52 protein-coding genes and 2 pseudogenes (2 of these 54 cut by a window edge) are annotated in these 56,081 nt (G+C 68.8%); 35 read left to right on the top strand and 19 right to left on the bottom strand.

What is annotated here, in order from left to right; all coding sequences use genetic code 11:
• Positions 1–363 carry the 5' portion of a ribulose bisphosphate carboxylase small subunit gene (locus tag ABZ552_RS29655; RefSeq protein ID WP_281879820.1) on the bottom strand. 60 nt of this gene lie to the left of the window's left edge, so 363 of the gene's 423 nt are visible here — the first part of the coding sequence; its start codon is at positions 361–363; its stop codon lies off the left edge, out of view.
• Between the two features lie 21 nt (positions 364–384).
• On the bottom strand, positions 385–1,827 hold the full coding sequence (locus ABZ552_RS29650) for a form I ribulose bisphosphate carboxylase large subunit (protein WP_281879819.1): 1,443 nt from the start codon (positions 1,825–1,827) through the stop codon (positions 385–387).
• A 150-nt stretch (positions 1,828–1,977) separates the two neighbouring features.
• Here ABZ552_RS29650 and ABZ552_RS29645 point away from each other — a divergent pair, with 150 nt between their 5' ends.
• Entirely contained in the window at positions 1,978–2,847 is an 870-nt protein-coding gene (locus ABZ552_RS29645) for a LysR substrate-binding domain-containing protein (RefSeq protein ID WP_281879818.1), read from the top strand.
• 65 nt (positions 2,848–2,912) lie between these two features.
• Complete coding sequence (locus ABZ552_RS29640; protein ID WP_281879817.1) at positions 2,913–3,767, top strand: SAM-dependent methyltransferase; 855 nt, start codon at positions 2,913–2,915, stop codon at positions 3,765–3,767.
• 191 nt (positions 3,768–3,958) lie between these two features.
• Here the strand turns inward: ABZ552_RS29640 and ABZ552_RS29635 are convergent, their stop codons facing one another.
• The 3 genes from ABZ552_RS29635 to ABZ552_RS29625 are packed head-to-tail and all read right to left on the bottom strand — an operon-like array spanning position 3,959 to position 7,509.
• A complete protein-coding gene (locus ABZ552_RS29635) occupies positions 3,959–5,524 on the bottom strand; it encodes an FHA domain-containing protein (protein WP_281918229.1) in 1,566 nt (521 codons plus the stop codon).
• Positions 5,521–5,964, bottom strand: a complete 444-nt coding sequence (locus ABZ552_RS29630) for a hypothetical protein (RefSeq protein ID WP_281879813.1) — start codon at positions 5,962–5,964, stop codon at positions 5,521–5,523. The genes ABZ552_RS29635 and ABZ552_RS29630 overlap by 4 nt, the downstream gene beginning before the upstream one ends.
• 3 nt (positions 5,965–5,967) lie before the next feature.
• Positions 5,968–7,509 carry a hypothetical protein gene (locus ABZ552_RS29625; RefSeq protein ID WP_281918228.1) on the bottom strand — a complete coding sequence of 514 codons (1,542 nt, stop codon included), beginning with the start codon at positions 7,507–7,509 and terminating at the stop codon, positions 5,968–5,970.
• A 225-nt stretch (positions 7,510–7,734) separates the two neighbouring features.
• On the opposite strand from ABZ552_RS29625, the gene ABZ552_RS29620 reads away from it, so the two are divergent.
• The 15 genes and pseudogenes from ABZ552_RS29620 to nuoN all read left to right on the top strand — a co-directional run bounded on the left by ABZ552_RS29620 (position 7,735) and on the right by nuoN (position 24,402).
• Positions 7,735–8,070, top strand: a complete 336-nt coding sequence (locus ABZ552_RS29620) for a hypothetical protein (protein WP_281880944.1) — start codon at positions 7,735–7,737, stop codon at positions 8,068–8,070.
• A 487-nt stretch (positions 8,071–8,557) separates the two neighbouring features.
• On the top strand, positions 8,558–8,938 hold the full coding sequence (locus tag ABZ552_RS29615; protein ID WP_063020669.1) for an NADH-quinone oxidoreductase subunit A: 381 nt from the start codon (positions 8,558–8,560) through the stop codon (positions 8,936–8,938).
• Positions 8,939–8,989: 51 nt separating this feature from the next.
• A complete protein-coding gene (locus ABZ552_RS29610) occupies positions 8,990–9,544 on the top strand; it encodes an NADH-quinone oxidoreductase subunit B (protein WP_043691073.1) in 555 nt (184 codons plus the stop codon).
• Positions 9,541–10,317: an NADH-quinone oxidoreductase subunit C gene (locus ABZ552_RS29605; protein ID WP_281918227.1), complete on the top strand. Its 777-nt coding sequence runs from the start codon at positions 9,541–9,543 to the stop codon at positions 10,315–10,317. The genes ABZ552_RS29610 and ABZ552_RS29605 overlap by 4 nt, the downstream gene beginning before the upstream one ends.
• Positions 10,317–11,636 carry an NADH dehydrogenase (quinone) subunit D gene (gene nuoD, locus ABZ552_RS29600; protein ID WP_281879809.1) on the top strand — a complete coding sequence of 440 codons (1,320 nt, stop codon included), beginning with the start codon at positions 10,317–10,319 and terminating at the stop codon, positions 11,634–11,636. Before ABZ552_RS29605 ends, nuoD begins: the two co-directional genes overlap by 1 nt.
• Positions 11,633–12,403, top strand: coding sequence for an NADH-quinone oxidoreductase subunit NuoE (nuoE, locus tag ABZ552_RS29595; RefSeq protein ID WP_281918226.1), 771 nt, complete (start codon positions 11,633–11,635; stop codon positions 12,401–12,403). The genes nuoD and nuoE overlap by 4 nt, the downstream gene beginning before the upstream one ends.
• On the top strand, positions 12,400–13,722 hold the full coding sequence (nuoF, locus tag ABZ552_RS29590; RefSeq protein ID WP_281879805.1) for an NADH-quinone oxidoreductase subunit NuoF: 1,323 nt from the start codon (positions 12,400–12,402) through the stop codon (positions 13,720–13,722). Before nuoE ends, nuoF begins: the two co-directional genes overlap by 4 nt.
• 101 nt (positions 13,723–13,823) lie before the next feature.
• Positions 13,824–16,256 carry an NADH-quinone oxidoreductase subunit G gene (locus ABZ552_RS29585; protein WP_357441348.1) on the top strand — a complete coding sequence of 811 codons (2,433 nt, stop codon included), beginning with the start codon at positions 13,824–13,826 and terminating at the stop codon, positions 16,254–16,256.
• A pseudogene (nuoH, locus tag ABZ552_RS29580) lies at positions 16,249–17,553 on the top strand (NADH-quinone oxidoreductase subunit NuoH); the annotation flags it as partial. The gene ABZ552_RS29585 and the pseudogene nuoH, both read left to right, overlap by 8 nt.
• Before the next feature lie 9 nt (positions 17,554–17,562).
• Positions 17,563–18,147 (top strand): annotated as a pseudogene (nuoI, locus tag ABZ552_RS29575) (NADH-quinone oxidoreductase subunit NuoI); the annotation flags it as partial.
• On the top strand, positions 18,144–18,974 hold the full coding sequence (locus ABZ552_RS29570) for an NADH-quinone oxidoreductase subunit J (protein ID WP_195085403.1): 831 nt from the start codon (positions 18,144–18,146) through the stop codon (positions 18,972–18,974). The pseudogene nuoI and the gene ABZ552_RS29570, both read left to right, overlap by 4 nt.
• Positions 18,971–19,270, top strand: coding sequence for an NADH-quinone oxidoreductase subunit NuoK (gene nuoK, locus ABZ552_RS29565; protein ID WP_159840702.1), 300 nt, complete (start codon positions 18,971–18,973; stop codon positions 19,268–19,270). The genes ABZ552_RS29570 and nuoK overlap by 4 nt, the downstream gene beginning before the upstream one ends.
• 1 nt (position 19,271) lies before the next feature.
• Entirely contained in the window at positions 19,272–21,158 is a 1,887-nt protein-coding gene (nuoL, locus tag ABZ552_RS29560; protein WP_281879804.1) for an NADH-quinone oxidoreductase subunit L, read from the top strand.
• Positions 21,155–22,780 carry an NADH-quinone oxidoreductase subunit M gene (locus ABZ552_RS29555; protein ID WP_281918224.1) on the top strand — a complete coding sequence of 542 codons (1,626 nt, stop codon included), beginning with the start codon at positions 21,155–21,157 and terminating at the stop codon, positions 22,778–22,780. Before nuoL ends, ABZ552_RS29555 begins: the two co-directional genes overlap by 4 nt.
• Positions 22,777–24,402: an NADH-quinone oxidoreductase subunit NuoN gene (gene nuoN, locus ABZ552_RS29550; RefSeq protein ID WP_357441248.1), complete on the top strand. Its 1,626-nt coding sequence runs from the start codon at positions 22,777–22,779 to the stop codon at positions 24,400–24,402. The genes ABZ552_RS29555 and nuoN overlap by 4 nt, the downstream gene beginning before the upstream one ends.
• A 65-nt stretch (positions 24,403–24,467) precedes the next feature.
• On the opposite strand, the gene ABZ552_RS29545 is transcribed toward nuoN, so the two are convergent.
• From ABZ552_RS29545 to ABZ552_RS29535, 3 genes are read right to left on the bottom strand one after another with little or no spacing between them, the layout of a single operon-like run.
• Positions 24,468–25,295, bottom strand: a complete 828-nt coding sequence (locus ABZ552_RS29545; RefSeq protein WP_245663650.1) for a helix-turn-helix transcriptional regulator — start codon at positions 25,293–25,295, stop codon at positions 24,468–24,470.
• A gap of 5 nt (positions 25,296–25,300) precedes the next feature.
• Complete coding sequence (locus tag ABZ552_RS29540) at positions 25,301–25,849, bottom strand: DUF6879 family protein (RefSeq protein WP_281879801.1); 549 nt, start codon at positions 25,847–25,849, stop codon at positions 25,301–25,303.
• Complete coding sequence (locus tag ABZ552_RS29535; protein WP_159840714.1) at positions 25,849–26,133, bottom strand: hypothetical protein; 285 nt, start codon at positions 26,131–26,133, stop codon at positions 25,849–25,851. Before ABZ552_RS29535 ends, ABZ552_RS29540 begins: the two co-directional genes overlap by 1 nt.
• A 200-nt stretch (positions 26,134–26,333) precedes the next feature.
• Between ABZ552_RS29535 and ABZ552_RS29530 the strand changes: the two genes are divergently transcribed.
• The 3 genes from ABZ552_RS29530 to ABZ552_RS29520 all read left to right on the top strand — a co-directional run bounded on the left by ABZ552_RS29530 (position 26,334) and on the right by ABZ552_RS29520 (position 28,342).
• Entirely contained in the window at positions 26,334–26,576 is a 243-nt protein-coding gene (locus tag ABZ552_RS29530) for a GntR family transcriptional regulator (RefSeq protein ID WP_281918223.1), read from the top strand.
• Between the two features lie 345 nt (positions 26,577–26,921).
• A complete protein-coding gene (locus tag ABZ552_RS29525; protein ID WP_350356385.1) occupies positions 26,922–27,509 on the top strand; it encodes a TetR/AcrR family transcriptional regulator in 588 nt (195 codons plus the stop codon).
• Positions 27,506–28,342: an alpha/beta hydrolase gene (locus tag ABZ552_RS29520; protein ID WP_281879799.1), complete on the top strand. Its 837-nt coding sequence runs from the start codon at positions 27,506–27,508 to the stop codon at positions 28,340–28,342. The genes ABZ552_RS29525 and ABZ552_RS29520 overlap by 4 nt, the downstream gene beginning before the upstream one ends.
• Positions 28,343–28,607: 265 nt before the next feature.
• Here the strand turns inward: ABZ552_RS29520 and ABZ552_RS29515 are convergent, their stop codons facing one another.
• From ABZ552_RS29515 to ABZ552_RS29500, 4 genes are all read right to left on the bottom strand, one after another.
• On the bottom strand, positions 28,608–30,038 hold the full coding sequence (locus ABZ552_RS29515) for a S8 family serine peptidase (protein ID WP_281879797.1): 1,431 nt from the start codon (positions 30,036–30,038) through the stop codon (positions 28,608–28,610).
• A 54-nt stretch (positions 30,039–30,092) separates the two neighbouring features.
• A complete protein-coding gene (locus tag ABZ552_RS29510) occupies positions 30,093–30,689 on the bottom strand; it encodes a DUF308 domain-containing protein (protein WP_281879795.1) in 597 nt (198 codons plus the stop codon).
• A gap of 103 nt (positions 30,690–30,792) precedes the next feature.
• Positions 30,793–31,416, bottom strand: coding sequence for a 1,4-alpha-glucan branching protein (locus tag ABZ552_RS29505; protein WP_281918222.1), 624 nt, complete (start codon positions 31,414–31,416; stop codon positions 30,793–30,795).
• A gap of 67 nt (positions 31,417–31,483) precedes the next feature.
• On the bottom strand, positions 31,484–32,419 hold the full coding sequence (locus ABZ552_RS29500) for a hypothetical protein (RefSeq protein WP_281918221.1): 936 nt from the start codon (positions 32,417–32,419) through the stop codon (positions 31,484–31,486).
• A 607-nt stretch (positions 32,420–33,026) separates the two neighbouring features.
• On the opposite strand from ABZ552_RS29500, the gene ABZ552_RS29495 reads away from it, so the two are divergent.
• Positions 33,027–34,217 (top strand): FAD-dependent oxidoreductase, encoded by a 1,191-nt coding sequence (locus ABZ552_RS29495; protein ID WP_357441240.1) that lies wholly within the window; start codon positions 33,027–33,029, stop codon positions 34,215–34,217.
• A 10-nt stretch (positions 34,218–34,227) separates the two neighbouring features.
• On the top strand, positions 34,228–35,169 hold the full coding sequence (locus ABZ552_RS29490) for a sigma-70 family RNA polymerase sigma factor (RefSeq protein ID WP_281879791.1): 942 nt from the start codon (positions 34,228–34,230) through the stop codon (positions 35,167–35,169).
• A 21-nt stretch (positions 35,170–35,190) separates the two neighbouring features.
• Here ABZ552_RS29490 and ABZ552_RS29485 read toward each other — a convergent pair whose 3' ends face one another.
• Together ABZ552_RS29485 and ABZ552_RS29480 are read right to left on the bottom strand one after the other, a co-directional pair.
• Positions 35,191–36,594, bottom strand: coding sequence for a hypothetical protein (locus ABZ552_RS29485; RefSeq protein ID WP_357441237.1), 1,404 nt, complete (start codon positions 36,592–36,594; stop codon positions 35,191–35,193).
• The gene (locus ABZ552_RS29480) at positions 36,591–38,174 is read right to left on the bottom strand and encodes a carboxylesterase family protein (protein WP_357441346.1); all 1,584 of its coding nucleotides are present in this window, start codon (positions 38,172–38,174) and stop codon (positions 36,591–36,593) included. The genes ABZ552_RS29485 and ABZ552_RS29480 overlap by 4 nt, the downstream gene beginning before the upstream one ends.
• Positions 38,175–38,699: 525 nt before the next feature.
• Here ABZ552_RS29480 and ABZ552_RS29475 point away from each other — a divergent pair.
• The 6 genes from ABZ552_RS29475 to ABZ552_RS29450 all read left to right on the top strand — a co-directional run bounded on the left by ABZ552_RS29475 (position 38,700) and on the right by ABZ552_RS29450 (position 43,605).
• A complete protein-coding gene (locus ABZ552_RS29475; protein ID WP_281879790.1) occupies positions 38,700–39,905 on the top strand; it encodes a site-specific integrase in 1,206 nt (401 codons plus the stop codon).
• A gap of 78 nt (positions 39,906–39,983) precedes the next feature.
• Positions 39,984–40,925 (top strand): non-homologous end-joining DNA ligase, encoded by a 942-nt coding sequence (gene ligD / locus ABZ552_RS29470; protein ID WP_281880938.1) that lies wholly within the window; start codon positions 39,984–39,986, stop codon positions 40,923–40,925.
• A 381-nt stretch (positions 40,926–41,306) separates the two neighbouring features.
• On the top strand, positions 41,307–42,068 hold the full coding sequence (locus ABZ552_RS29465) for an SDR family NAD(P)-dependent oxidoreductase (RefSeq protein ID WP_281879789.1): 762 nt from the start codon (positions 41,307–41,309) through the stop codon (positions 42,066–42,068).
• A 34-nt stretch (positions 42,069–42,102) separates the two neighbouring features.
• A complete protein-coding gene (locus ABZ552_RS29460) occupies positions 42,103–42,465 on the top strand; it encodes a hypothetical protein (RefSeq protein ID WP_281879788.1) in 363 nt (120 codons plus the stop codon).
• Between the two features lie 59 nt (positions 42,466–42,524).
• A complete protein-coding gene (locus tag ABZ552_RS29455) occupies positions 42,525–43,424 on the top strand; it encodes an AraC family transcriptional regulator (RefSeq protein ID WP_281879786.1) in 900 nt (299 codons plus the stop codon).
• A gap of 25 nt (positions 43,425–43,449) precedes the next feature.
• Positions 43,450–43,605: a hypothetical protein gene (locus tag ABZ552_RS29450; protein WP_281879784.1), complete on the top strand. Its 156-nt coding sequence runs from the start codon at positions 43,450–43,452 to the stop codon at positions 43,603–43,605.
• 13 nt (positions 43,606–43,618) lie between these two features.
• Here ABZ552_RS29450 and ABZ552_RS29445 read toward each other — a convergent pair whose 3' ends face one another.
• Positions 43,619–44,311 carry a TetR family transcriptional regulator gene (locus tag ABZ552_RS29445; protein ID WP_281879783.1) on the bottom strand — a complete coding sequence of 231 codons (693 nt, stop codon included), beginning with the start codon at positions 44,309–44,311 and terminating at the stop codon, positions 43,619–43,621.
• Between the two features lie 94 nt (positions 44,312–44,405).
• Here ABZ552_RS29445 and ABZ552_RS29440 point away from each other — a divergent pair, with 94 nt between their 5' ends.
• The 4 genes from ABZ552_RS29440 to ABZ552_RS29425 are packed head-to-tail and all read left to right on the top strand — an operon-like array spanning position 44,406 to position 47,343.
• Complete coding sequence (locus ABZ552_RS29440; RefSeq protein ID WP_281879782.1) at positions 44,406–45,515, top strand: hypothetical protein; 1,110 nt, start codon at positions 44,406–44,408, stop codon at positions 45,513–45,515.
• A gap of 14 nt (positions 45,516–45,529) precedes the next feature.
• Entirely contained in the window at positions 45,530–46,093 is a 564-nt protein-coding gene (locus ABZ552_RS29435) for an ester cyclase (protein ID WP_281879779.1), read from the top strand.
• 36 nt (positions 46,094–46,129) lie between these two features.
• Positions 46,130–46,537, top strand: a complete 408-nt coding sequence (locus ABZ552_RS29430) for a hypothetical protein (protein ID WP_281879778.1) — start codon at positions 46,130–46,132, stop codon at positions 46,535–46,537.
• Positions 46,534–47,343 (top strand): MBL fold metallo-hydrolase, encoded by an 810-nt coding sequence (locus ABZ552_RS29425; protein WP_281879777.1) that lies wholly within the window; start codon positions 46,534–46,536, stop codon positions 47,341–47,343. Before ABZ552_RS29430 ends, ABZ552_RS29425 begins: the two co-directional genes overlap by 4 nt.
• A gap of 32 nt (positions 47,344–47,375) precedes the next feature.
• On the opposite strand, the gene ABZ552_RS29420 is transcribed toward ABZ552_RS29425, so the two are convergent.
• Genes ABZ552_RS29420 through ABZ552_RS29405 form a run of 4 tightly spaced genes read right to left on the bottom strand, consistent with a single transcriptional unit; the run spans position 47,376 to position 52,817 of the window.
• A complete protein-coding gene (locus tag ABZ552_RS29420) occupies positions 47,376–47,957 on the bottom strand; it encodes a histidine phosphatase family protein (protein WP_281879776.1) in 582 nt (193 codons plus the stop codon).
• A 21-nt stretch (positions 47,958–47,978) separates the two neighbouring features.
• Positions 47,979–49,676, bottom strand: a complete 1,698-nt coding sequence (locus tag ABZ552_RS29415; RefSeq protein ID WP_281879775.1) for a tetratricopeptide repeat protein — start codon at positions 49,674–49,676, stop codon at positions 47,979–47,981.
• Between the two features lie 37 nt (positions 49,677–49,713).
• Positions 49,714–51,528 (bottom strand): hypothetical protein, encoded by a 1,815-nt coding sequence (locus ABZ552_RS29410; RefSeq protein WP_281879774.1) that lies wholly within the window; start codon positions 51,526–51,528, stop codon positions 49,714–49,716.
• On the bottom strand, positions 51,525–52,817 hold the full coding sequence (locus tag ABZ552_RS29405) for an extracellular solute-binding protein (protein ID WP_281879772.1): 1,293 nt from the start codon (positions 52,815–52,817) through the stop codon (positions 51,525–51,527). The genes ABZ552_RS29410 and ABZ552_RS29405 overlap by 4 nt, the downstream gene beginning before the upstream one ends.
• Positions 52,818–53,089: 272 nt before the next feature.
• Between ABZ552_RS29405 and thrS the strand changes: the two genes are divergently transcribed.
• From thrS to ABZ552_RS29390, 3 genes are all read left to right on the top strand, one after another.
• A complete protein-coding gene (gene thrS / locus ABZ552_RS29400; protein WP_281879771.1) occupies positions 53,090–54,310 on the top strand; it encodes a threonine--tRNA ligase in 1,221 nt (406 codons plus the stop codon).
• 120 nt (positions 54,311–54,430) lie between these two features.
• The gene (locus ABZ552_RS29395; protein WP_281879770.1) at positions 54,431–55,774 is read left to right on the top strand and encodes a cytochrome P450; all 1,344 of its coding nucleotides are present in this window, start codon (positions 54,431–54,433) and stop codon (positions 55,772–55,774) included.
• Positions 55,775–55,822: 48 nt separating this feature from the next.
• A protein-coding gene (locus ABZ552_RS29390) for an SDR family NAD(P)-dependent oxidoreductase (protein WP_281879769.1) crosses the window boundary here: on the top strand, positions 55,823–56,081 show its start. Its footprint extends 599 nt past the window's final position; only the first 259 of its 858 coding nucleotides appear in the window; the start codon lies at positions 55,823–55,825; its stop codon lies off the right edge, out of view.

Genomic DNA, 56,081 nt, shown 5'->3' with positions numbered 1-56,081 from the left:
CTGCCTGCGGTCCGGCCCTTCGGTGCGAGTCAGCACGAAGCCGGGCTCGTCGGGCGGCCGCTGCACCAGGAAACTCAGCGCCGTCGTCTGCCTGGTGTAGCGGGCGTCATAGGCCAGCACCCGCACGTAATGGCGCGGAAAGGTGGCCCGGCAGGCGTTGATCTCGGCCAGCACGCCGTCGGGCTCGTCGAGATCGAACAACGGCAATCCCCACATCTCCCAGTAGGCGTTGCGCGGATGCGGATCGTCGGTGTACTCGATGGACACCGGCCAGTTGTTCAGCAGCGCGTAGCGCACCTGGGCGGCGATCTGCTCGTCGGTCAGCGGCGGCAGGTAGCAGAACGTTCCGTGCCTGAGATACATCGGTGAGTCCTTCCGGGATGGTCAGCGGCTGGCCGTCGGCACGGCGTCCGGCGCGTCGGTGGAGGTGTAGTCGAAGGTGACGTCGCCCCAGGTCGCCAGGGCTACATCGAGCGGACGGCAGATCTCGGCCGCCTTGCGCAACACCTCGGGCCCCTCCTTCAGCAGGTCGCGCCCTTCGTTGCGGGCCTGCACGACCGCCTCCAGGGCGACCCGGTTCGCCTCCGCCCCCGCGGCGATGCCGAGCGGGTGCCCGATGGTGCCGCCGCCGAACTGCAGCACCACGTCGTCACCGAAGAGGTCGAGCAGCTGATGCATCTGCCCGGCATGGATGCCGCCGGAGGCCACCGGCATCACGCCGGGCAGGCTCGCCCAATACTGGTCGAAGAAGATCCCGTTGGCCGGCTCGGTCCGGATGTGATTCTCCCGCAAGGTGTCGTAGAACCCTTTGGTCGTCGCAGGATCGCCCTCCAGTTTTCCCACCACGGTGCCCGCGTGCAGATGGTCGACGCCGATCAGCCTGCACCACTTGGCCAGCACCCGGAAGCTGACGCCGTGCGTCTTCTGCCGCGTGTAGGTGGAATGCCCCGCGCGGTGCAGGTGCAGCAGCACGCCGTTGCGGCGCGCCCAGTGCGACATCGACTGCATCGCGGTGAACCCGACGGTGAGATCCATCATGATCACGACGCTGCCGAGTTCTTTGGCGAATTCCGCCCGCTCGTACATCTCCTCCATCGACGCGGCGGTCACATTCAGGTAGTGACCTTTGATCTCGCCGGTTTCGGCCATCGCGCGGTTGACGCCCTCCATCGCGAACAGGTAGCGGTCGCGCCAGCGCATGAACGGCTGCGAGTTGATGTTCTCGTCGTCCTTGGTGAAATCCAGGCCGCCTTTGCACGCCTCGTAGATCACCCGCCCGTAATTGCGGGCCGATAGCCCGAGTTTCGGTTTCACCGTCGCGCCCAGCAGCGGCCTGCCGTATTTGTTGAGATATTCGCGTTCCATCACCGTGCCGTGCGGCGGCCCCTGGAACGTCTTCACGTAGGCCACCGGAATGCGCATGTCCTCCAGCCGCAGCGCCAGCAACGGCTTGAACCCGAACACGTTGCCGATGATCGAGGAGGTCAGGTTGGTGATCGATCCCTCCTCGAACAGGTCGAGATCGTAAGCGACATAGGCGAAGTACTCCCCCGGCCGTCCGGGGACCTCGTCGATGCGGTAGCACTTCGCCTGATAACGCGAGTGCGCGGTGAGCCGGTCGGTCCACACCACCGTCCACGTCGCCGTGGAGGACTCGCCCGCCACCGCGGCGGCGGCCTCGATCGGGTCGACGCCGCGCTGCGGGGTCACCCGGAACACGGCGAGCACGTCGGTTTCCGACGGCTGATAGTCCGGCGCGTAATACCCCATCGACGCATAGGATTGGACACCCGGATCCCAGCGGTCGCGTTCGATTTCTTCGGCCATCGTTCCTCCTGCTGTGCCACTGCGGGACACCCGCACCCGGGCGAACGGGCGTGCCTTGGGATTTCCAGGATGACGGGCCGGATACCGACAAACAATTTGATTGTTCCTCGCGATACTCAACATATTCGTTGAGTTTGTTACCGTCGTTCGATGGGTATGGTGAGCGCGGCTCGGATGGAAACCTTCCTGGCCGTCGCCCGCCACGGCAGCATTCGCCGCGCCGCGGCCCAACTGCACATCACCGAGGCCGCCGTCTCCGCGGCCGTCGCGCACATCGAGAAACAGCTCGGCGCCGAGCTCGTCGCCAAGGCCGGGCGCGGCATCATGCTCACGGAGTCCGGTCGCGTCTACGCCGAGTACTGCCGCGGCATCCTCGGGTTGATGAAGGAGGCGCAGGCCGCGGTACGCCGCGCCGAGACCGGGCGCCTGCGGATCGGCGTGGTCGCCACCGCGGGCGAATACGTCCTGCTGCGGCCGCTCGCCTCGTTCCGCCGCCGGTTCCCCGACATCGAGCTGAGCCTGTCGGTGCACCCGCGCGACGCGCTGTTCCTCGAATTGCAACATCACGAAACGGATCTCGTCATCGCGGGCCGCCCACCTCGGGACACCGGGCTGGTGGTGCGCGCTCGGCGGCCGAGCCGCCTGGTCGTGGTCGGACTGCCGGAACTCGACCCACTGCACACCACATGGCTGCTGCGCGGGCGCGGCTCCGGTACCCGGGAGGCCACCCTCGGCCTACTGGAGCAACTCCGGATCGAACCACCCACGCTCACCCTCGGATCCCACGGCGCGGTCCTGGCCGCCGCGCGAGAAGGATTGGGCGTCACACTGATCCACAGCGATGCCATCTCCCAGGACCTGGAGAACGGCGTGCTGCGCGTCCTCCCGGTCGAGGGCACCCCGCTGGACCGTCCCTGGCATGCCATCACCACCCGCACTCCGACGCCGACCACCCGCCTGTTCCTCGCCCATCTGCTCGACCCCGCCGAGGTCGGCTCCGACGCCTTTCATTCCCATTGATCGGCTCCCCGGCGCCGAACGACCGGTGCCGGGTTCCGCTGGACAGATGTGACAGACTGGCCCGCATGACCCGAGGGGACATACCGTCCAACGTGTCGGACACCGCGCGCTGGGTCGCGGCCTACCGGGCGCGCGAGACGACACGCCCGGACGCACTGTTCCACGATCCGCTCGCCGACCTGCTGGCCGGAGAACGCGGCCATGCCATCGCCGACAGCGCACCCCGAATGATGCGAGGCGGGTGGCCGATCGTCACCCGCACCAAGCTGATCGACGATCTCGTCACGAAAGCGGTCGCCGAGGGCTGCGACCGGGTCCTCAACCTCGCGGCCGGTCTGGACACCCGCCCCTATCGGCTGGATCTACCGCCCGAGCTGCTCTGGATCGAGGCGGATCTGCCGGGAATCGTCGCGGAGAAGGACGACGCGCTCGCCGATCAGACGCCGCACTGCGTGCTCATCCGCCGAGCGGTCGATCTCGCCGACCCCGATGCCCGCGCGAAGTTCCTCGACGAGGCGCTCGGCGCGATCGGCCCGGCCACCGCCCCCGCGTCGAAGGCCTTGGTGCTCACCGAGGGCCTGCTGATGTACCTCGACCCTCCGACGGTCACCGATCTGGCGAACGCCCTGGCCCGCCCGGAGATCGCCTGGTGGTTGCTCGACCTGAGCCTGGGCATGAAGAAGATGCGTTCCGGCGACACCTTCGCCAACGCGCCGATGAAATTCGAGCCCCCCAACGGCGTCCGCTTCTTCGAAGACCTCGGCTGGCAGCCGATCGAACTGGAAAGCCTGCTGCTGCACGCCCGCAAATTCCACCGCGCACCCTGGTACCTGCGCCCGTTCACCTATCTGCCGCAGCCCGACCCACGCAAACCCATGCGCAACCCGTGGTCGGGCATCATTCGTTTCCGCCACACCTGAGCGGGACGATCGAGCAGCGGTGATCACTTCTCCTCAGCTTGTGGTGCCGAAGTAAGCCGGGAGGCTCGCTATGTCGGGCCTCCCATCGGAGGCGAGATTCGCACTGGTCAACCAACGACAGCAAACGCGAGCCCTGTCGTGTGGCGGAATGACCGACACGGTGAGCGACCGCTCGACGTGCCGATCCGCAGCTACAGCTGGCCGTGTGGGGAGTCGAAGGTCAGGACGCGTCCGCCCAGTTGGATCTGGGCGCCGGGCGCGAGGGTGACCGGCCGGCCGGGGACCGCACGCACCCAATCCTGCCGTCCGGGATGACGGATGTGGGTGCCGTTGGTGGAGCCGCCGTCCACGACGGTGACGTCCCAGTCGACGAGACGGATCTCCGCGTGGGCCCGGGACATTCCACCCGAGCTGTCCTCCAGCCGCAGCGGGCGAGCGCCACGCGCGACGGCCTCGGCATACTCCGGCTCGCGTCCGAGCACGCAGTCGCTGTCCAGCACGAACGACGTGCCGTCGTCCAGGAGCAGCACGCCCAGCGGGGGACGCACCCCCTCGCTCAGCACGCAGGTGAGCTGATCCATCCGGATGCCGCACACCGCGCAGAAGGACACCCGCGGATCGTTGTGATGACCGCGGGCGCACTGGAAGCCGTGCACGATCACCCGATGTCCCAGCGTGTTCGAACCGGTCGACCCGAGCGCGGCCGCGACGACCTCGGCCGAGGGCACCACCGTCTCGGCGAGATTCGCGTCGTTGGCGATCGCGTGGTCCCGGTCGGTGCGGTGCGCGGGCCGCGCCGGTCCCTGGTCCGGTCGCGGCGGTATCGGCTGCGCCACCGGGGGTGTCACGCCCGGGCCCGGCGTGGCCCGGCGCGCCGCTGCCTGAAGATCGACTTCCGTTGCGGCGTCGACGGAATCCTCGCCTTTGCGCAGGCTCGGCGCCGGCCGCGGCTGCGCTCCTGACGCCTGCTCCGCTTCGGGACGGTGCGATGGCGGCGCCTGAGGTGCGGCGGATCCCGCGGCCGCCGCGGGGTCTTGTATCGGCGGAGCAGGGACCGAATGTGGTGTCGACACCGCCGGCGGTTCGACGTGCTGCGGCTCCTCGATCCGCGGCGGTTCGGGTGCCGGAACCGGCCGGGGCGCGGGCGGGGCTTGCCACGCGGCTCCCGCCTGAGGTCGCCGCCCGGGTTCGCCGCCGTGGGTCTCCGGTTCGCCGAGGTTCGCTTCCAGCGACGTCCCGGACCACAGCACCGCGCCCGACCCCGGTGCGGTTCCCTCGCCGAGCGCGAAGATACCGCGCCCCGGTAGCGACTCCGCGGTCCATCCCGCCTCGTCAACGAACAACCCCGCGCCGATGCCGGGTGCGGGCGTCACCATGCGGTCGACGGTGAATCCGGCGTCCCGGCCGCGCAGCACCTCCGTGTGGGCCGCGCCGGCGAGGACAGCGGTGACGCCACCGTGCAGGAAAACCGCGAGACCGTTGTCCGCCGGTGTGATCACGCCGAATTCGACCTCGTCCTCCTCGCCGTTGGCCAGCCCCATCAGCCAGGTCGTGGCCAGCCGCGCCACCGCGCGCCCACTGCGACTCCGGTCCCGCGCGACGGCATCGCGCACGATGTCCAGCAGCGCACCCATCGTCCGGGCCGCCACCGTGTCCGCTGTGACGACGCCGTCGCCGCGGTGCGCGACCACCACAACGGCACCGCTCGCGCTCGCCACCAGGTGGGCGCCGGGCAACACCTCGATCTGCGCGTTCACAGGAACCGGCCGCCTTGGAAGCGCCACCGGTGGAACACCACCCGCATCGGACCATTGACGATGAGCCAGAACACGATCCACGTGATGACGAACTGGATTCCGAACGCCACGAGCGACGGACGCAGATGTCCGGGCAGTACCACCGTGGTGTAGCGCACGAGGACCCACATCAGCGCCCCCTCGTTGACGATGGTGACGAAACCGAACAGGGTCGGCCAGTCCTTTTCCCAGCGGAACTGCTGCAGGAAATGGTAGAGCAATTCCCACAGCACACCGACCAGAACGGTGCCCAGCAGAACCGACAACGTCACCCGGTACGCCTGGCCGACGCTCAACGAACCGGTCGGCAGAAACGGGGTGATGACCAGCGCGACGACGAAGCCGATCACGCTCAGCGCGAGGAGACGGGTCTGGATTCGCCCGTTCAAGGTAGGAAGCATCGCTCAGATCTTCTCGTTCGTAACCCACAGCCACCATTGCCGCGTGGAGCGCAGCGGACCCATCCTGCGGCAGAACCCGACCGCGGCCAGATCGTCGGCGATCTCCTGCGCGGCGATCTGCAGGCCGAGGAAGGTGTCCACGCCGACGAACGGCCCGCCGAGCGTCGCGCTGCCGGAGGCGTACATCCGGCCCGTGCCGCTCCGGGTGCCGATCAGCTCGAAGGTCGTCTCCACGTCCAGCCTGCCGAGCGGATTGCGCCCGGCGCCCGCATGGTCCAGCAGGTCGGCCAGCAGCCGGTGCTCGCGGATATCGGCTTCCAACCCCGTGCAGTCGATGATGTAGTCGACGGTGGTGTCGAACGGTTGCGTCGGCGGCGGAAACGGCAGCGGCGCGGAGGTGTCCGGGAGAATCGTCGCGACCACGCCTTGGCGGCCCCCAGCTGGACGCGGAGCCCGCATCGTGCCCGCCATCACCTGGTACCAGCCTTCTCGGCGGCCGCGGCGCAGTTGTTCCTGCCAGTTGTCTCGGATCGGGGTATTGGTGCCCGAGATCTCCTTGTACGCCCGCGCCCGTTCCTCGCCTTGCAGTCGCCGCACCTTCTGCTTGAGCTGACCGCCCCACACCGACTTCGGATAGTTGAAGCCCTGGTAGGCCCACCCGTCGCCGCCCTTGCGCCGGCTGAAGATGTTCTTGCCGTGCGGGCCGGCGATATAGGTACGGAACAAATGCAGGATCCTGGTGTCGAGCCGGTGGGCGTCCCGGTCGTCGATGAGCCGCTGCAGGACGCGGCTGGCCACGATCCCGCTGCCGCGGATGAGCACGGTGCCGGGACGACGCTGCAGCGCCTGGTAGACGTGCTCGTGCGGCTCGTAGGCGTTGACCACGCGCGTCGGATCGCGATGGGTCTCGCGGTACTCCTGCAGGTCCGGCAGCAGTTTCAGACCCGGATAACCCACCGCGACATGCACATACGTGCTGCGAAAAGCCACCCGTTTGGTCGGCGTCGAACCCGCGGGCGGGGTGAGGACGGTGAAGTATCCACCACCGTGGCGCTTGCGGACCATCCGCACGTGGCCGCGGTGCAGGGAGCGGGCGTAACCGATGCGGTGGAACTCCCGCTCCATGGCGGCGAACGCCTGACCCGCGCGCGGGGTGTAGTAGTTCGCGAAGATCGGTTCGGTGAAGACGTTCCACAGCGGCTCGAGCGAGCGGTCCGCGATGGCCTCCCGTACCGCGTAGGACGGGAAGCCCCAGATGTTGTCCGGCGTCGAGGCCGAGTCGCTGCGCAGGCGCTCGCCGCGGGGAATCTGCGAGACCCTGGTCAGGTATTCGTAGGACGCCCAAGGGTGCTCCTGTGGACCGAGCACCGCCATCGACTCGGCGGGCACGCCGAAGATCCGGAGGGTGTCGTAGGTGACGAACGACCCGATTCCGCTGCCGATGGTCACGAACGGTACGTCGACCACCGGAATCCCTGCGCTGCCCAGCATTTCATCGGTCCACACGTCGGTGTCGACGAGGGCCTGCGTGATATCTCCCCGCATTGGCCGGACTTTACCGGCAGATTCTTATCAACTGCTTGCCATCGGCTTTCGCCGGACGACTCCGCCGGTGACGCGCGGTGCACGACGCGCGCGGACGATCTGCGCCGAACCTGCCACGCGGTCCGCCCTCGCGGACGTACCATGCCGTTCGTGGCCGATTCTCCTCGTTCCACCCCGCTGCGGGTTCTCGTGTACAGCAATGACGCCGACACCAGGCGCCAGGTGATGCAGGCCTTGGGCAAGCGTCCGAGCCCGGAGTTGCCGGAGTTCGAGTACCTCGAGGTCGCCACCGCCCCCGTGGTGATCGCGCAGATGGACGCCGGAGGCATCGACTTGGCCGTGCTCGACGGCGAGGCGAGCCCGGCCGGCGGACTGGGCATCGCCAAGCAGTTGAAGGACGAAGTCGATCCGTGCCCGCCCCTGCTCGTGCTCACCGGCCGCCCCGACGACGCCTGGCTGGCCAGTTGGTCGCGTGCGGAGGCCGCGGTGGCGCATCCGATCGATCCGCTCCGGCTCACCGAGGCCGTCGTCGCACTGTTGCGCAGTCGCTCCGCGGCCTGATCCGGAGTCGCGCCCGCCCCGGACAACCACGGGAATTCATAGCTATCATGAATTAGTTCCATCGCGTGCGTTGTCGCGCTCCAGCACCACGACAAGACGCTCCCAACCCCCTTTTTCCGACGCTCACGGTCACCGCCGAGCTGTCGCCGTCCCCGACTCCGAACCCGGTCGGGACCACATTTGACGTCGCACTACGCGACACGCCGACGCCGCCAACTGACCGTTCACCCAACGTCCCGGGCGCCCTCGTCGGATTACCACCGTTTCGGTCATAAATGCTTGTACTGAATTCGATCAAACGGCGGCACCAAACCCGCTGCGGAGCACTCTTTCGGTTGTAGGCTGTGCCGTACCTCACAAGGAAGCGGATCAGGGAATGACCGGTTCCGGGTGGAGCCGAGGGCGAGTCTGGCCGAGGCGGACAACGACGTCAGCCCGCCTCGGACGCTGTTGTCAGCTGCAGCTCGCAAGGAGGGGAAGTGCAGTCGTGAATATCGAGGTGCCGACGCTCGTACTCGGCGCGATCGCGGCGGCGTTCGCGCTGTTCTCCATCGTCCTCTCGGCCCTGGTCGGCCCGAAACGGCGCAACCGGGCGAAGCTGGAACCCTACGAATGCGGGATCGAACCCACCCCGCATGCCGTGGCCGGCGGGCCGGGAAATGTTACCGGACAACGCTTTCCGGTGAAGTACTACCTCACCGCGATGTTGTTCATCATCTTCGACATCGAGATCGTGTTCCTCTACCCGTGGGCAGTCCACTTCGATGCGCTCGGTCTCTTCGGTCTGGCCGCGATGGCGTTGTTCATCGTCAACGTCTCGGTGGCCTACGCCTACGAGTGGAAGCGCGGCGGTCTCAGCTGGGACTGAATGCCGCGCAATCGAATTCGTAGCCGACGAGTGGAAGCGAGTCAGTAGAACATGGGTCTCGAGGAGAAACTGCCCAGCGGCTTCCTGCTGAGCACGGTCGAGGATTTCGCCGGATTCCTGCGCAAAGGCTCCCTATGGCCTGCCACCTTCGGGCTGGCCTGCTGCGCCATCGAGATGATGGCCACCGGCGGAGGCCGGTTCGACATCGCCCGTTTCGGTATGGAAGCATTCCGCGCCTCGCCTCGGCAGGCCGATCTGATGATCGTCGCCGGCCGGGTGAGCCAGAAGATGGCCCCGGTGCTGCGCCAGGTCTACGACCAGATGACCGAGCCGAAATGGGTGCTGGCGATGGGCGTCTGCGCGTCGTCGGGCGGGATGTTCAACAACTACGCCATCGTGCAGGGCGTCGATCACGTGGTGCCGGTCGACATCTACCTGCCAGGGTGCCCGCCCCGGCCGGAGATGCTGCTGAACGCGATCCTGGCACTGCACGCGAAAATTCAACAGATGCCGCTCGGCGTCAACCGCGAGGAGGCCATCCGCGCCGCCGAACAGGCCGCGCTCGCCTCGACGCCGACCATCCGGATGGAGGGTCTGCTGCGATGACCTTCGACACCCCCGACGACACCGACGCCCCGCCCGCGCACGACGCGATCGACGCCGCGGCCACCGCGGGCCCCGAAGGCACCCTGCCGGAGGAGGATGCCGCACAGGCCGGCGCCGAGGTGATCGGCGTGCGCCGCGGCATGTTCGGCGTCACCGGCACCGGTGACACCTCCGGTTACGGCCGGCTGGTCCGGCCGGTCACGCTCCCAGGCAGCACGCCCGCCCCGTACGGCGGCTACTTCGACGAGGTGGTCGACGCGCTGCGCACCGCGCTCACCGCCACGGGTGTCCGCCTGGACGCGGCGCTGGAGAAAGTGATCGTCTTCCGCGGCGAGCTCACCCTGCACGTGCGCCGCGAGCAGTTGCTGCCGGTGGCTCGCGCGTTGCGCGACGACTCCGCATTGCGTTTCGAGCTCTGCCTCGGCGTCGACGGCGTGCACTATCCGGAGGATTCCGGCCGCGAACTGCACGCCGTCTATCACCTCATGTCGATCACGCACAACCGCCGCCTGCGGGTGGAGGTCGCCGCGCCGGACGCGGACCCGCATATTCCGTCGCTCTACGAGGTCTATCCGACCACCGACTGGCACGAACGCGAGACCTACGACTTCTTCGGCATCCGGTTCGACGGGCACCCCTCGCTGACCCGGATCACCATGCCGGACGACTGGCGCGGCCACCCCCAGCGCAAGGACTACCCGCTCGGCGGGATCCCGGTCGAATACAAGGGCGCGCGCATCCCGCCGCCCGACGAGCGGAGGGCATACAGCTGATGACCGACACCGACACCGACGTCACCGCCCCCGAGCCCGCCACGGTCACCGTCGCGGGACAGGACTGGGACCAGGTGGCCGAGACGCTGTCCGGCGCGGGCGAGGAACGCATCGTCGTCAACATGGGTCCGCAGCACCCGTCCACGCACGGCGTGCTGCGGCTGATCCTGGAGATCGAAGGCGAGACGGTCACCGAGGCCCGCTGCGGCATCGGCTACCTGCACACCGGGATCGAGAAGAACCTCGAATTCCGCAACTGGACCCAGGGCGTCACCTTCGTCACCCGCATGGACTATCTGTCGCCGTTCTTCAACGAGACGGCGTACTGCCTGGGCGTGGAGAAACTGCTCGACATCACCGAACAGATCCCGGAGCGCGCCACGATCGTGCGCGTGCTGCTGATGGAGCTCAACCGCATCTCCTCGCACCTGGTCGCCCTGGCCACCGGCGGCATGGAACTGGGCGCGCTGACGCCGATGCTGTTCGGGTTCCGCGAGCGCGAGCTGATCCTCGACGTGTTCGAGACGATCACCGGACTGCGGATGAACCACGCCTACATCCGCCCCGGCGGCCTGGCCCAGGACCTGCCCGACAACGGGGTCACCAAGGTGCGCGAACTGCTCGCGCTGCTGCCCAAACGGCTGCGCGACATGGAACACCTGCTCACCGCCAACCCGATCTGGAAGGCCCGCACCCAGAACATCGGCTACCTCGACCTGCAGGGCTGCATGGCCCTCGGCATCACCGGCCCCGTGCTCCGGGCCACCGGCCTGCCGCACGACCTGCGCAAAGCACAGCCTTACTGCGGCTACGAGAACTACGAATTCGACATCCCCACCACCACCGGATGCGACTGCTACGGCCGCTACGTCATCCGGGTGGAGGAGATGAAGGAGTCGCTGAAGATCGTCGAGCAGTGCCTGGACCGGTTGCGGCCCGGCCCGGTCATGATCGACGACAAGAAGATCGCCTGGCCGGCCGACCTACAGGTCGGCGCGGACGGACTCGGCAACTCCCCCAAGCACATCGGCAAGATCATGGGCACCTCCATGGAGGGGCTGATCCACCACTTCAAGCTGGTCACCGAAGGCATCCGCGTCCCCGCGGGCCAGGTGTACGCGGCGGTGGAGTCGCCCCGCGGCGAACTGGGCGTGCACATGGTCAGCGACGGCGGCACCCGGCCCTACCGGGTGCACTATCGCGACCCCTCGTTCACCAATCTGCAAGCGGTCGCGGCGATGTGCGAGGGCGGCATGGTCGCCGATGTCATCGCCTCGGTCGCCAGCATCGACCCGGTCATGGGCGGAGTGGACCGATGAACCAGACAACGCACGGTGACAGCCCGAACGGCGGTGGCTACGGGACCGGCGGGACGCAAGTCCTGCTGAAGCTCAGCACCCGGCCCGAGCCCTATCAGCCTTTCGTGCGAGAACGGCTGGAAACCGACGCCAAGGAGATCATCGCGCGCTATCCGCATCCGCGCTCGGCGCTGCTGCCGCTGCTGCACCTGGTGCAGTCCGAGGAAGGCTACGTCACCGGCACCGGCATCGAGTTCTGCGCCGAGCAACTGGGTTTGACCGGCGCCGAAGTCACCGCGGTGGCCACTTTCTACTCGATGTTCCGGCGCACCCCCACCGGCGACTACCACGTCGGAGTCTGCACCAACACGCTCTGCGCGGTCATGGGCGGCGACGCCATCCTCGCCGCGCTCGAGCACCACCTCGGCATCGGGCACGGCGAGACCACAGCGGACGGATCGATCACCCTCGAGCACGTCGAGTGCAACGCGGCCTGCGACTTCGCGCCGGTGGTCATGGTCAACTGGGAGTTCTTCGACAACCAGACCCCCGAATCCGCGCAAGCCCTGGTGGACGCGCTGCGGGCCGGACAGCAAGTCACCCCGACCCGGGGCGCGCCGCTGTGCACGTTCAAGCAGACCGCCCGCATCCTCGCCGGCTTCCCCGACGAGCGCCCCGGCGTGCTCGACGGCGCCGCCGGTGACGCGACGCTCGCCGGTCTGCGCGTCGCCCGCGAACAGGGCATGCGAGCCCCTGCGCCGCACGAGGATCCGGAGGGCCCGCGATGACGCTCACTCCGGTGCTGAGCACCTACTGGGATGATCCGCAGTCCTGGACGATGGACACCTACCTGCGGCACGACGGCTACCAGGCGCTGCGCACCGCCCTGCGGATGGAACCCGACCAGATCATCCAGACCGTCAAGGACGCGGGCCTGCGCGGCCGCGGCGGCGCCGGCTTCCCCACCGGCATGAAGTGGAGCTTCATCCCGCAGGGCCCTGGACCCGACGGCGTCACCAAACCGCACTACCTGGTGGTGAACGCCGACGAGTCGGAACCAGGCACCTGCAAGGACATTCCGCTGATGCTCGCCGCGCCGCACGCGCTGATCGAAGGCGTCATCATCGCCGCCTACGCCATTCGCGCGGCGCACGCGTTCATCTACGTGCGCGGCGAGGTGGTTCCGGTGCTGCGGCGGCTGCACGCCGCGGTGGCCCAGGCCTACGCGGCGGGCTTCCTCGGTCATGACATCCTCGGCTCCGGCTACGACCTCGAGTTGATCGTGCACGCGGGCGCGGGCGCCTACATCTGCGGTGAGGAGACCGCGCTGCTGGACTCGCTGGAAGGCCGCCGCGGCCAGCCGCGCCTGCGTCCGCCGTTCCCCGCCGTCGCCGGTCTGTATGCCTGCCCGACCGTGGTGAACAACGTGGAATCGATCGCCAGCGTGCCGCCGATCATCCGCAACGGCATCGCCTGGTTCCGCTCGATGGGCAGTGAGAGGTCACCCGGATTCACCCTCTACTCGCTGTCCGGTCACGTGACCCGGCCGGGACAGTACGAGGCGCCGCTGGGCGTCACGCTGCGCGAGCTGCTCGGCTACGCGGGCGGCGTGCGCGCCGGGCACCGGGTGAAGTTCTGGACGCCGGGCGGCTCCTCCACGCCGCTGTTCACCGAAGAACACCTCGACGTGCCGCTCGACTACGAAGGCGTCTCGGGCGCGGGCTCCATGCTCGGCACCAAGGCGTTGCAGATCTTCGACGACACCACCTGCGTGGTGCGGGCCGTGCTGCGCTGGACCCAGTTCTACGCCCACGAGTCCTGCGGCAAGTGCACCCCGTGCCGGGAGGGCACCTACTGGCTGGTGCAGCTGCTGGAACGGATCGAAGCGGGCACCGGCGTTGCGTCCGACCTGGACAAACTGCTCGACATCAGCGACACCATCAACGGCAAGTCGTTCTGCGCCCTCGGCGACGGCGCGGCCAGTCCGATCATCTCCTCGCTGAAGTACTTCCGCGAGGAATACGCCGAGCACCTGCGGCTCGGCGGATGCCCATTCGACCCGGCGCGCTCCACCGCATGGGCCGAGTCAGGAGGAGAGGTCCGATGAAACCGGTATCGCGCAGCGACTCGATCCGAGGTGGCGGCCGGACGACGGGTGGGCCCGCCGTCGTGCGGAACCACACGGGCGGACCCGCTCCCGCCGACCTGGTGACGCTGACCATCGATGACACGGAGGTCAGCGTGCCGCCCGGCACGCTGCTGATCCGTGCCGCCGAACTGATCGGCATCCAGGTACCCCGCTTCTGCGACCATCCGCTGCTCGACCCGGTCGGCGCCTGCCGCCAATGCCTGGTGGAGGTCGAGGGACAGCGCAAGCCCGTCGCCTCCTGCACCATGGCCGTCACCGACGGCATGGTGGTCCGCACCCAGCTCACCTCGCCCGCCGCCGACAAGGCGCAGGAGGGCGTGATGGAACTGCTGCTGATCAACCATCCGCTCGACTGCCCGGTGTGCGACAAGGGCGGCGAGTGCCCGCTGCAGAACCAGGCGATGTCCACCGGCCGCGCCGAATCCCGGTTCGACGGACGCAAACGCACCTATCCCAAACCGATTCCGCTGTCCACGGCCGTGCTGCTGGACCGGGAACGCTGCGTGCTCTGCGCCCGCTGCACCCGGTTCTCCCAGCAGATCGCGGGCGATCCGTTCATCGAACTGATGGATCGCGGTGCGCTGCAACAGGTCGGCACCGCGCAGGCCGAGCCGCTGGATTCCTACTTCTCCGGCAACACCGTGCAGATCTGCCCGGTCGGCGCGCTCACCGGCACCGCCTACCGGTTCCGCGCGCGTCCGTTCGACCTGGTTTCCAGCCCGAACGTCTGCGAGCACTGCGCCTCCGGCTGCGCACAGCGCACCGATCACCGGCGCGGCAAGGTCCTGCGCCGGCTGGCCGGGGACGACCCGCAGGTCAACGAAGAGTGGAACTGCGACAAGGGCCGGTGGGCGTTCACCTACGCCAGCGAACCCGACCGGCTCACCACGCCCCTGGTGCGCGGGTGGGACGGCGAGCTGGCCCCCGCCTCCTGGTCGGAGGCGCTGGCCGCGGCCGCGGAGGGACTGGCCGCGTCGTTCGGCAACGCGGGCGTGCTGGTCGGCGGCCGGGTCACCGAGGAGGACGCCTACGCCTACGCCAAATTCGCCCGAGTCGCCCTCGGCACCAACGACATCGACTTCCGCGCCCGCGCGCATTCGGCGGAGGAGGCCGATTTCCTCGCCGCCCGCGTCGCCGGCCAGGACGGCACGGTGACCTACGACAGCATGGAGGCCGCGCCGGTCGTCCTGCTCGTCGGATTCGAACCCGAAGAAGAGTCGCCGATCGTCTACCTGCGGCTGCGCAAGGCCGCACGCAAGCACCGGCTGCCGATCTACTCGCTCGCGCCGTACTCCTCACGCGGACTCGACCGCATGTCCGGACGGCTGATGCGCACCGTGCCGGGCGCCGAACCGCATCTGCTCGACGCCATCCGCACCGGCGAGATCACCACCCCCGGAGCGGATCCCGCCCAGCTGGCCGATCTGGCCCGGCTGCTGCGCGAACCCGGCGCGGTGATCATGGTCGGTGAGCGGATGGCCGGCGTCGCGGGTGCGCTGTCGGCCGCCGTGCGCCTGGCCGAGGAAACCGGAGCAGCCCTCGCGTGGGTGCCGCGCCGGGCCGGCGAACGCGGCGCGGTCGAAGCGGGCGCGCTGCCCGGCCTGCTGCCCGGCGGACGGCCGGTCGCCGATCCGCGTGCCCGCCAACAGGTCCGGGCGGTCTGGAACGTGCCCGAGCTGCCCGTCGGCGCGGGCCGGGACACGACGGCCATCCTGGAGGCCGCGTCCGGTCTCGGTGCTCTCGTCATCGGCGGCGTCGACGTCGCCGACCTGCCCGACCCGGCCGCCGCGCTGGCCGCCATCGACGCGGCCAGGTTCGTGGTGAGCCTGGAACTGCGCCGCAGTCCGGTCACCGAACGCGCCGACGTGGTGTTCCCGGTGGCCGCGGCCATGGAGAAGGCCGGAACCTTCCGCACCTGGGAGGGCAGGCCGCGCCCGTTCGCCGCCGCGCTCGGCGACGACATGGTGCGCCGCCAGAGCGCGCCGCTGTCGGATCAGCGGGTGCTGCACGCCATCGCCGAGGAGATGTCGGTGCGCCTGGGCTTGCCCGACATCGAGTCCGCCCGCGCCGAACTCGCCGAACTCGGCGCGTGGGACGGCGCGCCCGTCTCCGCGCCCACCCACCCGCCGCATCCGCTGCCGCAGCCCCAACCCGGCACCGCGGTGCTCGCCAGTTGGCGGATGCTGCTGGACGAGGGACGCATGCAGGACGGCGAACCGAATCTCGCCGGCATCGCCCGGCCCCCGGTAGTACGCCTGTCGGCCGCCACCGCCGCCGAACTCGGCGCGCAACCCGACGATCCGGTCACCGTCGCCACCGGCCGCGGCGCGGTCACGCTCCCGCTGATGATCAGCGACCTCCCCGATCGGGTGGTGTGGCTGCCGCAGCACTCGCCCGGCTGCTCCATCGCCGAGCAGCTCGCCGTCCAGCCCGGCGCGATCGTGCATCTGCGGCACGCCGACGAGAGGATGAAGGAGCACCGTCATGAGTGATCTCGCCACACTCGTCGCTTCGTCCGCGGTGGCGCACGCCGCGGCCTCGGATCCGTACACTCCCGCGGGCTTCGGACACGACCCGCTGTGGCTCGTGATCGCCAAAGCCGTGGCCGTCTTCATCTATCTGATGCTGATTCCGCTGATCGCCGTGCTCGCGGAACGAAAGATCGTGGCGCGCATGCAGATGCGGATCGGCCCGAACCGGACCGGGCCGTTCGGCTCCCTGCAGAGCATCGCCGACGGCGTGAAGATGGCCCTCAAGGAGGACATCGTCCCGGCGATCGTGGACAAGCCGATCTACATCTTGGCGCCGGTCATCTCGGTGGTGCCCGCCTTCATGGCGTTCGCGGTGATCCCGCTCGGGCCGCAGGTGTCGGTCTTCGGCGTCACCACCCCGCTGCAGCTCACCGATCTGCCGGTGGCGGTGCTGTACATCCTCGCGATCACCTCCATCGGCGTCTACGGCATCGTGCTGGCCGGCTGGTCGTCGGGATCCACCTATCCGCTGCTGGGCGGGTTGCGCTCCACCGCGCAGGTCATCTCCTACGAGATCGCCATGGCGCTGTGCTTCGCGACGGTGTTCCTGCTCGGGGGCACCATGGCCACCTCCGGCATCGTGTCCGCGCAGGAAGGCACCTGGTATGTGTTCCTGCTGCTGCCGTCGTTCCTGATCTACTGCGTCTCGATGGTCGGCGAGACCAACCGGGCGCCGTTCGATCTGCCCGAGGCCGAGGGCGAGCTGGTCGGCGGCTTCCACACCGAGTACTCCTCGCTCAAGTTCGCCATGTTCATGCTGGCCGAATACGTCAACATGGGCACCGTGTCCGCGCTGGCCACCACCTTGTTCCTGGGTGGCTGGCGGGCGCCGTGGCCGCTGAACATGTGGGACGGCGCGAACTCCGGGTGGTGGCCGGTGCTGTGGTTCACCGCCAAAGTCTGGACGTTCCTGTTCGTGTTCATCTGGCTGCGCGGCACCCTGCCCCGGCTGCGCTACGACCAATTCATGAACCTGGGCTGGAAACTGCTGATCCCGACCTCGCTGGCATGGGTCATGGTGGTGGCCACCGCGCGGGTGCTGCAAGCTGAGGGCTATCCGGTGCAGACCCCGATCCTCGTGATCGGCGGCGTGCTGGTCACCGGCCTGCTGGTGTTGCAGTTCCTGCGGGCAGGCCGGGCCGGGGCGACCCCGCCACCGGTCGAGGAACCCGCCGCCGCGGATGCCACCGATTCGACGGTCTTCCTCGGTTTCCCGGTGCCGCCGCTGCCCGCCGACGCGCACGCGCGCGACGCCACCCGCGCCAAAGCGGGCCTGTTCGAGCCGCTGTCCGGGTTCGCGGTCACCGCCGCGACCATGTTCAAGAAGCCCAACACCGAGTTCTATCCCGAACAGAAGACGCCGACCGCGCCGCGCTACCACGGCAGGCACCAGCTCAACCGCCATCCCGACGGCCTGGAGAAGTGCATCGGCTGCGAACTGTGCGCGTGGGCCTGCCCGGCGGACGCGATCTACGTCGAAGGCGCCGACAACACCGAGACCGAACGGTTCTCCCCCGGTGAGCGATACGGGCGGGTCTATCAGATCAACTACCTGCGCTGCATCGGCTGCGGCTTGTGCATCGAGGCCTGCCCCACCCGGGCGCTGACGATGACCAACGACTACGAGATGACCGACGACAACCGAGCCGATCTCATCTACGAGAAGGACCGGTTGCTCGCCCCGCTGCAGCCCGGGATGACCGCGCCGCCGCACGCCATGCACCCCGGCGCCGACGAGGCGGACTACTACCTCGGCCGGGTGCCCGGCGCCGCGCCGGCCACCAACGGAGCCACGGCGACCGATGCGCCCCGGCGACCCGCCACCACAGGCGTGGAAGGAGCGACACGGTGACCGAACTGATCCTGGCCGCGGAGCCGTTGACCCGCGCCTCCACCGGCGAGACCGTCCAATTCTGGATCCTCGCCCCGCTGGCCGTGCTCGGCGCGCTCGGCATGGTGTTCGCCCCCAAGGCGGTGCATTCCGCGCTGTGCCTGGCCGCCACGATGATCGCGCTGGCCGCGTTCTACATCGCCCAGGACGCGCTGTTCCTCGGCGTGGTGCAGATCGTGGTCTACACCGGCGCGGTGATGATGCTGTTCCTGTTCGTGCTGATGCTCGTCGGTGTCGACTCCGCCGAATCGCTGAAGGAGACCATCCGCGGCCAGCGGCTCGCCGCGGCCGCGGTGGGCCTCGGCTTCGGGCTGCTGCTCAGCGGCGGCATCGCCCACGGCGTGCGGGAGTCCGCGATCACGTTCCCCGCCACCGGGTTCCCCGGTCGCGACGTGATCGCCGAACTGGCCGAGCTGATCTTCCTGCGCTACGTGTGGGCCTTCGAACTCACCGGCGCCCTGCTGATCACCGCCACCATCGGCGCCATGGTGCTGGCCCACCGCGAGCACTTCGGACCACGCACCGATCAGCGCGAACTGTCGCGCCGCCGGTTCCGCGAGAAGGGACACCGCGCGACTCCCCTGCCCACCCCCGGCGTCTACGCCAGGCACAACGCGGTGGACATCCCCGCGCGGCTGCCCGACGGGTCGTTCGAGGAACTGTCGGTCAGCACCATCCTGCGGCACCGCCGCACCAGGGCGCTCACCGAAGCGGCCGTGATCTCGGTCGGCACCACGCCCGCATCGGACGGGACCGACAACCCCAGCGACGAGGAAGGCAACCGGTGAATCCCGAGAACTACCTGTTCCTGTCCGCCCTGCTGTTCACCATCGGCGCGGCCGGAGTGCTGCTGCGGCGCAACGCCATCGTGGTGTTCATGTGCATCGAGCTGATGCTCAACGCGGTGAACCTCGCGTTCGTCACCTTCGCCCGGATGCACGACGACCTCGACGGGCAGGTGTTCGCGTTCTTCACGATGGTGGTCGCCGCGGCCGAGGTGGTCGTCGGCCTGGCCATCATCATGACCATCTTCCGCGCCCGCCGCTCGACCTCGGTCGACGACGCCAACCTGCTGAAGTTCTGACGTGGACACCGCAACGCTGTGGCTGCTGCCCGCCCTCCCCCTGGCGGGCGCTGTCGTCCTGCTGCTGACCGGACGCTACGCCGACAAGTGGGGTCATCTGCTCGGCACCGCGATCGCGCTGGCCTCGTTCGCGGTCGCCGTGCTCGGGTTCGCCGACATGCTCGGCCGCGACACCGCCGACCGCGCGATGCACCAGAACCTGTTCAGCTGGGTCCCGGTGGCCGGCCTGCAGGTCGACTTCTCGCTGCAAGTGGACCAGCTGTCGATGTGCTTCGCGCTGCTGATCACCGGCGTGGGTTCGCTCATCCACGTCTACTCGATCGGCTACATGAGCCACGATCCGGCGCGACGAAGGTTCTTCGCCTACCTGAATCTCTTCCTCGCGGCGATGCTGCTGCTGGTCCTGGCGAACAACTACCTCGTGCTCTACCTCGGCTGGGAGGGCGTCGGCCTCGCCTCCTACCTGCTCATCGGGTTCTGGCACGAGAAGCCCTCGGCGGCAACGGCGGCGAAGAAGGCGTTCGTGGTCAACCGGGTCGGTGACATGGGCTTGGCCATCGCGATGATGGTGATGTTCGCGACGTTCGGGTCGATCGACTTCGGCGTCGTGTTCGGCGCCGCGCCCGCCGCGAGCGAGGGCACGCTCACCGCGATCGGCCTGTTGCTGCTGCTGGCCGCCTGTGGCAAGTCCGCCCAGGTCCCGCTGCAGTCCTGGCTCGGTGACGCGATGGAGGGCCCCACCCCCGTGTCGGCGCTCATCCACGCGGCCACCATGGTCACCGCGGGCGTGTACCTGATCGCGCGCTCCCACGCGATCTTCGACCTCGCGCCGAACGCGCGCCTCGGCGTGGTGCTGGTAGGCGCGGTCACCCTGCTGTTCGGCGCGATCATCGGCTGCGCCAAGGACGACATCAAGAAGGCGCTGGCCGCCTCCACGATGAGCCAGATCGGCTACATGGTGCTGGCCGCCGGACTCGGCCCCGCCGGATACGCCGTCGCCATCATGCACCTGCTCACCCACGGGTTCTTCAAGGCCGGGCTGTTCCTCGGCGCCGGTTCGGTCATGCACGCGATGGACGACGAAACCGACATGCGCCGCTACGGCGGACTGCGCACCCTGCTGCCGATCACCTACGTCACCTTCGGTCTCGGCTACCTGGCCATCATCGGGGTGCCGCCGTTCGCCGGATTCTTCTCCAAGGACCGGATCATCGAAGCGGCGTTCAACCAAGGCGGGGTGAACGGGATCGCGCTCGGCTCGGCGGCGTTGCTCGGCGCGGGCCTGACCGCGTTCTACATGACGCGGGTGATGCTGATGACGTTCTTCGGCGAGCGCCGCTGGAAACCGGACACCCACCCGCACGAGTCTCCCGCGGTGATGACCGGCCCGATGATCCTGCTCGCCCTCGGCTCGGTCGGGGCCGGAGCGGTGTTCGTGTTCGGCTCCTCGCTGCAGAATTGGCTCGAACCGGTCGTCGGCGCCCACCACGGCACCGAGACCGTCCCCGCGGCGCTGGTCACAGTACTCGCGCTCGGCGTGGTCGCCGTCGGCGTCGCGGTCGCCTACTCGCAGTACGCACAACGCGACATCCCCGAGACCGCGCCCGAAACCGTGTCCGCGCTGACCGTGGCCGCGCGCCGCGACCTCTACGGCGACGCGGTCAACGAAGCCGCGTTCATGCGGCCCGGCCGGCATCTGACCCGGGCGCTGGTCTTCCTCGACAACCGCGGCATCGACGGCGTCGTCAACGGCACCGCGGCACTGATCGGCGGGTTGTCCGCACGGGCCCGGCGCGTGCAGTCCGGATTCGTGCGCTCCTACGCCCTGTCCATGTTCACCGGCGCGGCCCTGGTGGCTGCCGCCCTGCTGGCGGTGAGGTTGTGGTGAACGAGTTCCCCTGGTTGACGACGCTGTGGCTGGCCCCGGTCGTCGGTGCGGCGATCGTACTGGTACTGCCTGCCGCGCAGCGCACCCTCGCTCGAGCCGTGGCACTGGGCTTCTCGGTGCTCGTCCTGGGTATCGGCATCGGGCTGGCCGTGCGGTTCGATACCGCCGGAGGCCAATACCAGTTCGTCGAATCCCACCAATGGATTCCGGCGTTCGGCGCCGGCTACACCCTCGGCCTCGACGGCATCGCGCTGGTCCTGGTGCTGCTGACCGCGGCGCTGGTGCCCCTGCTGATCCTGGCGGGCTGGCACGACGAACGCGAAGTCGGCAGCGGCAAACGGGTGGCCCACACCTACGTCGCGCTCACTCTGCTCGTCGAGGCGATGGTGCTGGTCTCCTTCGTCGCCCTGGACATCTTGCTGTTCTACGTGTTCTTCGAGGCGATGCTCATCCCGATGTACTTCCTCATCGGCGGGTTCGGGCCGCGCACCGGGGATGCCCTGCTGCGCAGGCAGCGTTCCCGTGCGGCGGTGAAATTCCTGCTCTACAACTTGTTCGGCGGGTTGATCATGCTGGCGGCGGTGATCGGGTTGTACGTCCTCACCGCGCGCGAAGGGCTGGGCGAGGGATCCGCGGGCACGTTCGATTTCCGCACGGTGGTCGCCGCCGCCAACACCGGGCAGCTCGGCGCCGGGCCCGCGGTGCTCAATGCCCTGTTCCTCGGCTTCATGTTCGCCTTCGCGGTCAAGGCCCCGCTGTGGCCGCTGCACACCTGGCTGCCCGACGCCGCCGTCGCGGCGACGCCGTCCAGCGCCGTGCTGATGATGGCGGTGGTCGACAAAGTGGGCACCTTCGGCATGCTGCGCTACTGCCTGCTCCTTTTCCCCGGCGCGTCGGACACCTATGCGCCGCTGGTGATCACGCTCGCGGTGATCGGCATCGTGTACGGCGCCCTGCTGGCCATCGGGCAGACCGACGTGATGCGCCTGATCGCCTACACCTCGATCTCCCACTTCGGCTTCATCATCCTCGGCGTCTTCGCCATGACCAGCCAGGGCCAAACCGGCGCGACGCTGTACATGGTCAACCACGGCATCTCCACCGCCGCGCTGTTCCTGGTGGCCGGATTCCTGGTCTCGCGGCGCGGTACCCGGCTCATCGCCGAGTACGGTGGCGTGCAGAAGGTGGCTCCCGTGCTGGCAGGCACCTTCTTCATCGCCGGTCTGGCGACGCTGTCGCTGCCGGGGCTCGCCCCCTTCGTCAGTGAATTCCTGGTGCTGATCGGGACATTCACCCGCTACCAGTTCGCTGCCGTGGTCGCCGCCAGCGCGCTGGTGCTCGCGGCTCTCTACATTCTGTGGCTCTACCAGCGGATGATGACCGGGCCGGTGAAGAAGGGCAACGAGCGCATCTATGATCTCGCGCCGCGCGAAGTCGCCGTGGTGGTGCCGCTGATCGTCGCGCTGCTGTTCCTCGGCATCTATCCGAAGGTCCTGACCGACTTCATCAATCCCGCGGTGAGCCAGACGCTCACCACCATCGGCCGCAACGATCCCGCGCCCTCGACACCACCACTGCCGGAAGCGGGATCGGCCCACCAGTCCGGAGGTGCCCACAAGTGAACGTCCCGGCCTCCGCTACGACGCTCGCCGCGAGCGTCCCCGCGCCGAGCATCGAATACGGCGCCCTGTCCCCGATGCTCATCGTGTTCGGCGCCGCCGTCCTCGGCGTCCTGGCCGAAGCGTTCGTCGCCCGGCGCTACCGCTATGCCACCCACTTGGTGCTGAGCGTGGCCGGGCTGGCGGCGGCGTTGATCGCCGTGGTGGCGTTGGCGGGCACCGAGACCGCCGCCGTCGCCGGTGCGGTCGCGATCGACGGTGTGACGCTGTTCCTGCAAGGCACCATCCTTGTCGTATCGATCCTGGGAGTGTTGTTCATCGCCGAGCGCGGAGCCGAGCCCCGTACGCAGGCGCGGTCGGGTCCGGGAACCTGGAGCCGCGCCGCCGCTGTTCGGGAACGGGGCGTGGACGCGTTCACGCCGCAGGCATCGGCGGTACCAGGCAGCGCGGCCGAAGCGGCGGCGCTGCGCGCGGGCGTGGCGACCACCGAGGTGTTCCCGCTGACGCTGCTCGCCGTCGGCGGCCTGCTGCTGTTCCCGGCGTCCAACGACCTGCTGACCATGTTCGTCGCCCTCGAAGTGCTGTCGCTTCCGCTGTACCTGCTGTGCGGACTGGCCCGGCGCAAGCGGTTGCTGTCCCAGGAAGCGGCGCTGAAATACTTCCTGCTCGGCGCGTTCTCCTCGGCGTTCTTCCTCTACGGCGTCGCGCTGCTGTACGGCCAGGCGGGTACGGTGCGGCTCGGCGGCATCGCCGACGCGATCGCGCAGCATCCGGACAACGCGACGCTGGCGGAGCTCGGGATCGCGATGCTCGCGGTCGGCCTGCTGTTCAAGATCGGCGCGGTGCCGTTCCAGTCCTGGGTGCCCGACGTTTACCAGGGCGCTCCGACCGCGATCACCGCTTTTATGGCAGCAGCCACCAAGATCGCGGCGGTCGGCGCGCTGGTGCGCGTGCTCCAGGTCGCGGTGCCCGGCCTGCGCGACGACTGGCGGCCCATCCTCGCGGCCGTCGCGATCGCCACCATGGCCGTCGGCGCGGTCATGGCGATCACGCAGACCGACGTCAAACGAATGCTCGCGTATTCCTCGGTGGCGCACGCCGGTTTCCTGCTCACCGGTCCGGTGGCGGCCAACGACCGCGGTGTCGCGGCGGTGCTGTTCTATCTGGCCGCCTACGGTATCGGCACGCTCGGCGCGTTCGCGGTGGTCAGCCTGGTCCGCGAACCGGACGGCGACGAAGCGACCGGCCTGCCGCGATGGGCCGGGCTCGGCCGCCGCTCCCCTTGGCTGGCCACGGTTTTCGCGCTGTTCCTGCTCTCTTTCGCCGGACTGCCGCTCACCAGCGGCTTCGTCAGCAAGTTCGCCGTCTTCGAGGCCGCCGCCTCCGGCGGTGCGGCACCGCTGGTCGTCATCGGCGTGATCTGCAGCGCCGTCGCGGCGTTCTTCTATCTGCGGGTCATCGTGCTGATGTTCTTCACCGACCCGCCCGCCGACGCTCCGGTGCTGGTGTCCCCGCCGGTGACGACAACGATCGTGGCGATCACCGCGGCGGTGACCTTCGCGCTCGGCGTCTTCCCACAGCCGCTGCTCGACCTCGCCGGCCAGGCGGCGACCTTCGTGCGCTGACCCCGAGGCGGCGGTGCCGCCGCTGGACGACAGTGGCGGCATCGCCGTCGCGCCGTCGCGTGCACTCAGCTGCCGCGGCGGCGTTCCAGCGCCTTAGCGATCAGCGCGCGGGCGCGATCGCCGTACTCGGCTTGGTCGGCGAGGATCGCGAAGGTCCGCTCGTGCAGAGCGATTTCCGACGGACGCGTGATGGTGAGCTCGGCCGAGACCGTCTCGGTGAGCACCTGCGCGCGGTCGTAGATGACGAAGTTCGTCGCGGGGGCGCGGTAGTCGGCGCAAATCGGGATGATGCCCAGCCGCACCCTGGGGTTGGCCATCACGGCCAGCAGGTGCGCGAGTTGTTCGGCCATGGTGGCGGCGTCGCCGACCGTGCGCCACAGCGCGGCCTGGTTGACCACGAAATGGAACCGGTGCTTGGCCCGGAAGAGCACTTGCTTGCGGGCCATGCGCGCGGCCACCGCGTCCTCCAGGTCGTCGCGTCCACCGGTGACCGCGATGCAGGCGGTCAGGATCGCGCGCGCGTAGCCCTCGGTTTGCAGCAGTCCCGGCAAGGTGTCCGGGGCGTACCAGCGGATCTGCGTGGTCTGCGCCTCCAGATCGATCGACTGCCGTTGCCTGCGCGCGTGCCCGGAGGCGACGGTGCGCTGCCATTCCAGGTACATAGACTGCAGATTGCGCGCGTTGGCGACCAAATCGTCCAGCACGGCGGTATTGCCGCACGCCTCGCACCACGCGGCGAGATCCGCCTCCGAAGGCGTCTGCTTGCCGCCCTCGATCCGCGACACCTTGCTGGAATGCCAGCCGCATCTCGCGGCCAGCTCCAGGCCGGTCAGGTGGGCGGCACGACGTAGTTCACGCAGGCGCGCGCCCAGCACCTCGCGTGCGTCCGACACACCGTTCACTCGGGTACGTGCTCACTCTCGGAATATCGTTGATGATCGATGCCCTTGGGCCACAGTCGTTCCCGCACCTGCAGGTAGCGGGCGATCAGCGCCGGGTCGGTGGTGATCGACAGCCCCATGAACGCCCCGTTCTCCGCGAAGGTGTTGAAGGCGAGGAGGTTCGTGTCGAACAGCCAGTAATCGTCGGAGGGCAGATCGAGTGGGTCGATCAGATGCCGCGGCAGCCAGCGCACGGTCTCGCCGGTGGCGATGTTGTCGTCGGTCGCCGACACCAGCCATCGGGTGTAGCCGGTGTGCGGGACGGTCACGACGCGCAGCCGCTCGAGCGTGACCCCGCGCGTGGCTGACTCGACCATCAGAGCGTCCCAGGCTTTCCACGACTCGGGCTGTTCCTCTCGCTCGTACGCTACTCCGGCATCGAAGCGGCGCAAGGCTTCCTGCTCGTCCTCCATCACGTAGTGGTCTCGAACCTCCAGATGGAAGGCACGGAATCGAGCCGCCCGGAAGAGCGGCTCGAAACAGCGGTCGCCGACGACGTGCAACATCAGCGCACCACCACGGCGGTTTCGTGACAGTCGAGGGTCAGCTGGGCGAGCAGTTCCGGATCGGTGACCGGTTCACCGGCTACCAGCACCGAACCGCACGTTCCGCTCGCCTCCACCCGTAGCCACATGCCCGGTTCCAGCCAGTCCAGCAACTGGTGCGGCACGAGGACCGTCCCGGTGCGGTCGGTGGCATCGCCCTGCACCACGAGCACGCCGGTGTCGGTGGCGTACACGGCGGGACAAGCTCCATGATCGGATCCGGATCCGAGAAGTCGCAGGTTCATAGCTGATCCTTTGCGAGAGCTGACGGACGATGTCGTGCAATCGTCCCCACCGGAGGCGCTGCCGGTCAACGCGATTCGCAAAGTCGCGCAAAGTCATGGCGAGGGTGTCGGTGTGGCTTCTACCGTCGATTCGGCAACTCCGGCCGCCGAGCCTCAGTCGATTCCTGGGTTGCCTTCTCCCCGAGGGAAAGGGCTGCGATATGATGAGACGACCCAGGACTGCCGCCGATTTCGCGGTGCTGGGTGTGCTGGCGCCAGGAGGATTGCTCACCGTCGAGCAACTGGCTCAGCAGGCGCGACTGACCTCATGGACGGTGCGCAGCGCATTGCTGCGCCTGCAGTCGCGCGGTCTGATCATGGATTGTCAGCATCGCGGCCGCTGGTCCATCACCCCGCGGGGCCGGGGCGAATGGGCCGCGAAGGGACGGCGATTCACTTTGTGAGCCGATTCGTGCGGCTTCGGTCGGGGCGCCGAGGTTGTCCGGATGGACTTGCCGGCGGAATGCCGACTCGGTGACATCGGTCGGCCATGCGGTTCGCGAACGTTCGATCGTCGCGGCGCTCCGTGGCCAACGTCAGGCCGAATCCACTTCCGGAACAAGCTGCGACGGTTCGCCGGGCCAGCTGATCGGTTTGCCACGCCTCGACGACGGACGCTTCCAAAGGTCCGTTGGGCAAGGCAGCGGTTCGTAGCCCGAATACCGGTGTGCCTGCCGAAGCACCTCCTCGACTTTGCAAACCTAAGGCTCCTAGGTTATAAACTAGTAGAACTAGGAATGGAGGCGCGCATGATGGCTCGAGCCGGGCTGACCGCGGAGCGAATCACCCGCGCCGCGGCAGATCTCGCCGACGACATCGGACTGGACAACGTCACCATGTCGGCGGTGGCCAAGAAGTTCGGCGTGCAGGACGCGAGCCTGTATTCCCACGTCAAGAATCTGCGCGACCTCCGCGCGCGCGTCGCCGTGCTGGCGGCCACGGAGAAGACCGAGCTGATCGCGGCCGCGGTGGCCGGTCGCGCCGGACGCCACGCACTCGCCGCTTACGCCCACGCTTGGCGGGACTACGCCCTGCGCTACCCCGGCCGGTACGCCGCGACGCAACTCCCGTTCGATCCGGAAGTCGCGCGCACCGCGACCGGCGCGCTGCGCGCCGTCGAACTGACCTACAGCATGCTGCGCGCCTACGGTTTGGCCGAACCCGACCAGACGGACGCCGTGCGATTGCTGCGCAGCACCTTTCACGGCTACAGCGTTCTCGAGGCGACCGGCGGATTCGGACACACGCGCTCCACGGCCGACTCCTGGGAACGCATCATCGATGCCCTGCACGTCACCCTCGAGCAGTGGCCGGCCGAGAACAAGGAGAAACAATGAGATCCGGCACTCTGCGCGTACCGGGAGCCACGCTGTACTACGAGGTGAGCGGCGCCGGGCCGGTGCTGCTGTTGCTACCGGGAAGCGGAGGCGACGCGGCGGTCTTCGACCCCATCCTCGAACCGCTCGCGCGACACTTCACCGTGGTCACCATCGACCCGCGCGGCTACTCCCGCAGCGTGCTCGACCCCGGCCCACCGGCCGATATCGAGGTCCACGTGCAGAGCGAGGACGCCCACCTCCTGCTGGAGCGCCTCACGCCTGCGGGTGAAGACGCCTACGTGTTCGGCGGCAGCGGCGGCGCGGTGGTCGCGCTCGATCTGCTCGCCCGCCATCCCCAGCGGTTACGGCTGGTGATCGCACACGAGCCACCGTCTTTCGGCGTGCTGCCCGACGCCGCCGAACACAAGGCGTTCGTCGACGAGGTGTACGAACTGTTCGTCACCGACGGTCTCGCCGCGGCGGGCGCCCGCTTCCTCGAAGGCATCGGCGGAGGCGTAAACATGCCCGACACCGCCCAGCTCTCGCCGCGCGCCGCGGCGATGATCGAACGTCTGCACGCCAACGCACCGCGCAACATGGAACACGAATTGCGCACGATCACCTCGCATCTGCCCGATGTGGCGGCCTTGAGGCCGGTCATCGATCGCCTCGTGCTGGGCGCGGGCCGGGAAAGCAAGGGCAAGCTCCCCTACCGTCCCGCGCAGACACTCGCCGCGCAGCTGAACATTCCGCTCACCGAGTTTCCCGGCGGCCACAGCGGATTCACCGACGCACCCGCCGAATTCGCCCAGGTGCTGCTCGAATTGCTGCTGGCCGCGCGCGTGGAGTGATCATCGTGACCGGTCAGGGCACGGCCCGGTCGACCATCGCTGAAGTGCCGACCGGGCCCGAGCTGTAGCTCCTCCCCGCCGACGCGATCGAGCACCGTTGCCGAGTGAGTCGCTGCCGGTAGGCCATCAGCTGCTGCCTGAGCTGGATTCCATTCCTGTCAACTAATCACCGACCGGATTTCACTTGGCGTAATCGACTGAACCAGCACTGGTCACTCGACTGAGTCCGAGTACTTCGTCCCCGGTGGGATGGTCCCCCGACGGCCTATCGCGGCAGGATCATCGACTTCAGATCCGGCAGATTGCCGATGCGCTGGGTCGCGGGACGTTCCGGCGCATCGGTCTGCGGCGAGCCGGTGTCCCGCAGCCGCGCACGCACCTCCGCGGGCGTCTTGCGTCCGGCCGCGGCCGCGCTCATTCCCTGGAAGCTCGTGACCGCGCCGACCACGATCGGCGACGCGCTCGACGTTCCGGCGAATACGTCGGTGTACCAGAGGTCCTCGTCGGGTCCGCCTTGCAGGTCGCCGTACCCGGTGGTGGTGACTTCCAGTCCCCAGCCTTGCACGTCGACCCGTTCCCCGTAATTGGAGAAGGAGAGGCGGGATCGGGCCGGGCCGTGGTCGCGGCCGTGGAAGCCGGGTGGGGGTGCACCGGCTCCGACGACGATCGCGCCGGAGTCGGCCGCGCCGCCGCGGAACGGATTGCGCCAAGTATCCGGGAACTCCGCCGGGCGGGTGTCGTAGATCGCGTCGTCGAGATCCTCGCCGCCGTTACCGCCCGCCTCCACCACGATGACGCCTTTGCCGACCGCGTAGCGGATCGCCGCGGCGTCGTCGGGCCACCATTCGATCGCGATGTAGCCCCGTTGATCCGGCCGGTTGGCGTAGGCGAATCGGGGGCCGGGACGGTGCAGTTCGAGCAGCATCACATCGCCGGTGTTCAGCGCATCCGCGGCGGAGCGGATCGCGGCGGCCGAACCGGATCCGAAGATCGACACCGCACGGATGTAGGCCTCGGGAACGATCCCGGTGATCCCGTAGGCATTCACGTCGCCGCTGATCACCCCGGCGACCGCGGTGCCGTGGTCGCGCCAGCCCTGCTGCGGTGAGGGACTGCCGCCGATCACCCCGCCTTGGTTGACCTGCAAGTCCTCGTGGGTGAACCGCCACGCGCCCTCGATATCCACCACGCGAACGCCGGTCCCGCGGCCCCCGGGTACCGTCCAGGCCCACCGGGCATCGATGCCCTGCGGGGCCGCGTCCAAGTACCCCTGCCGCACCGCGAAATCCGGCGTCACCGGCGGCGCCTCGGCAGCGGAGCGGCCGGTGATCGCTCGCGCGCCTTCCGGCGCGAGAGGCGGTTCGGCGGGCGGCTTCACATATGCCGCCGCCACCTCGTCGGCGGCTCGCAGGCGCGCGGCCAGCTCGTCGAGTTCGCCGGTGACACCGCGGACGAAGAAGTAGTTGAGGTATGCCCCGCCCGTCTCCAGGTGCGGGGTGCCGGTGAGTCTGCGCTCCAAACGGTTGGCCGGTCCGAAGATCCGCACGAGTTCACCACCGGGCGGGAGCAGTTCCGCCAGACGTGATTGCGCGCCGCGACTGTCGTTCAGAGCGATCGGCGTGATTGCGGTGTCGACGCCGTGGGTGATCACGATCAGCTCCGCGGGTGACCGGAGCGCGAAGTGCTGGGATGCCATAACGCCCAGTCAACCTGGACAGGACACGGCTCGCCACCGGATGTGTTCTCGTGCTCAGCCATCCAGGCGCAAGCTCGGCACCACGCCCGGCATCGTGACCACGTCACGCCGGGAACCCGTGGCGAACAGAGCTTCCATCGTCCCGATCGCGACCAGGCACGGCCCGGCCACCCAGCCGAGCGCGTCCGGCGACTCGAACAGCACCGCGCTCACCAGCACGCCGAACGCCAGCGTGACCAGTCCGAACAGCTCGTGCCATCCGCGCCGGGTCAGGTCGTCGACCCAGACCGCGACCGTGGCGTGGCAGATCCCGCGGATCGCCCAGGCCAATCCGATCCAGAACGACAGCAGCGGAGTGGAATTCCCGCCCGCGAAGCACAACGCCGCCAGCAGAGCCGACACTATGCCACTGACCAGCACGAGCACTCGTAACGGCGTGGCGAAGCGGGCACCGACCGCCACGACCGATTGCAGGACGCTGTTGAGCAGTAAATAGCAGCCGGACAGCAGTTCCGCTGCCGGCAGCGACTTGTGCGGCCACACCGCTAGAGCCACACCCATGATCATCGAGCAGGCACCGGCCACCAGTACCGTCTGCCGGACCGCGCCGGCCAGTGGTTCCGTACGCCCTCGAACTTCGGTTTCGGGCATAGCTACATGATATGACCGGAGTTACGGTTAGCGGCTCGTTTGCCTCACCACGGCACCGTCATCCACGCGCGGGTGTCCGGTAGGTCTGCCGGACATCCTCGAATTACGCAGCCAGCTCGATGAATACGCCGGTGACGGTAGTGCCGTCATGTAGTAGCCAAGGGGCGATGACATGACCGGCGACGGCCGGTTCCGCTACCTGCAGAAGACGATGGACTCGCACGGTCCGCTCGCCCACCGGGATATCGGTGCACACCGATTCGTCTCGGGCGACACCGAATCCTTGTGCGAGCGAGAGCGTGTCGGCACTGCGGACGGTGACCGAGGAATCCGGCGCGTTGCTTTCGTTCTGGGCCTGCGGTCGCGCCTTTCCGGTGAGCAAGGCGACGATCTGGGCCACCGCCACCGGGTCACGGGTGGCGTCGTACACCCACCGGGTGCCGAGCACACCGTGTTCGGAAGTGCCCACGAGCGCGTCGGCGGCCTGCGGTAGGGGCGAGCCCCGGTAAGTCAGCGGAACGTGATAGGTGCACGGCCGCGCTCCGGAGTGATCTGTGACCGCCAGGAATTCGATCCCGACTTCCCCCTCCGGGTCGTCGAGCCGGAATCCACCGGCTTTCTGGAGATCCGCCTGGTTCGCCCCGCGATACCAGGCACGACTGGGCAACCACGAGGCAAGCAGTTCCATCTTGGTGGGGACCATGGTGGTCCGGTGAACGACGGACATGCCGGATCATCCATTCTCTTGGTCACACTGCTGTACCGAGAATGCGGTCGGCACCGCATCGGGCCGATCACGCGTCACCGCGCCGTTCCGGTTCGGTAGCGGGCGGCTTGCGGCGAGTTTCGGCGAGGAGTTCGTCCAGTTGGGCTTCGGCGCGTTCGGCGCGCGCGAGGGTCTGGGCGCGGGCTTCGTCCAGCGCTTCCAGACGTTGCGCGGCTTCCACACGCACCTTCTCGACGGCGGCTGCGGCCTCGGCGCGGACGGAGGCGAGTTCGGCCGCCGTGGCGCGACGGGTGTCGGCGAGCTCGCTGCGGGTGGCGTCGAGTTCAGCGCGTACTCGCCGCCATTCGGCTCGTGCCTCGTCGGCGGCTTCGGCACGTTCGGCGGCGGTGCGTTCGGCTCGCTCGGCCGCTCGTTCGGCGTCGGCTGCGCGCTGGGCGGCGAGATCGCGTTCGGAGTGGGCGGCCGCGATCTGTGCCGCCGCTTCCCGCCGGGCCTGCGCGATGTCGGCCTCGGCGCGGCGTTCGGCTCGCTGAACCTTTTCCGCGGCTTGCTGTTCGAGGCGTTCGGCCTGCTCGGCGGACTCACGGCGCACGGTGCGTATCTCGGCTTCCGCTGCGCTGCGGGCCGCGAACACCTCGTCTGCTGCCTGCTTGGTGACTCGTTCGACTTCGCGCAGCGCGTCGTCGCGCGCCGCATCGGCCTCCGCGATCCGTGCTTCGGCCTGCTCGGCAGCGCTCGCCGCGTCGTCGGCGGCGGACTCGGCGAGTTCCCTGGCCTCGTGCGCCTCCCGCCGGGCCTGCTCGGCCGCCACGGCCGCGCCCTCCGCCTCGGCGATCCGCCGTGCGGCGTCGACCTGTACTGCTTGCACCTGGGCTTCGGCGATCGCCGGGTCGGCGAGCGTGGACAACTCTGCGACGGCGGCGCTGAGCGTGGTGTTCAACTGCTCGGCGAGCCCGCGGAATTGGGTGAGCAGTTCATCGGCGCGCAACCGCGCGACAGTCACCGGCCCCGGTTGCGTCACAGTGACGGGAGCAGCTGCCGCCTCGGATTCCCGTTGCTGCCGTTGCCGTTCCCGCCACGCGCGCCATCGCGTGTGATCCGGCCGATCACAGTACTCGGAGGGACGGCCGGGCCCCGCTGCACTCGTGATGGGACGGGAGCAGCCCGGATAGTTGCACACCTTCGACACGGCCAGATCGTAGCGTCTGTCTCACCGCCCGAGCCCGAGCTCGGCCGCTCGGTGAATCGCGGTCGGCAGCGGAAATGTCCAGCTGCCAGGATGCTGCCCTGCGCGGCAGGCGCGGTGAGCAGGTGCTTTCACTACGACCGCAGAACGCGCTCGAGCGCACTCCGGCCTGCACGTCCTCGCGTGGGTTGCCCACCGGGCAGGCCACACTCCCATGCCCGGCCGATCTCGATGTGGCCGGCACCCATAGAAGGCGCGCATCCGCGGGCTCGCCGGATCAGGGCGTCATCGCAGCGCCGTATCCCTCGGCCGACGTCATTCGTCTGCCGAAGCCTCAGCGGTGACCCACGTCACTGGTTGATGCTGTCAGGAATTCGGGGGCTGTCTCGTTCAGGGAGCACGCGAACCCAGACAGGAGCGAACCATGAAGCACCGCATCGTCGTCCTCGGGGCCGGATACGCCGGAGCCTTCTCCGCCGGATACCTGGCGCGCCGACTTCACCCCGAGGACTTCGAGATCACCGTCGTCAACGCCGAACCCGATTTCGTCGAGCGACTGCGCCTGCATCAGCTCGCCGCCGGCCAGGATCTCCGCCACCGGCCGCTGGCGGAGATATTCGCGGGCACCGGTATCCGGCTACGAGTCGCGCGGGTAACCACCATCGACGCCGAGCACCGGACCGTCACCGTCGCCGATGGCAACGGCATCGACCGGCTCGAATACGACACCCTCCTCTACACGCTCGGCAGCACCGCCGCCGACCACGGCGTTCCCGGCGTCGATGGCCATGCCTTCCACATGGCTGCGCGACCGGCCGCGCTGCGCCTGCGCGCACGCCTGGACGAGCTGGGCGCGGACGGGAAGGTGCTGGTGGTCGGCGGCAACCTGACCGCGATCGAGGCCGCCACCGAGATCGCCGAATCCCGTCCAGGACTTCGGGTCGGCCTCGCCACCAGCGGCGAACTGGGCGGCTGGCTGGGCACGAAGGCCCGTCGTCACCTGCTGCGTTCCTTCGACCGGTTCGGTATCACCGTCCACGAGCACACCAGCATCGTGCGCGTCGAACAGGCGGCGGCGGTCGCCGCCGACGGCACCGCTTTCGCCTCCGACGCGACCGTGTGGGCCGCAGGCTTCGCCGTCCACCCGATCGCCGCCGCCAGCGGCCTCGCGGTGGAACCCAACGGCCAGATCACCGTCGACCGGCACATGCGGTCGGTCTCGCACCCGGATATCTATGTCGCCGGTGACAGCGTCTTCGTCATCGGTGACAACGGTCGGCCGTTGCCGATGTCCTGCGCTTCCGCGGGACCCACGAGCAAGCAGGCGACGGCCGCGATCATCGGGGACCGGACCGGGCGCGATATCCCGACGTTCGCGATGTCGTATGTCGGCAACCACATCAGCCTCGGCCGCAAAGACGCGATCTACCAGCCGGTCGACGGTGCCGCGCGATCGAAGTCGTGGGCCCTTCGTGGCCGGACGGCCGCGCGCGTCAAGTCGGCGATCCTCGACACCGCCGCCTGGGCCCTGAGTCACCCGACCTTCGGAATGCCGAGTCGCCGGTACCGCTCGGCCCCCGCCCGAGAGCACTCGCACGACGTGGTCGCCGCATAGAGTCGTGCTCATGGACACGGCCACCGTGGCGCGTTTCGAGGCCAGCCGGAATCGGCTGGCCTCGCTCGCCTACCGCCTGCTCGGCTCGGCCGCCGACGCCGAGGACACGGTGCAGGACGCGTTCCTGCGGTGGCAGGCGGCCGACCAGGAGCACGTCGAGGTGCCCGAGGCCTGGCTGACCAAGATCGTCACCAACCTGGCGCTCGACCGGCTCCGTTCGGCGAAGGTTCGGCGCGAACGCGCGGTCGGCGCCTGGATGCCCGAACCGCTCCTGGACGGTGACCCGATGCTGGGCCCGGCCGACACCGTCGAGCAGCGCGAATCGGTGACCTTGGCGGTGCTGACGCTCATGGAGCGTCTGTCGCCGGTCGAACGGGCCGTCTACGTGCTGCGCGAGGCTTTCGCGTACAGCCACGCCGAGATAGCCGACATTCTCGGCATCACCGAGTCCGCAAGCCAGCAACACGCCCACCGAGCCAAGCGTCGAATATCCGCCGCCCGCAACGGCGCCGACATCGACCACGCCGCCGCGCGCCGAATCGTCGAAGCCTTTGTCGATGCCGCTTCCTCGGGCCGGACCGAACGGCTGGTGGCGCTTTTGACCGACGACGCGACCGGCATTTCCGACGGCGCCGGGCTGGGGACGGCCGAGAAACTGATCCGGTACTCGACGCCGGAGCGGATCGCCGGCGCGGTGCGGGCCGGTTTCAAACCGTCGCCGGCCAAGCGCAGACTCGCCGGTGGCTCGCCCTCGATCCATGCCGCCGTGGTCAACGGCTGCCCGGCCATGCTCGCCACACTCGGCGACCGGGTCGTGGGCGTCACGATCCTGGAGATCCGTGACGACAAGATCGCACGCGTGCGCGGCATCGCCGCCCCGGACCGACTCCGTCGCCTCACCACGCAATGGCAGCGGCAGGAGCACGATGTCCCGCTGATCGAATCGTGGTAATCGACCGTCCGGCACTCGATCTCACGTTCGTCCATTGCACCCGTCGAACACCGCCGCTCGGCCGTGGTCGACGTTGTGGACTTCACCGAGCGTGGATACGGCATGTCCTGTCTCAGTGAATCTGGCCAATGCTAATCCCAGTGACCTGGGATTTGGCCAGATTAATTGAGATCCCAGACTCTCATTGGTCTCAAAATACCTGGCCATCGTGGAAACTCGCCGAGGGTGGATTGTGGGCGGCGAGGTCTTCAGACACTGGTGCAGTGTGTCGTTGCGCTTGGGCAGGTAGCGGCGGTCTCGTCGTGTGCGCCAACCGGCTTCGGCGTAGAACTGCTTGCGGGTGTCCGGATCGGCCGCGACGCGACACCAGTGGGGAGAGACGAGCAGAGCGGTGAGTGCGACGGCGTCGGGGTAGGTTGCGGCCAGGAAGACCGGGTCATCGCCGAAGATTCGGGTGTTGCCGGGGCTGAAGATGCCGAGTGCGGCGTCGACAGATTCCGGCAGATTCCGGACGTATTGCCAGCTCTCGCGTGCGATCAGGAATGCGCGCTCAGTGGTTCGGGCTCCGTAGCGGAGTGCGAGTCGCCGGTGGCGTGTTTGGGCGGTGACGATGGCCGGGACCGGGCTGATATCGAGAAGTGTGCCTCGATGGGTGGGTTCGCGGATCCAGAGCCGATGTCTGGGGCAGATGTGAACGTAGTCGGGGAAGAACCGGGTGACGGGGCCGCCGCGGTGGCGGCGGGTGCAGGCTGGGCAGGCATCTCTCCGGGTCAGGCTGAACCGCTCCGGGTCGAGGATTCGGTGGTCGAGTTCGGGCAACGCCCGAATCAGTTCGGCCGGTGAGCGCCCTGCAAGGACGGCCAATCTCTTCAGGGCCGGTGGTCGCAGATCTCCCGCGCCAGTTGTCGGGCTCAGTCCGAGGTGGAGCTTCAGTTCGCCGAGGGCGATGTGAATACATCTCGTTCGGCGAGACCGCGCGACCGGAGTCAGGGCTGAGCAGGCCCTCATGCGGGCGGCGCTGCCAGTGCAGCACCCATTCGTCGAACAACTCCTGCAACTGCGCCAGCGACCAGACCGCTTCGGCCTCGACCGCCGCGCCGCGCCGGGTGACATCGCGACCGACGTAGCCGGAAACATAGGATCGAAATCCAGCGCCATCGCCTCGTCCCGCTCGAGCCACGACTCGAACTCCACATGCGCATCGACGGTCGCCGACCAGTACAAGCCCGGATTGTTGCGCTGCCCCTGAAACGAGGGGATCGACCGGATCGGTGCCACCCGCTCGAACGCCACCGCCGTGGCGTCCGACAGGAAGCGACGGACCTCTCCAGCCTCTGGATCGACGAAGCCAACTTCGAACCCGCGAACTGGCTCCGCCGCTATCCCGCTGGGTACCAGGCGCAGACCAGGTCCCTGGCTGGTCACCTATCACCTGCCGCTCCGCATCGTTGTCCGACGCTTTGAGGTAGGTCCAGGGAGTCGAACCGGTGTGTATGCCAGATAAGGCGTGAGCGTTCCTCGGGGTAGGGCTGGGTAGTCGGCTCGGCGCTGTAGACACGAGTGGATCGTCTTCCCGGATCGTAGGACGCCCAGCCAGGGTTTCCGGTGGTCGCGAAACGCACCCAGTCGCTGCGGATTTGGTAGGAGACCTCCAGGACCTCATCCGCGGCGTTCGGGTGGGCCAAGGGGTGGCCACGCACCTCGTCGGCGCTGAGCGTGCCGAACACAAGCAGCATGTCGAGGCTGTGCGAGGCACCCTGATCCTGGCGGAAGCTCCAGCACAGTTCATAGAGCCACACAGGTCCATGCCCGGCGTATTGGGCATCGGCGAGATGCAGGCTCGGCATCCGAAGCAGCCAGTCGGAGTTGACCAGCTCATACAGCTGTCCGGGGGCGGCCTCCGGGTAGGCGGCGCGGTATCCGCCGCTGCTGTCCGAGACGGGCGCGAGACGTTCGAGTGCGGCGGTTGCCTGCTCATCGGTCATCTCTCTGCCGCGCCAGGCGTTGAACAGCGAGTACTCGTCACGGGTGTGTCCAATGAGCAGATCGATACCCCGCGCGGCACCGTTGGCGAGCGCATGCCACGGCGCAGCAGGCAGTACGACGCCATCGACAACCGGTGAGAACGGCGTAGGCGTCAGCGCCGTGGGTCCCCATGATTCGACGAATTCGGGCATCTTCCGAATCACCGCGTCGGTCGCCTCGATCAGCGCACGCGGCGGGATACCGGCGAGCTCATCGACGGTGGCGCGCACACCGAGTTCCGCAGCGATCGTCGCGGAGATCGCGCCGGCGAGCCGTGGGGAGAAGTACGTGCCCGGCAGGCTCTGCGATATCGCACGACGAAACAGCCCCGCTGCCATGGGCATAGCGAGCAGCGCCGCGATAGAACCAGCTCCTGCGGACTGGCCGAACACAGTGACGTTGTCGGGATCGCCGCCGAATGCGGCGATATTGTCCCGCACCCACCGCAGGGCCGCGATCTGGTCGAGAATGCCGCGGTTGTCCGGGGCTCCGGCGATGTGGGCGAAACCTTCCACGCCCACTCGATAGTTCATGCTGACCATCACCACACCGCACGCGGCGAGAGTCGCACCGTCCTGGTGCGGGTTGCTGGCGGTGCCCTCGAGGTACCGGCCCCCGTGAATCCACACCATCACCGGCAGCCGGGTGGTACCAAGCTCGTGTGACCAGACGTTGAGCGTCAAACAGTCCGCGGAACCATCACCAGTACAGCCGGAAACCGATGACATCACCGAACCGTGATGGCTTGCTTGGGGAACCGCCGGACCGAACTCCAGCGCGCCGCGGACACCATCCCACTGCTGCACCGGAACCGGCTCCCCGAACCGAAGCGAGCCGAAAGGCGGCTCGGCGTAAGGGATGCCCCGGAAGACCGCGACTGCGTTCTCCCACCTGCCGCGCACAACCCCCGCAGTCGTTCGGATCTCTGGATCGAAACTCCCCCAACCTTCAGCGCGCAGACCAGAACCCCCACTAGGCACACCCACCACCCCGTCCATGTCGTTTGCCGACGCCAGATCGCGGGTGATGATGCCACATTGGCCAGGAATCCACATTGGCCAGGAATATTGAGACGTTGGCCAGATACACATCCGTGTTGGCCAGATTGACTGAGACTTGGCCAGTTTCATTGAGACAGGACACGGCAGCAATTCCGGTCGGCTGAGACCGCTAGATCTGACCTCCGATAAGTGAACCTTATCGGCGGTCAGATTCCCCGATTCGTTCTTCTGCCACGGATTCTATTTCGTTTAGTAGCGTTGGTTGCGACGAAACGAAATATCAACGAAACGGGTGAAAAACTGGGTACCCCCTCGCCACGAGTCGGCTGTCGGTTCTCATCTGCTCTGGCGAGTCGGCGAGCATGGAGCCGTGCCAAACGCTTCGAAGGGGCGCTCACCGAGAGGATCCGCGCTGAGGCCGCACCGCAGTGCCGTAGGCTGACTTCCTGCGCCGAATGCCGAAGGGCGAAAGTCAGTCACCGATAGGAACGCGGGAGCCGAGTCGTGGACGATCGATCCAGCGTTGTGGCGGTCCCGGACTCGGTGCGCACCGAGTTACGCCGTGGTGTGCGCAGCGTGCTGGTCGACGCAGCGGCACTGCGGTTGGTGCGCGACCGCTTCGACGACGATCAAGCCGGTTCGCTGCGCCGGTATCTCGAGGCGTCGCAATCGGCGAACACACTGCGCGCCTATCGGGCGGATTGGGTGGCGTGGTCGGCGTGGTGCGCCACCGAAGGGCGCCAGGCTTTGCCCGCCGACGCGCTGGACGTGGCCGTCTATCTCGCCGCGGCCGCCGACGCGCGCCGCGCCGGCGGCGAATGGGCCTTCAGCCCCGCGACTCTGGAGCGAAAGTCGGCGGCCATCGCGGCGGTGCACGCGGCGAATGGCCTGCCGTCACCGACTCGATCGGATGTCGTGCGGCTGACCCTGCGCGGCATCCGCCGCACCCGGCGGACCAAACCCAAACGCAAACGCCCTGTCCTGCTGCACACTCTCGACCAACTGCTCGGCGGGCTGCCCGAACCGGGCTGGCCCGCCGAACCCGCCCGGCGGCGGGATGCGCTCGCGCTGCTCATCGGTTTCGCGGGCGCCCTGCGCCGCAGTGAACTGGCCGGGCTGCGTATCGGCGACGTCGAGGTCGGAGTCGACCACACGACCGGCGAACCGCTCCTGCTGATCCGGCTGCCCGCGACGAAGACCGACCCCACCGGTGCGGCCGAACAACGCGTGGCCCTCCCCCGCGGCCGCCGCCCCGCGACCTGTCCGGTCTGCGCCTTCGCCGATTGGCTGCGACTGCGCGAAATACACGCCGCCGCAGGAACTTCCGGCGTGCGCGCCTGGCTCGCCGACAGTCCCGCGAGGTCGGCCGACATCCACCGTTGCCACGGCTTCACCGGCACCACCCTCACCGACGCGGATCTGCCGGTCTTCCCCACCATCAACCGGCACGGCGGGATCGGCGACCACGCCATGTCCGGCCGCGCGGTCGCCGAACTGGTCAAGCGTTATGCCGCCCGGGCCGGACTCGACCCCGACCTGTTCTCCGGCCATTCGCTGCGCGCCGGGTTCGCCACCCAGGCCGCGCTCGGCGGCGCCAGCGACCGGGAGATCATGCGTCAGGGCCGCTGGACCAACCCGCGCACCGTCCACGGCTACATCCGCACCGCCAACCCCCTGGAAGACAACGCGGTCACCAAGCTCGGATTGTGACTCCGGGCCGACGCCCGAGCATGCCGCGCGCTTGTTTGCTGAAGATATGCTGATGGTGTGCTGTCAGCGCCGGCGCCGATGCTGGCCGTCTCCGGACGGCCGCCGCGGGACCATGGCCGGTGGGCCTTCGAGATGAAGTGGGACGGCATTCGCGCCATCGCGCGGTGCCGGGACGGGGAGTGCCGGCTCTACAGTCGCAACAATCGCGATCTCAGCGGCTCGTTTCCCGAGCTCAGCGCGGTGCTCGCGGATCTGGGCGAGCGCGGCGGGCTGATTCTCGACGGGGAGATCGTCGCCCCCGATCCCGCGACGGGGGCGCCGTCTTTCGGCCGCCTGCAACGGCGGATGCACGTGGTCTCGCCGAGTGCGGAATTGCTGCGCGCATTTCCCGCGCAATACTTGGCCTTTGATTTGCTGACCGTCGGCGAAGTCTCCCTCCTGTCGTTGCCCTACACCGAACGACGTGAGCGCCTGGCGGAACTCGCGCTCGATCGCCCTCTCGCCCGCACCCCGCCCTACTACGCCGATATCGACCCCATGGTTCTGATGGATGTCGCCCGCGAGCACGGTCTGGAAGGGATCGTCGCCAAGCGTCTCGATTCCGCGTACTACCCCGGTCGCCGCTCGCCGGTATGGATCAAGACGCCGCTGCGTAAGACCACGGAGGTCGTCGTCGCGGGCTGGCTGCCGGGTACGGGGCGGTTCTCCGCGACGTTCGGTTCGCTCGCGCTCGGCGCCTACAACGACCGTGACCAGCTGGTGCATATCGGCAATGTCGGCACCGGATGGACGATGCCCGATCGCCGCTCCTTGCAAGCCCGCCTGAACGAGCTGTCCCGGCCGGACACTCCGTTCGATGTCCCGCCGCCGCGCGCGATCGCGGCCGCGGCGCATTGGGTGGAGCCCGTTTTGGTCGCCGACATCGAATATCGCGAAGCCACCCCGGAGGGCCTGCGCCACCCCAGCTGGCGCGGCTTGCGTCCGGACAAGACGCCGCGCGAGGTGAAATTGCCGGAATAGCATGGGATGCAACACTGTATTGCGCGTTGATCGCCATATCGTCGCTAGGACATTTTGGAGGGCGATTACCAGAAACGATCGCGGCTGGAATGGGTCATCCGGATTGAACGTCGGGCAATTCTGGCTGCCGGTTCTGCAGGACGTCCATGCGAGGATCGTGCAACCACAGGCGAGGATCGTTCTATGGTTTCCGCAGGTCAGAGTGGTTGAATCAGTCGTCCCTGTCCGCCACGTCCGGAAAACCCGTGATCGTCGCGGGCGGCAATGGCGCCGCCCCGAGGTCCGGCACCGGAACGCCCGGCCGACCATGCCCCCTGATTGCCGGCTTGAACGCAGTGTCGCGCGATCCCCGCACCAGGGGCTTATCGAAAGGCACTAGCCATGACTCACTCTCTCGAGGGAACCGTCGCGCTGGTCACCGGAGCCTCCAGCGGTATCGGCCGCGCCACCGCCTTGGAGCTTGCCCGTGAGGGCGCGTCGGTGGCCGTGGTCGGGCGGCGCGAAGATCGGCTCACCGACCTCGCCACGGAAATCTCCGACGCAGGCGGACAGGCGTTGGTCGTGCCCGCCGACGTCACCGACTCCGTCGCTGCCGCGGAAGCGGTCGAGCGGACCGTCGAGGGCCTGGGCCGCCTGGACACTGTGGTCAACAACGCGGGGCTCATGCTGCTCGGCCCCGCGCCAGGAGCGGATATCGACGATTGGCGGCGCATGATCGACGTCAATCTCATGGGCCTGATGTACTGCACCCACGCCGCCATACCCCATCTGGTCGAGGCCGCCGGCCAGCAGCCGCGCCGGGTCGCCGACATCGTCAACATCGGCTCGCTCGCAGGCCGCAGCGCATTCGCCATGTCCGCGGTGTACTGCGCCACCAAATTCGGTGTCGGCGCCTTCAGCGAGGCGCTGCGCCAGGAACTCGCCCGCCAACACGTCCGCGTGTCCGTCGTCGAGCCGGGCAGCGTCGACACCGAACTGCGCGATCACAATCCCGCCGTCGTCCAGCAGCAGATCGCCGCCGCACTCGGCGACATCGAGCGACTGCAAAGCCGCGACATCGCCGACGCGGTCGGATACATCGTCACCCGCCCCCGGCATGTGGCCGTCGCCGAACTGCTCGTACGCCCCACCCAACAAGCCTGACCGCCGACTGCCACCAGAGGAACACGACATCACTATGGAAACCCAAGGATTGCTGCCGGCTGCCGCGCACAGCTCCTTCACCGGCGCCGACATGACAGTCATGGCCTGTCTGCTGCTGACGGCGGCTGTCATCGTTGCGGGCGCCGGTCTTCAACTGGTGCAGGGAGCCCGCGGGGGTGAGGCGACCGCAGACCACATCCACCGTTTCATGGCAGGGGTATACATCGGCTGGGCGCCGATGTTCCTGTTGGCCGTGCCGATCTTCCTTGGGTTCGCCGGGCGGATGCTGTCCATCGTCCTGAAGGGTCTTCCGATCCGGCCGGTGGAATTTCTTTCCTTCGCCGCCCTGGAATTCGTCCTCGGCTGCGTCATCGTCATCGCACACGCGCTGGGATGAACCCCAGAAAGCGCAGTCTACCTGCGGATTGTTCATCCCGGAGCACTAAACTCCGGTGCATGCCGCTCGATGAGCTCTGCACGCTGTTGGCCCGCCATGCGCGAGACGACGGGGCAACGGCAATCCAGGACCTGCTGGTCGGCCGGGAGGTGTCGATCCTGCCCCCGCCACCGTCCATGGCCGGTACACGCATGACGCTGATCGCCCAGGGCGCGAAACGTCTCGCGTACGGCGAGCAGGTATACGACCACCGTGCCGGGCACTACCTGGTGGCCTCCACCGCCGTACCGCTCAAATGCCGTTTCCTCGAAGCCACCCCGGAACGACCGGTATTGGGTCTGTGTCTGTTGCTACAGCCCTCGCAGGTCGCTGAGCTGCTGCTGCAGGCAGGTCGCGGCGCCTTCGCCGACGACACGATCGCGCCACCTGCCGTCGGCTTCGCAGAGGCGTCGAAGGAACTGCTCGACGCCGCCATGCGACTGGTTCGCCTACTCGACCAGCCGCGTGACCGGGATGTGCTCACACCGCTGATCAAGCGGGAGATCCTATGGCGATTGCTCACCAGCGAGCACGGCGCGATCGTCCGCCAGATCGGTCTCACCGACCCCAGACTCTCACCGATCGCCGAAGCCCTGCAATGGATCCGGGAAAACTATCGAGAGCCGTTCCAAGTGCCGGACCTGGCCCGGCTCACCGGCATGAGCACCTCCGCGTTCCATCGGCATTTTCAGGCCGTGACCCGCACGACCCCCATCCAATACCAGAAGCAGATCAGACTCAACCAGGCCCGGCTTCTCCTCGCGGCGAACCCCAGGGATGTCGCCAACATCGGCTACCTCGTCGGATACGACAGCCCGTCCCAGTTCAGCCGTGAGTATCGCCGCCTTTTCGGCGCACCCCCCAGCCAGGACGCCATCACCTTCACGACACGCGTCACCGACGAAAACCGCACCGGATAGGCCACCGACATTGCAAAGGGTCGCCATGCGCTGGAAAGGTCTCGGCTCGTCCGGCGACGGCGGCGGCGCCGCGGAAGGCGCGCATCGTTTCGCCGGCGTCGGCGCGCAACAGCGCCAGGCCCACCGCGTCGGCGAGCAGCGCTTGGTGTTCCGGGTCGGGTGTGGTCTCACACGCGCGTGAGTGCGTCGGCGGCTCAGCCGTTTCGTGCCGAACCGCTGACACGCGCGACGATCGCATCGAGCGCCAGATCCATCGCGTAGTCGAATTCCGCCTGGCTGTCGAACCGGGCCAAGTACGGAGCAGCCTCGGCCACGGCCGGCAGTCCGGATTGTTCCAGGGTCGTCCGCCGTGCGGCGATGCCGGCGGTGTCGCTGATTCCGTAGGTGGGGCCCGCGCTGACTTCGCGCAGCAGAGTGCCGATGAGCGTGGCCAACATCGCCCGCAAGAGATGAACCGCTTCCTCCGAGTCGCACCCCGCGGCGCGCAGCACCTCCAAGACGGCTTGGATCGGCGACAAGCCCTCCACCGATCCCAGCTGCCGCGTGAGGACCAGCGCGGCGGCCGCGGGATGCCGAAGAGCGCGATCGCGGAACGCCTCCGCGATGGCACGCAGATCACTGCGGAGATCACCGCTGAGCGCGGGCAACTCGATCGAGCCCAAGAGATGCTCGGCTACCGCATCGAGTAACCCGTCTTTCCCGTCGACGTAGTTGTACAGGCTTTTCGGATCGACTCCGAGCGCGCGCGCGACCGCTCGGATACCCACCGCGCCGACACCGTCGCTGCCGATCACGTCGAGGGTCGCCTCGATGATCCCCGCGCGGGTGAGCTGTCCCGCGCCTTTCGGGGGTCGCCCGCGGCGCGTCGAGGGAGCTTGGCTGGTCATGTGGTCATTCTGCCGCACCCCCTTGATTTAATCCACATCGTGGATATAGTGTCGGAGCCACACCAAACCCACACCGTGGATATTGGAGTCCGATATGCGTTTCCCCTGGGGAACCTCCGACGTCGCCGATCTTCGGACCATCGGAGACCCCATCGACACCTTCACCGATCTCGCCCACGCAGACGGCGGCCCCGGCGCGCGCCTACGACTGGCTCGCGCCCGGGCCGCGGCGTTCCGCCGAGAGTTCCCGAGCACCGGCACCCCCGACAGCGTCACCACCTGCGATCTGGTGACACTGCCGTATCCGACCCGCTTCGGACTGTTCCGCGCCTCCCGCGCCATCGCACCGTTCCTGTCGATCACCAACCGCATGCTGGTGATCCGCTGGCACGATTCCGACGGCCGCCGCCGCACGCTGCTGTTCGAACCCTCGGACGTCGAACGCGGGCGTTACACACCGTATTTCGACAATCTCGCCCAGCGCACCCCGGCCGTGATCCAACGGCGCATGGTCCGCGAGCACGGCACGGTGCAAGCGCATCTGTCGCGCCTGGGGATCGCGCCCGAGGAGGTCGACTACCTGATGTTCGACCACCTGCACACCCAAGATCTGCGGCGGTGGATCGGCACCACGGCGCCTCAGGACGACCTCGGCACCACACCGGCGGCGATCTTCCCCAACGCGCAGGTCATCGTCCAGCGTGACGAGCTGGTCGGCATGGCCGAGCTGCATCCACTGCAGAAGCCGTGGTACCAGCCCGCCACCTATCGTGACGTGCCCGCGGAAGCGTTCCGGCCCATCGACGGCTCGGTCGTCCTCGGTCCCGGTGTCGCCGTGGTCAAGACCCCGGGCCACGTGTTCGGTAACCAGAGCCTGGTGCTCAACACATCGACCGGGATCTGGGTCAGCAGCGAGAACGTGATCGCGACCGAAGCGCTGACCCCGGAACACTCCCGGATGCCCGGCCTGGCGCGCTGGGCCCAGCAGTGGCAGCAGGAGGTCGTGCTCAACGCGAACACGATCGAAACCACCGCCGATCAATACAACTCGATCGTCCTCGAGAAGACGCTGGCCGACCGCAGCCGAACCGACGCACGGTTCCTGCAGTTCTTCCCCTCCAGCGAACTCACCGGCGTGTGGACCAACCCGGGCGCCCACCCCACCTTCCATCACGGCCACATCACCCACGGGCCGCAGCGTTGAGGAGAGACCTACCCATGTCGTCACGTTTCACCTTGCCCCCCGAACCCGTTCTGCGCGCCCGGGAGAAACTCGTTCTCGACCACTTCCACGACGAAGTGGCCCAGGACTGGGACGCCACCCTGTCGACGTTCCCGCACCCGCATTACGAGCTGATCGCGCCGCTGGTCGTCCACGACGGCGACGAGGAGGTGCGCGACTACTATCGCGACACCCGCCGCGCCTTTCCCGACCAAGACCACGAGATCATCGCCCTGCGGCACAGTCACGACGCGGTGATCGTCGAATTCTGGTTACTGGGAACCCATTCGGGGCCGCTCGGAAAGATCCCGCCGACCGGGTCCACCCACAGGACCAGGATGACGGCCTACTTCGTCTTCGACGAGCACGAGAACCTGGTGACTGAACGGATCTACTTCGATCAGCTCACCGTCCTGAAGCAACTGCTGGGCGGACTGGACAAACGCAGTCCCCGCGGCCTGCTCACCTTCGCCCGCGCCCTCGCCGGAGCCGCCACCACAGCCGGACACGAACCGGACCCGCGCCTGCTGGCCACCACACCGCCCGACCTCGGCGACTGACCGCCACTCTCACCCGATAGAACTCAGGAGAAGACCGTGACAATGCGCGCCGACGCGGCGGCCGCCGTACAGCGACCGCGAGACAACGCGGCCACCGGCAAGATCGTCTTGTCCTTCGCCGACGCGCACACCGGGCCGCATCCGGCCGCCGATCCGGTGGCCGCCATCGAGCTCTGCGACCGGGCCCTCTCCGCCGGACGCACCGTCGGACAGGAAGGCCGCATCGGCGGGGCCGACGGCCGATTCGCCTACCTGCAGACCGAGCACCACTCCGGCACCGTCATCGAGATCTCCGACGTCGGGGGCACCGAGAAGTTCGTCTTCGACCTGGTGAAGATGGCCGCGGCGCACTGGGACGGCAGCCACCCGATCCGAACCATCGACACCGGCCTCCTCGGAGGCGATCCGGCGGTAATGACCGCGATGCTCGAGGCACTGGGATGAAGGTCCACCACCTCAACTGCGGCACCATGCGCCCGCCGTGCACCCCTGAGGGCCTGGTCTGCCATGTCCTGCTGCTGGAGACGCCCACCGGCCTCGTGCTCGTGGACAGCGGACTGGGGCTGCGCGACGCCGCCGAACCCGGTGCCCGGTTCGGGCCCGGACGCCACTACGTCCGCCCGCGGTTCGATGAGAACGAAGCCGCCGTCCGGCAGGTCGCACGCCTCGGGTTCGACCAGCGTGAGGTCCGCGATATCGTGCTCACCCACTTCGACGCCGACCACACCGGCGGGCTGGCGGACTTTCCCTGGGCCAGAGTGCATCTCACCGCGGACGAAGCGGACGCGGCACTGCACCCGCGCGGTTTCGTCGAGAAGGTCCGCTACCTGGCTACCCAACGCGACCACCACCCGACGCTGGTCGGCCACCTTCCCGGCCACGGCGAGCCGTGGAACGGCTTCGCCGCAGCCCATGAGCTCACCGACGTCGCGCCCGGCCTCGTCATGATCGGCCTGCCCGGCCACAGCCGCGGCCACGCCGCCATCGCCATCGATACCGGCAAGCGATGGATCCTGCACGCGGGCGATGCGTTCCATCACCACGGGCAGATCGACGGCACCGGCCGCGTGCCCCGATCCCTGATCCTCATGGAGCGCTTCATCGCCCACGACATGCCTCGAGTCCGCGCCAACCACGAACGGCTCACCGAATTATGGACCACCCAGGCCTCGGAACTGCTGCTGGTCAACGCACACGATCCCACGCTGCTTCGCCGTGCCCAGCAGATCGACGCCGGCATCGCGAGTTGAGATGCCCTGCCTCGACGACGTCTGCACACGGCTCACTCCGCCAGACCCGGCCCGGTGGCTCGCACGCCGGAGTCCTCGAAGACCAGCCGGTAGATCGCGGGCATCGGCATGGCCCGGTGGAAGGCCCAGTCCACCTCTCGACAGCCGAACCCGGCCAATGCGCGCGAGATGAAGGTGCCGTGGCTGCCGATCACGACCGTCCCGCCGCGGTGCCGCTGCGCCAGCTGCGTCAGGATCGCGGTGGCGCGCCCGGAGAGCTCTCGCAGGCTCTCCCCTCCTGGCCTGGCCCACCCCGGTTCGGCCCAGTTTTCGCGGTAGTAGCGGGCGAAATCGGGAGTCGGGCCGATTCCGGAGTCCCATTCGCGCAATGCGTGGTCTGTGACAACGGGCAGGCCGATGGAACGGGCGAGAGGTTCGACGGTTTGCACGGCCCGAAGGTAGGGGCTGGAGACTATGGCGGTGGGTGCCGCGGCGGCCAGTATGGCGACCAGCCGCTCGGCCTGGTCTCGGCCTTCGTCGGTCAGCGAGCGCTCCTGCTCGCCCGGTCCGCCCGGCCGTGGGAAGAACGGCTGGGCATGACGGACCAGGACGAGCGTGGATGGCGCGGGGAGCATCAGACGGTCGCAGGCTCGTGGTCAGCGTGGCCGGTGGGCGTGGTCGTCGACGGACGCGGGCCATTGATCGATGCGCGCGAGCGGGCCGCGGCGGCGAGCCGGGAAGAGGCCGAGCAGGCCGCGATCGGCGCGCAGGTCCGAACGTGCTTGTGCCGCATAGTATCCGGCGTGGCGAACGAGCGGGTGTCTGCGGCGGGCTTCGGCCAGCCATCCGCTGGCTTGGCGGATGGCTTCGGCGCGGGTGAGGGGTGGGTCGGCGGGCAGCAGCAGGGTCGCGTGGTCGGGGTCGGCGACGACCGCGGAGCCGAGATGTTGCAGGCAGCGGCCGATGCCGGGGTCGTCGTCCAGGACGCGGTAGGCGCTCAGCGCGAGCTGCCAGCAGCGTAGGGCTCGGCGGGGTTCGCCGCGGGCCCACCACAGCGCGCCCATGGTCTCGTGGGTCTGCGCTCGCCCGTCGGGATCGAGACCGGTGCGGGTGAGGGATTCGGCCAGTTCGAGACGGTCCTGCGCGGCGTCGAGGCGGCCCTGCCGGATGTGCACGACGGCGAGGTTGATCAGAGCGCACACTTCCCCGGCGACGTCGTCACGCGGCAGCAGCCACCACGCGGTCTCCAATTGATCGGCGACCTCGTCCAGATCCACCGGGGCGGCGCCCAGCCGCCGCAGCGCCGTCTGATGTTCCCAGCGGGCGGCCAAGCTCGTCGACAGCCGCCGCGGCCGGTAGCCGCGCGGCCGCTCGTCCAGCCGTCCCGCCCGCAGCAACACCAGGTCGCGATTCAGCTCGTCGATTCCCGGGAGTGAGCACAGATCGTCGGCCACCCCGCTCTCGTTCTCCCCCAATCCGATTCGCGCGTACCACACGTCCAGGGCATTGCCGAGGCGAACCAGGTGCGCGACCGCCGCCGGGGGGAACTCCCGGCCGGGATTCGCGCAGGCGGCCACCAGGGCGCGCAGATAGGGTTCCTCGGTCTCGAACCAGCGGCGAGCGCCCACGGCGAAGCGCCGTGATTCCAGCGCGATCGCCCAGCGTCCCGCGCGGTCGGCGTAGTGGTGCAGCAGCGCGGTGAGCGCCGCGGCCCACTGCGGTCCTGCGGTCACCGTGGATCGATCCGGCAGTTCGGGCACGCGCCGCACGCGGAATCGCTGCGCGCCATGCTCGGTGATGATCTCCCGGCGGCACAGACCCTCCAGCAGTTTCGCCGCAGTGCGCGCGGAGGGTTCGCGCGCCAGCGGCAGCCGTCCCGGCGTGTCACGAATGGCGTTGAGCACGGCCAGCAGCGCGATGGTTTCGTAGTCGTGCACCGGCAGGTCCCGCAGCACCGCGGCGATGAGGTGCCCGTCGAGCACCGCGTCCAGTTCTGGGGCCGGTGCGGCGGCGCGCGGTCTGCGGTCGGCGAGCGCGGGGCCCGGTTCGACCAGACCGGCGATCAGGTCCATTTCCCGGGCGGTCCGCACTCTGGTGCGATACCCGCGGGCGAACCGGGACAGCGCGTAGGCCGCGGCGGCGACGATGAACAGCACCGACAGCCAGCGCAGCGGCCCGTTGAAGAACTGGACGACGGCGTTCTCGCCGAACGAGTTCACCACCAGGGTGCGCACCAGCTCGAACAGCACCGTGTAGGCGACCAGCGACGCGGTGCCGAGAAACCCGATCCAGATCGAGGATCGCGGCGTCGCGGTCTGCCCGACCGGCTCGGTGGGTTCGGTCGAGGTACTCACCGTCGCTCTCCCTCCCCGCGTCCCGGCGCGGCCGCTGTCATCGCAGCACTCCACCGGTCAGGCCCGGCACCACCCACCGCCGCCAGGTCACCAGCAGCAGCGCCACCGGCAGCACCGCCGACACCAGCGACCCGGCGGCCAATTGCGCGGTGTTCTCACCGAATTGCCGCGCCTCGCCCCACAACAGCAGCGACCAGGGGCTCGCGCCTGCTCCGCTGACGACGAGCCCGATGAAGAAGTCGTTCCACACCTGGACGAACTCGAGCACCGCCACCGCCCCCAGCGCGGGCCCGGACGAGGCCAGCACGCGCTGGGCGATGGTGCCCGGGCTGGCCAGGCCGTGCAGGGCGTCCGCGGCGGCGCTGCCCGGCGGGGCGAGCATCGCGCCGCGCAGCACGAGGATGGCGATCGGCAGGCCGGCGGCGGCGTGCACGAGGATCAGCGGGATCCGCGTGCCCGACAGCTCGTGGGCGTCGACGAGACCGTCGATCGGCCCGAGGTAGGTCTGCGCCGGGATCACCGCGAGCACCACCAGCGCCACGACGGCCACCCGGGCGGCGGTGCCGTTGGGTCGCAGCGCCGCCAGCCGGTAGGCCACCGGCGCGGCCGCGGCCACCACGACCACGGTCACGATCCCCGCGACCCATGCGGTGGTCTGCAGCGAGCGCCACAGTCCGTCGTCACCCCACAGCAGACCGATGGCCGCGAATCCGAACCCGTCGTGCCCGTGCAACCCGGTATAGGCGAGTACGCCGATCGGGTAGAGCACCAGCACCGAGACCAGCACGATGCCCGCCGCGCGCACGGGACCGACGCGGCTGCGGCCCGCCACCGACATCGCGCGCACCGCCGACCAGCTCGCGCGGTGCCGGCGCACGTCCACTTGCAGCAGCCAGGCAACCGCGCCCACGAGCACCGCCAGCGGCAGCGCGTAGGCGGCCGCGACCCCGGGCTCGGCGTCGGCCGACAGCCGCCACCAATGCACGGTCGCGCTGTCGACCTGGTACTCGAGCGCCCCGGGCACCCCGATCAGCACCACATCGAACACGCGCGCGGCCGCGACGCCGACGGCCAGCCCGGCGATCAGCAGCACCGGCCGCAGCAACTCGTACAGCCGGACCGCCAGCGGCCTGCCGTCGTCGCGGTAGAGGTAGCCCGCGCGCGCCGGATCGGCTTCTATCGCATGGATTCCGGCACGGAACAGCGCGGTGAGGAAACCCAGCCAGGTCCACAGGAATGCCGAGCCGAGCATCGCCGCGAGCCACCACCGGTAGAGCCCGACGTCCTCGATGTCCAGCCAGCGCGCGCCGCTGCCGAAGATCACCCGGAACGCCACGCCCGACACGAACGCCGACACTCCGAACGGAACGATCAGCGGCAACCACAGCCAGCGCGCCGAGCGCCCCCACCACGCGATCGCCAGCGCGAGGATCAGCAGTCCGATCGCGAAGGCCACCCACAGCAGCGTGCGCAGGTAGGCGCCGCGGTCGTCGGCGGTCATCGTGCCGCCCAGCAGCCACAGTCCGCCGATCGTGCCGCCGATCGCCGACGGCCACACCACGATTCGTATCCAGGGCACACCCAACCGTCGGCGCAGCACGGCGGGCAGGAGCGCACCGGCCGCGGCGAGCGCGCAGGCCAGCACCGTGACCGGACGTGCCCGGGTGGCGATGAGCAGCGTCCACGCGGCGGGCAGCGCCAGGAGCGCGACCGTCAGCACCGTCGCGGGAAGACCCGCCGCCCATCCCAGCCAGCGCCGCGGCCGGCCGCCGGGCACCAGCGGCCCGCGCATGCGGCGGGTGGCCAGCTCGATGCGCAGACCGTTGACGTCGAAATCCGAGGGCGAGGTCATCGGCGCCGCCGCTCGACGTCGTCCAGCGCGGCGATCGCCCGGTCGGTGGACTCGGCCACCCGCCGCTGGGCGCCGTCGCCGATCGCGATGAGGAACTCCGTCAGCACCCGCCACAGCCCTTCCCGGCCGCCGACCGGACCGATCCGGTCGGACAGGTCGAAGGTGCTGCGCGCGGCGAGCTCCCGCGCCGAGGGCGCGAGCAACGGCGAGTAGTCCGCCTCGGTGCGCAGGTTCGGCGCCAGGAAGCCGCCGTAGCGCTCGATCCACGGCAGCGGAGCGCGTGCGCCGGCCAGTCTCTCGACCAGTTCGTCCGCGCGGGGAGTGGCTTGCCGGGTCACCACCATGACGTCGCCTCCGACGATCTTCGGCCGCCCCGACGCGCTGGTCACCGCGGGGAAGGGCACCACGCCCACGGCGTCCTCCACGGTGCGCCCGGAGGCGCGGACCGCGCTGCGCACGATCGGTTCCGCGAAGTCGGGGGCGACGACCGCCGCGGCCCGGCGGTGCTGGAACACCTCCCGGACGGCGTCGGAGAACTGCCTGGTCAACGCGACGCCGACGCCGCCCGGAAACGCGTGCCGCTGCCCCCACAGCACGCCCAGATGCCCGAACGCGGCGCGCACGGCCGGGTTGTCCCACTCCCGGCTGTCTTTGGACGCCAGATCGTCGTAGATGCGCGGGGATTCGGCGAGCAGAACGTTTTCGAAGAAGTCGGTCAGCGCCCATCCGTCGGCGGCGGGCAGCGCGAGCAGGCGGATCGGCGTCTGGGCGAGCACCTCCATCCGGTCGACCCAGTCGGCGAGAGTCCAGGCCGCCGGCGCACCGAGGCCGTAGCTGTCGAATTGCTGCCGGTCGAACCACAGCAGCGACTTGTCGGCGGCTTTGAACGGCACCCCGTACAGGCGCCCCTCCGAGCGCAGCAACGCTTGCCAGGGCTGGGCGTAGCGGCTGCCGAGTTCGTCGGTCCACACCCTGTCGGCGACGGGCCGCAGTTTGTGGTCTCCGGCGAGTTCACGCACCCGGCCCGCCTGCGGAAGCAGCACCACGTCCGGCGCGGACGGTCCGCCCGCGGTGAACGCGGTGTCGGTGTTGTCGCCGAGCGGGATCACCTCGATCGCGAAGCCGAGGTCCAGGCCGTCGAGGACGGCGTGGAAGGCCGCCAGTTCCTGCCCGCTCCAAGACACCCCGACGCGCACCGCGTCCGAGCTGCCCAGCAGCAGGTCCGGCGCGCACGCGGCGACCAGCGGGAGCAGCGTTCCCGCTTGCAGCACCGCCCTGCGCGTCCCCATCGACCCCCGATGTCATTGCGTGGCAATCGAACCCGATTATGCGTCAAAGCCCTCGCGCCGGTGGGCGCTTCGCGATCTTCGCCGCTTTCCCGGGAAACTCGCGTGCGTGGCTGCGGCGGCCTCTGCTACCGTCGCCCGCGTGAAGCGCGCTGCTGTGACGACGACGCCGGAATCCGTCCCGGCGCGCTGATCCACGTTTGTCCGAGCCCCGGGGCGAGTGCCCTGGGGCTTCGTCTCGTGGTCACTCGCCCCCTGTCGACGAGGAGACCACCATGCCCGACCATCGCACCCTCGGCCGTGCGCTGAACCTGTTCGACACCGACCCGCTGATCGGCTCCGGCCTGCCGTTCTGGCTGCCGGACGGCGCGGCCGTGCGCCAGGCGTTGGAGGACTACATCCGCACCGCCGAACGCCGCGCGGGCTACCGCCACGTGTATTCGCCGGTGCTCGGCAAACGCGAGCTCTACGAAATCTCCGGGCACTGGCGGCATTACCGTGACGACATGTTCCCGCCGATGGACCTCGGCGGTGAGCACGTGGTGTTGCGCCCGAGCCTGTGCCCGCACCACGCGCTGCTGTTCCGGTCCCGCGCGCACAGCTATCGGGAGCTGCCGTTGCGGATCGCGGAGCTGGGTGGCATGTATCGCTCCGAATTGTCCGGCGTGCTGGGCGGATTGACCCGGGTACGCGGAATCCAGCTCAACGACGCGCATATCTTCTGCACCCTCGATCAAGTAGCCGCCGAGGTCACCGGTGCGCTGGCGATGATCGCCGACGCCTACGCCGCGCTGGACATCCGTGCCGCCCGCTACCGGTTGTCGCTGCCCGGGCCGGAGGGGAAATACGTTGCCGCGCCGAACTTGTGGGAGCGGTCGATCGCCCTGCTCACCGCCGCCCTGGACGATTGCGGCCTGAGCTACGACGCGGTGGCAGGCGAAGCGGCGTTCTACGGGCCCAAGATCGACGTGCAGGTCCGCGACAGCGCGGGACGGGAGTCCACCCTGTCCACCGTGCAGGTCGATTTCCATCAACCCGAGCAGTTCGACTTGCGCTACACCGGCGCCGATGGCGCTGCGCACCGGCCGGTCATGGTGCACCGCAGCATCGTCGGCAGCGTCGAGCGGGCCGTGGCCCACCTGATCGAATGCCACGGCGGCCGGTTCCCGGCCTGGCTGGCGCCGACCCAGGTGGTGGTGCTGCCGGTGACCGATGCCCAGCAGCCCGCGGCCGCGCACCTCGAGCGCCGCTGCCATGACCTCGGACTGCGCGTGGCGGTGTCGCCGCCGGATCGCGGCAGCCTCGGTGCACGCATCCGCGATCACCGACTCGTGCCGTATCAGGCGATCATCGGCGCCGAGGAGGCCGCCGCCGACGCGGTGGCGCTGCGTTTGCGCGACGGACGCCGCCTCGCCTCGTTGCCCGCCGCCGAAGCGCTCCGGCGCATCGACGCGCTGCTCGCCGTCCATAGCGCCGAACTGTGGGAGGACGCGTGAGAACCCGGCCGAGGGTGGCCGACGCGCCCCGGGCTTGTTCGATGTAACCCTTGTCACAGCCTGGTACAGGCGCGTACCGTACGAATGGTACATCGGAGTACCACACGAGGAGGTGGGCGCATGCCCGCTGTGCGACTTCCCGACGGGCCATCCACCCCGCCGATCGTGCAGAACTTGCGGATACTGACCGGGCGCACCCGGACCTGGCGGCGCATGCACGACCGTTACGGATCGGCCTTCCGCGTCCAGATGCCCCGATTCGGAGACTGCGTCGTGCTCGCCGACCCGGCCGAGATCAAAGCCCTGTTCACCACGAGCACCGACCTCGTCGACAACATCGACGTCAACCTCGGTCAGTTCCTCGGACCGGGGTCGCTGTTCGCGCTGACCGGCGTCGAACACCGCAAGCAGCGCAAACTGCTCACCCCGCCGTTCCACGGCCGCAGGCTGGCCGTGTACGAATCGCTCGTCGAAGAGGAGGCGGTCCGCGAGATGGCCGACTGGCCGTCGGGCCGCGAGTTCGCGACGATGGACTCGATGATGCGGATCACGCTGAACGTGATCCTGCGCGCGGTCTTCGGCGCCGAGGGCGCGGAATTCGAGGAATTGCGCCGGCTGCTGCCCAAACTCGTCCTGATCGCCTCAGCCCTCGCCGCGATCCCGGTTCCCCGGCGAGCGCTGGGCAGATTCGGTCCCTGGGCCCGCTTCGCGGCCTACCGCCGCCGCTACGACGAAATCGTCGGCGAACTCATCGACCGCGCCAACCGCGAAGGGTTGGACGAGCGCGACGACGTGCTGGCGATGATGCTGCAGGCGCGCTACGACGACGGCACGGCCATGTCGCGCGGCGAGATCGCCGACGAACTGCTGACCCTGCTCACCGCCGGGCACGAGACGACGGCGACGACGTTGTCGTGGACGATCGAGCGGCTGCGCAGGCACCCGGACGTCCTGCGGCGCTTGGTGGCCGAAGCCGACGCCGGGGGCTCGCAACTGCGTGAGGCGACGCTGCTGGAAGTGCAACGCGTCCGGCCGGTCATCGACATCACGCTGCGCCAGGTCCGGGCCGAGACGCTGCAATTGGGCCGATGGACCTTGCCCGAGGGCCAGAAGATCGTGGTCAACATCCGGTTGATGCACGACAACGAGGACCTCTTCCCGAACGCCCGTGCCTTCGACCCCGACCGGTTCGTCGGCGTCCGTCCGGGCACGTTCAGCTGGATCCCGTTCGGCGGCGGCAGCCGCCGCTGCATCGGCGCCGCGTTCGCCACGATGGAGATGAACGTCGTGCTGCGCACGCTGCTGCGGGACTTCACGCTGGAACCCACCGACGCCCGCGACGAGCGCACCCACTTCCGTGGCGTCGCACTCGTCCCGGCCGGGAAGGGCCGCGCCGTGGTGCACCGGCGCACGCCGCGTCCCGGCGAGCGAACACTCGACCGTGCCGTCGAGGCGACCGCATGAGCGAGCGGTTCGCCGATCTCATCCGCACGTCCGAAAGCAGGAGCACCCATGCCCCGCACCCGTAGGCCGCTGTCGGGCCGCCCGGTCATGATCACCGGCGCGGCCTCCGGCATCGGCCGCAGCCTGGCCCGATTGCTGTCGGGCACCGGCTCTCCCGTCGCGATTGCCGATACCGATGCGGTGGGGCTGAAGGAGACCGCGGCCGCATTGACCGGCCCCGTACTCCCCCGCGTCCTGGACGTGCGCGACGCCGCCGACCAGCTCGCTTTCGCCGACGAGGTCCGCGACTGGCTGACCGCGCCACTGG

It is taken from the genome of Nocardia sp. NPDC019219 (assembly GCF_040632645.1).
In the GTDB taxonomy this organism is placed as follows: domain Bacteria; phylum Actinomycetota; class Actinomycetes; order Mycobacteriales; family Mycobacteriaceae; genus Nocardia; species Nocardia sputorum.
The sequence above is the reverse complement of the archived record's forward strand: the minus strand, read 5'-3'. Positions and strand labels throughout refer to the sequence as shown.

What these genes read in the sequence shown, in the direction of transcription:
- thrS (WP_281879771.1), top strand. Translation starts at nt 53,090, where the DNA reads ATGCCCGACCATCGCACCCTCGGCCGTGCGCTGAACCTGTTCGACACC.
- ABZ552_RS29520 (WP_281879799.1), top strand. Translation starts at nt 27,506, where the DNA reads ATGAGATCCGGCACTCTGCGCGTACCGGGAGCCACGCTGTACTACGAG.
- ABZ552_RS29395 (WP_281879770.1), top strand. Translation starts at nt 54,431, where the DNA reads ATGCCCGCTGTGCGACTTCCCGACGGGCCATCCACCCCGCCGATCGTG.
- ABZ552_RS29425 (WP_281879777.1), top strand. Translation starts at nt 46,534, where the DNA reads ATGAAGGTCCACCACCTCAACTGCGGCACCATGCGCCCGCCGTGCACC.
- ABZ552_RS29445 (WP_281879783.1), bottom strand. Translation starts at nt 44,311, where the DNA reads ATGACCAGCCAAGCTCCCTCGACGCGCCGCGGGCGACCCCCGAAAGGC.
- ABZ552_RS29505 (WP_281918222.1), bottom strand. Translation starts at nt 31,416, where the DNA reads ATGTCCGTCGTTCACCGGACCACCATGGTCCCCACCAAGATGGAACTG.
- ABZ552_RS29510 (WP_281879795.1), bottom strand. Translation starts at nt 30,689, where the DNA reads ATGCCCGAAACCGAAGTTCGAGGGCGTACGGAACCACTGGCCGGCGCG.
- nuoF (WP_281879805.1), top strand. Translation starts at nt 12,400, where the DNA reads ATGACGCTCACTCCGGTGCTGAGCACCTACTGGGATGATCCGCAGTCC.
- ABZ552_RS29620 (WP_281880944.1), top strand. Translation starts at nt 7,735, where the DNA reads ATGCAGGCCTTGGGCAAGCGTCCGAGCCCGGAGTTGCCGGAGTTCGAG.
- ABZ552_RS29490 (WP_281879791.1), top strand. Translation starts at nt 34,228, where the DNA reads ATGGACACGGCCACCGTGGCGCGTTTCGAGGCCAGCCGGAATCGGCTG.
- ligD (WP_281880938.1), top strand. Translation starts at nt 39,984, where the DNA reads ATGCTGGCCGTCTCCGGACGGCCGCCGCGGGACCATGGCCGGTGGGCC.
- ABZ552_RS29640 (WP_281879817.1), top strand. Translation starts at nt 2,913, where the DNA reads ATGACCCGAGGGGACATACCGTCCAACGTGTCGGACACCGCGCGCTGG.
- ABZ552_RS29525 (WP_350356385.1), top strand. Translation starts at nt 26,922, where the DNA reads ATGATGGCTCGAGCCGGGCTGACCGCGGAGCGAATCACCCGCGCCGCG.
- ABZ552_RS29435 (WP_281879779.1), top strand. Translation starts at nt 45,530, where the DNA reads ATGTCGTCACGTTTCACCTTGCCCCCCGAACCCGTTCTGCGCGCCCGG.
- ABZ552_RS29605 (WP_281918227.1), top strand. Translation starts at nt 9,541, where the DNA reads ATGACCTTCGACACCCCCGACGACACCGACGCCCCGCCCGCGCACGAC.
- ABZ552_RS29450 (WP_281879784.1), top strand. Translation starts at nt 43,450, where the DNA reads ATGCGCTGGAAAGGTCTCGGCTCGTCCGGCGACGGCGGCGGCGCCGCG.
- ABZ552_RS29410 (WP_281879774.1), bottom strand. Translation starts at nt 51,528, where the DNA reads ATGACCTCGCCCTCGGATTTCGACGTCAACGGTCTGCGCATCGAGCTG.
- ABZ552_RS29535 (WP_159840714.1), bottom strand. Translation starts at nt 26,133, where the DNA reads ATGAACCTGCGACTTCTCGGATCCGGATCCGATCATGGAGCTTGTCCC.
- ABZ552_RS29625 (WP_281918228.1), bottom strand. Translation starts at nt 7,509, where the DNA reads ATGCGGGGAGATATCACGCAGGCCCTCGTCGACACCGACGTGTGGACC.
- ABZ552_RS29495 (WP_357441240.1), top strand. Translation starts at nt 33,027, where the DNA reads ATGAAGCACCGCATCGTCGTCCTCGGGGCCGGATACGCCGGAGCCTTC.
- ABZ552_RS29610 (WP_043691073.1), top strand. Translation starts at nt 8,990, where the DNA reads ATGGGTCTCGAGGAGAAACTGCCCAGCGGCTTCCTGCTGAGCACGGTC.
- ABZ552_RS29420 (WP_281879776.1), bottom strand. Translation starts at nt 47,957, where the DNA reads ATGCTCCCCGCGCCATCCACGCTCGTCCTGGTCCGTCATGCCCAGCCG.
- ABZ552_RS29455 (WP_281879786.1), top strand. Translation starts at nt 42,525, where the DNA reads ATGCCGCTCGATGAGCTCTGCACGCTGTTGGCCCGCCATGCGCGAGAC.
- ABZ552_RS29405 (WP_281879772.1), bottom strand. Translation starts at nt 52,817, where the DNA reads ATGGGGACGCGCAGGGCGGTGCTGCAAGCGGGAACGCTGCTCCCGCTG.
- ABZ552_RS29645 (WP_281879818.1), top strand. Translation starts at nt 1,978, where the DNA reads ATGGGTATGGTGAGCGCGGCTCGGATGGAAACCTTCCTGGCCGTCGCC.
- ABZ552_RS29650 (WP_281879819.1), bottom strand. Translation starts at nt 1,827, where the DNA reads ATGGCCGAAGAAATCGAACGCGACCGCTGGGATCCGGGTGTCCAATCC.
- ABZ552_RS29630 (WP_281879813.1), bottom strand. Translation starts at nt 5,964, where the DNA reads ATGCTTCCTACCTTGAACGGGCGAATCCAGACCCGTCTCCTCGCGCTG.
- ABZ552_RS29540 (WP_281879801.1), bottom strand. Translation starts at nt 25,849, where the DNA reads ATGTTGCACGTCGTCGGCGACCGCTGTTTCGAGCCGCTCTTCCGGGCG.
- ABZ552_RS29515 (WP_281879797.1), bottom strand. Translation starts at nt 30,038, where the DNA reads ATGGCATCCCAGCACTTCGCGCTCCGGTCACCCGCGGAGCTGATCGTG.
- ABZ552_RS29530 (WP_281918223.1), top strand. Translation starts at nt 26,334, where the DNA reads ATGATGAGACGACCCAGGACTGCCGCCGATTTCGCGGTGCTGGGTGTG.
- nuoE (WP_281918226.1), top strand. Translation starts at nt 11,633, where the DNA reads ATGAACCAGACAACGCACGGTGACAGCCCGAACGGCGGTGGCTACGGG.
- ABZ552_RS29440 (WP_281879782.1), top strand. Translation starts at nt 44,406, where the DNA reads ATGCGTTTCCCCTGGGGAACCTCCGACGTCGCCGATCTTCGGACCATC.
- ABZ552_RS29465 (WP_281879789.1), top strand. Translation starts at nt 41,307, where the DNA reads ATGACTCACTCTCTCGAGGGAACCGTCGCGCTGGTCACCGGAGCCTCC.
- nuoD (WP_281879809.1), top strand. Translation starts at nt 10,317, where the DNA reads ATGACCGACACCGACACCGACGTCACCGCCCCCGAGCCCGCCACGGTC.
- ABZ552_RS29460 (WP_281879788.1), top strand. Translation starts at nt 42,103, where the DNA reads ATGGAAACCCAAGGATTGCTGCCGGCTGCCGCGCACAGCTCCTTCACC.